This is a genomic window from Pseudoclavibacter sp. RFBI5 (assembly GCF_002931395.1).
In the GTDB taxonomy this organism is placed as follows: Bacteria; Actinomycetota; Actinomycetes; order Actinomycetales; family Microbacteriaceae; genus Pseudoclavibacter.
Genome location: NZ_PSYA01000010.1, coordinates 568,844 through 623,078 on the forward strand (window position 1 = coordinate 568,844; position 54,235 = coordinate 623,078).

A 54,235-nucleotide genomic window follows, 5' to 3' on the forward strand; every position below is an offset into this window, starting at 1 on the left:
CTCGGCGATCGCTGACGGTCTACTTCCGCTTCTTGCGCTGCTTCGCGATGAGTTCGTCGACCATCTGCTGGATGACGTCGGCAGCGCTCATGAGGTCGTCGTTGCTGTTGTCGAGCACGGCGACGTTGCTGCCCGTCTGATAAACCGCGCCGAGCGTGTGGCCCTTCTTCTCGAGCGATCGTTGGATGTGCTCGTCGAGCGTTCCCAAGGCGATAAGGCTCGTGATCAGGACATTCTCGGTCTGCCCGATGCGATGCGCTCGATCCTCGGCCTGGGCCAAAATCGCCGGAGTCCAGTCCTGTTCAGCCAGCACCATGTCCTGAGCCCGGGTCAGCGTGATGCCGGCGTTCGCGACCGGGATGGACGCGAGCAGGATCGCGGTCAATCCGGCTTGGAAGTCGGCGACGATCTGGTCCTTAACCTCGAACTTCGTGTCGGCGTCAATGACCGCGAACGGACGCCCGTCCTTGGCGAAGCTCTCGCGGAGCGAGGCGCCAACCTCGCGGTGCCAGAACCAGACGATGAGCGGACGCGTGTGGAGCCCGTCCTCGTCGGGAGCGGTGTCGTGCAGTCGCACGTACTCAGCGGCGGCGTCGATCTTGGTGAGGCCCGCGGCGACGCGGAGCTTGGAGACGAACCGGATGACGCCCTTCGAATACTCCGCGACCATCTCGTCCGTCGGAGCATCCCCCGTCTCGGACATGACCTTGTCGATCCACTCCTGGATCTTCTCGGCGATGTCTTTGTGCGCGCGCCGGTACTCGGTGAGCGGCACTTCCAGGGCGACGGCGTTGCGGAACTTGCCGGGCAGCTGCTTGAGGACGTCGGTCTTCATGCGCCTCACCCACACGTGCGCGCGCATTTGGTTGCCGAGGTCTTCGAGCGCGCCGCGGCGTGGGCGGAACCGGCCGAACGGGTCCTGCGTGCAGTAGCGCCTGAGGAACTCGTCCCGGCTGCCGAACAGCGGGCCGAGCATGCCGACCATCTCCAGGAGCGCAGCGATCTCCGACGGCGACGCGAACATGGGTGTGCCGGTCGCGGGGATGGTGCGCTTGGAGGACGACGCGAGCTTGAGAGCGGCGGTGCCGCGCTTGGAACCGAGGGTCTTGGCCCGGTGCGCTTCGTCGTAGACGAACAGGTCTGGCGCCCATGCCCGCAGCTGCTCGACGAGTTCCGGACGTGCCACGAGCGTGGAGTCGGGGACGACGACGATGCCCTTCTCGGGCAGCTCGAGCGGCTTGTCGCGCTTCATCTTCTTTGGGTTGACGACGAGCGTTGTGCCGCCGTCCATCGCCCCGTTCACGAGGATCCCGACCTTGTCGGCTTCGCCCTTCCACGCGCCGGTGACGACAGACGGGCAGGTGACGACCATGCGCTCAGCGCCGAGCACGGCGGCGACCGCGAGAGCCTGGCTCGTCTTCCCGAGTCCCATGTCATCCGCGAGGAGGCGGTGCCCGAGCGCGATGGAGAGCGTGCCGAGCGACTGGTACTCGAAGAGATCCATCCCAAACCAGTCGGGGATGAACGACAGCCACTCCCGCAGCGCCTCTGCGCCCCCGAGCGCGGCGAAGTCGGGCGCACTGCCGAGCGCCGCCGCGAACGCCTCGAATCCGGTTACCGGGAGCGGGGCGCGGGCGGCGAGTGACTTCTCGAGGGTGTCGGCGGGCCAGACGACGCCCGTCCGGAGCGTGCCGCGCACGGTCGCGTCCGGGTGCGGAAGCTCAAACCACTCCTCGTCCTTGTTCCAGACGGCGCCCCAGCCGACGAGGTCACCGGCGAGGTCCTTGCCGAGCAGGCGAGGCCGGATGTGCAGACCGAACCCGTCGGGCGCGTGCCGAGCCATCGGCGCGGTCAGGTCCTCGAGGGAGTAGCCGACCAGCGGCCCGTTCTGCGGGTAGTCGATCCACAGGCCGAGCTTCGCGAGCTCCTCGCTGGGATACTCGAAGCCGAGCCCCGTGATCGTCCACGACCGCGTCGACCGGTCGTAGGCCCGGCCCGGCAGGCCTTTCACCCAGCCCTGGAAGGTGCGGCTCCCATCAAGCGGCAGCGGCGCATCCAGGGGTACGCGGAGCCGGAGTTCGGGTTGGGTGATGGACCCGGTCAGCTCGACCGTCCCGACCCTCGTGGACATCGTCGTCATCGTCACTCCGGGACTCCAGCGTCGATGCTGAGCTCGAGTTCCGGCTGGACGATCGTCAGCGGGCCAGCTTCCGGCTCCGCGTCCTCAGGATCCGCTTCCGCATCCGGTTCGGTCTTGGGCTTCGCCTTCGCGGTCAGCGGGGTCTTGATGGGCTTGCCGACGCAGTCGCGGGTGAGGATGCATTTCGAGGGGGCTGCTTGGGCTTTCCCGTCCTGCGTGCGGCCGAGGAATGACACCTGGCCGCAGTCCGCGCACGCCGCGACGATCCGATGCGGATCCACGGAGATGAGCGAGACAACGTTCAGGTTCCGGTCCAGGCACGCCTGCTGATCGGGCGTGAGCCGCACCTTCGCGATCGCCTCAGCGTTGGCGACGAGGTGCCTCCAGGACCCGACCTTCGTGCCCTTGAGGATGAGGAACGCGATGTGCGTCGCCCGCACAACGTCGGGAAGGGCATCGTTGTCGCGGATCTCGATCGGCTTCGGGGGCTTCGCTGTTCTGGTCATGCCCTCCTATGCGGGGAGGGTCGCGCTGAGTATTCTCCTGGGAAGAGTCTCGGGTGGAGGTCGCCGCGAGGTGCTCGTCGGCGCCAAGCAGATAGAATGGGTAGACACAGTTGTTGTCCATGAGGACTGCGCCAGAAGTGACGGGAGGTTTCAGCTATGAGCGGCTACGACGCATTGAATGTCAGCAACAACATCCTGGAACGCTCGTTCCGTGAAAACACTCCAGTCAGCCCGATGAAGTTGCAGAAGATCCTCTACTTCGCCGCGGCCGAGTATGCGAAGGCGACCGGTCGTCCACTGCTAGACGGCAACTTCGAGGCTTGGCAGTACGGCCCAGTGCTGCGATCGGTCTACTCCGAGTTCAAGGGTTATGGCGCTAGGCCGATAACCTCCTACTCCACGGATGCACGCGGGGTTGCTTCGATTATCCGCGAAGACCAGGACCCGGCGCTGGCGACGGTCCTCGACAAAGTCTGGCGTGGAACCAAGGGACGCTCAGCCGTGGAACTTTCACGAGACACCCACGCGCCCGGGTCGGCCTGGTCCTCCGCATATCGCCGAGGTGGCAACAGCAGAATTGATTTCGACGACATGCGTTCGGACGAGTCCTATGTGCCCCTGCTCGGATTCAACGCGTAGTGCAGTCGAACATCGGTTCAGCGTCCAGTGACCCTGCGCAGGACGACCGCGATTCAGCCCATGTGGACCCTACGGCCGAGTATGTCCCCGTGTCCGTCCCAGATTCCGCGGAAATTGACATACCTGCGCCCTCCAACGCGGACACGAGCGCTCTCGAGGTGCATGCCTCTGACTCTCCGCCAGCGGGAACGACGAAGCCGAGGGAGCTGAGCCCAGACGAGAAGCACAAGCAGGAGTTAGAGAAAGACCGACAGCGCTTCGCGCAGAGCGTGACGAAATGGACCATCATCGGCGCAATTGCGACCGGCGTTGCCGCGACCGTCGTGCCCCTCTTCGCGAGCGGCGCTGACGTATCCGCCATGCAAGGCCTCTTTGATTTCCTGAAGCTGGTCGCCACCACTGCGCTTGGGTTCGTCCTCGGGAAGACTATTGGTGGCAACAAGAACGCCTAGGCCAGGAACATGCAGTGCCGCCAGGCTGTCCGTTCCCATCCCGCTTCGCGTCATGGCGTGAAGTTGATATCGGGCTCCTCAACGGAGGTGGCTTTCCCGCTGAGGGCCATCGCTCCACTGCTGAAGTCGACGGGGACGCAGATGGTCCAGTAGTTGTCACCGAAGCGGGTCGCGTCGTTGCTAGATCCCGGGGTCCAGTTGGCGGTGTAGTCGACGACAGTCTTGTAGCAGGCCTCGGTCATGAGGCCGGTTTCGTCTTCGGGTGGAGCGATCAGGGCGGGGTAGGTGACGTCGTGGACGGTGACAGTGGCTTTGTATCCGGAGTTGGAGATGCCGAGGTCGCTGCGCGCAAGGAGTGGGTCCACGGCGATCTGTTCGGCCGTGAAGTACGGCTCGAGGCGGGCTGCGCGTTCTTCGGTGGGTTCGGTGGAGTCGAACGTCACCCATGCGCGCAGTGCGGAGGTGAGCCACGCGTCGATGCTGGCCTGGTCGGTGCCGGAGAGGAGGTCGTTCTCGGCGGAGTGGTCGTGATCATGGCCGGGGTCGCCGCCAGCTTCCGGTTCCACGTGCTCGACGGGCTCCCGGTCCGGGTCCACCGGGGCGGCAGTGTCGGTAACGGTCGCGACCGGGCTCGGTTCGGCGGTGGGCGGGAGCTGGTTCGCGTTGATCGCCCACGCCGCGATGGCGGAGATGGCGACGATGAGAACGGCGGCGGCGCCGACGATGATGAGGCGGAGTCTGGTGGTGGTCATGATCGTGGTCCTATCCGCAGGTCTGTTTCGAGGAGATGCCGGAGATCGTGTACGCGCACAGGTCGAGGCCCATGCCTTTCAGCGTGGTCACGGGGTTCACCTTCTCTCCGGCTTGATCGTAGGTTTCGAGGTGCAGATGTCCGCCGAAGCTGGACCCGGTGTCGCCGACGGTCCCGAGCTGCTGGCCAGCTTTGACCTTGTCGCCCACCTTCAGCGGGGACGGGGCGACCATGTGCCAGTAGGACGTGGAGATGCCGTTGTCGTGCTGCACGGTGACGTAGTTGCCGGCGCCGGAACCGTACGCGGATTCGGTGACGGTGCCCGCAGCGATCGCGAAGATCGGGGCGGAGCCTTCGATGCCTTGGATGTCGACGCCGCGGTGGAACGACGACCCGATGCAGCATCGGGGGCCGAAGAAGTCGGTGATCTGGTGGTACGGGTCGTCCAGCGACAGCGGGTACGCGACGCCGCCGGAGACCGCGCCGACAGAGGTGCCAGACTCGGCGCACGCGACCCCGCCTTGGCTCTTGCCAGGGAGCGCGCCGTCGCCGCCAGCGCTGGGCGCCCCGGTGAGGTCACCCGGGAGCGGGATGGCCGGTGAGGTCTTCTCGTACGCGTCCCAGAGCTTCTCGGCGAGCGGCTGCGCCTGGTTGTACTTGTCGTAATACTGGAGCGCGTACACCTGCACTTCGTGCGCGGCTTTCGCGAGCTCCATTCCCTGCCAGCCGGGCACCGCGCGGAGCACGGACAGGAACTTGCCCGTCGCCCAGGCGGGGGTCAGGCGCTGCTCGCGAGTGCCCCAGGAGTCCTGCTGCTGGTACAGGCCGATGGACGTGGTGGGGCTGCCGTCGGGGTTGAGCACTCCCCCGGTCTCGTAGTCGCCGTAGCCGATGTTGACGAGCGTCGACTCCTGGTAGGCGGTCGCGATCGCGACGATCCCGGCCCACCGGGTGTCGGCGGTCGGGAACATCGTCTTGGTCGCCCCGATGATCGCGCGCACGTTCGACACCTGGTCGGAGGTGAGCCCGTTGACGTCGACCGTGCCGCCACCGTCGCCGGACGCGGGCGCGGTGATGGACCCGGCTCCAGCGTCGCCGCACGTGTTGCCGATGGCGAGCGCCCACTCGCGAGCGGTCGTGAACGCCGTCTTGGCGCTCGCCTCGTCGAGGTGCCCGGGCGGTCCGGCACTGGGGGCGGCGGGCGGAGCTGTCGGCGCGGGTGTCTCGGTGGCTTCCGCGGTCGGCGTTGCCTCGGGCGACGTGGAATTAGCGGTCGGAGTCACATCAGGCGTGGCCTCGGTCGTCGGGGTGCCCAAGGGGGCTGGGGTTTCTGGCGCGTCCGCGGTTCCGTCTGGGCCATAGAGCGCGAGGAGGGCCGCAACGAATCCCTTCTCTGCGGTCTCCTGGGCAGCCTTGTCCACGTCGGAGTCGCCGAGCTTGAGGCGTCCGGTCTCGCCGTCGCGGACGGAGCCGGCGATGAGCTCGCGGTCGTCGTCGGCGGGGATCTGCCGGATGAGCTCGGTGTCGAACGCGCGCGGGTCGAAGTCGACGTCGGGTTTCTCTCGCTCCATCCAGAGCGTCAGCTGCCACGGTGTCGCGGACCCTTCGGATGCGGCTCGGGCGTCGCGGATCTCGGACGCTTCGGCGCCGGCGGCGGCCGCGGTGTCCTGGGACTGGCTGGACAGGGCTGCGGCGAAGGCGTTCACGGTCGCAGAGACGAGGGCTCCGGCGAGGAGGGTGATCGCGAGGGACATGATCGCGAGCATCGCGAGGATGCGCAGCATCGTGCGCTGCCCGGCCTTGTTGTCGACGAGTCCGACAGCAGCGCCTCCCGCGGCGCCGATCGCCGCTCCGACCCAGCCGCCCTTCGTTGCGCCTTGCAGCGCCCCGGACGCCGCGCCCTTGGCGAGGTTCTTGGTGGCGGCTTTCGCGTCGTCGCGAGCACCAGCCAGGCCGCTCCGAGTGGACGCGTTCGACTGGGGCCTCGTCGCGGCTTGCTTGAGACGGTCCTTGCTCTTGCTGGCAGCGTCGGCGGCGAGTTTCTTCGCTCTCGTCGCGGTGGTCTTCTCGGCCCCGGCTTTCGCGGCCTGAGCACCTGCGGCCTTGCCCGCGGCGGCAGCACCGCCCGCGGCTTTCCCGGCGGCTCCCGCGGCTTTTCCGCCGACCGCTCCCGCGACGATGGACGCCGCTTCCTTGCCGAGGCCTTTCGCGGTTGCCTTCGCGCGGTCGCCGGCGGACGGCTTGTCGGGGCCGGTGGGCGGGGTGTCTGGTGTGCTCAAAATGGACCTCCGGCTCGTCCTATGCGCGCGCCAGCCCTCAGCGGCCGAACCATTGGCCGGCGAAGACCAGCGCCGGGTCGCTCATGTACTTGCGGCGGCGCATCTGGAGCCTCGCGGTCTGGAACCGAGACGGGACGCGTGCGGACTTCGACCGGTTTTGACTTCCTCCCGGCCCTCGCGGATCGGGATTCCCTTCAACGCTGATGCGCGGTCAAGGGGCGGCCCCACGGGGCCGCTGGTTTTCGGTTCATTGCGCGTGCCCGCCCGGCCTGAGCCTGCTTGGTCTTAGCTGCGCTCCCCGTTGACGAGGCCGTTGTCCAGGCCCCGGAGGCGACTGCCTCGCGTGCTGCGTCGAGAATGTTCCCGGCAGCGTTGGTGTCAGCGTGTGCCCGATGCCCGCAGGCTTTGCAGCGGAAGATCGCTTGGCTCTCGCGATTCTCCGCGGCAACGTGCCTGCAGGCGCGACAGCGCCGACTCGTGTTCCGTGGGTTGACAGCGACGACCGGGATCCCTGCCGCAGCACCCTTGTACTCGACGAACGATCGCAACCGTCCCAAGCCCGCGTTCAGCATCAGCCGGTTCAGTGATCGTTTGTTCTTCCCCTTCCGGGTCAAGTTCGATAGTCGTAGGTCTTCGAGCCCGATCAGGTCGTGCTCGTTGACGAGCGCGGTCGCGAGCTTGTGGGCCCAGTCGATCCGTACGTTTGCCGCGGCGGCCGCGGCCTTGGCTGCGGCCTCCCTGTGGGCGCGGTACCTGGCCGACGTGTGGAAGTCTCGCCCTTCGCGCCTAGCGACGACGCGGCTCTTCGCCATACGCTTCTGGTGACGCACAACATCAGCCGCGTGATTGGACAGGTCTGGGAGCGAGTGCATGCTCCCGGCGCTGGTCGCAACGGTGTTCGCGACTCCCACGTCAATCCCGACGCTGCGACCGGATCGTTGGTGGTCACGGGCGGCGACGGGGCTGGTGAATGCCACCTCGCGGCGGGTGAGGTTCACTGCGACGGACGTGTATTCCCGCACCTGTTGCGTATGGCGGACACGGATCTGCAGCGACCATCGTCGTGTTCCGTCAGGAGCTGCGGATGGGTTCTGTCCGCGAATGATGACGAGACCGGCGCGGCGCCCGGTCTGCTGGTACGTGGCGTTCCTACCGCCGTTGAACCAGCAGACGAATCTCGAGTCACCGTGCTTGCGTGACTGGAATCGCGGCATCCTCCCGGGTTTTCGCCCCTTCCCATGATTTGTGGCTCGCCTCTTCGCAGCCGCGAACCACTCCTGTTTCTCGATCCGCTCGGTCGACTGGAGTACGTACGCCGGCATTGCTGCCAGGTGTGGATAGCGTTCGCGGGCATCTTTGTCGCTAAGGTCGCTCACCCTCGAGCCGATCGGCACCAGCACGCGCCCCAAAGGATCGCAGCAGGCCTGGTCTCCGTGCCCGTAGACGTACTTGTGCCGTCTCGATCGGTGCTGATTAAACCGAGTCCGCCACCCGTCAGCCATCCATCCCGCCACCCGCCACGGATCAGCGGACCACCGATGCTCACCGTCTTCATTCAGGCCCAGGAACACTGAGCCAGTGACCTTGACTCCGAGAATGCGCACAATCTGACTCACGGTTAACCTATGCGTGGCATCGTTCTAAGCCGCAATGGCCTGGCGCTTATCGACCATGTCCTGCTGCGTTTGGTCTCTGCTGCCTGGCTGATGCGTTCCAATCCAAGACCGCAGGACAACCACAGTGCGCTTTCTCACACCACGAGAGGAGCGTTGACGGCGGCAGCCGTACTTCGCTGATTCCTGAGAGGCGTCAAGGTCGCAGCCCAACGCACGGGGTGGCCACGTTCATCGTCCGAACCATTGTCCGGCGGACACGAGCGCGTGGTCGTTCATGTACTTGCGGCGACGAAATCGGAGCCTCGCCGTTTGCAACCGTGATGGGATCTGCGCGGATTTGGATCTGTTGTGGATGCCGCACAGCGCGACGAAGTTCGCCGCGCTCGTGGCCCCGCCCTTGGAGTGTGGGAGCCAGTGGTCGCCGGCGTTCGCGGGCCGCGTGCACCGCACGAACGGCAACCACTCCCCCTCACACCGGCCACCGGCCCGGTCGAACCCGGCGCGGCGGTCGCGATTGCCGTAGAGGCGCTGCGGGTCTCGAGCTTTGCTTCCGCCGCCCTGGGGACCGGTGAGGACCTTGATGACGAGCACGACGAAGACGACGCCGCCGATGAGGAGCGCGGGCTGTTCGGCCGCGAGGACGGTGAGCTGGTCGACGATGGACTGCACTAGCTGCATGCGGCACCTCCGGTGGAGTAGGACACGGATACGGACCCGTCGGCGCTGCCGGTCGCGGAGAACGACTGCCCGGGCTGGCCGAACGCGGTCACGGATGCGGACCCGGCGCCGGTCGCGGACTGCCCCGCAGCGCTCAGCTCGACCGTTCCGCCGCCGGACGCGGTGAACGTGATCGAGAACGCGGCCGGGGCTTGGCAGGACACGGAGATCGACTGCGACGCTCGCCGCGCCGACGGCGCATCCGGGGCCGGGGCTTCGACGGGATCGTTCTGCGGCGCGTCCGGTGCGGGCACCTGGTTCGGCTGCTCAGCGACCGGCGCTGCGACGACGCCGCCACCGTCTGCGGTGGTGGCGCTGGCCTTGGTCAGCGCATGGACGCGGAAGGCTTGGTTATGGCCGGAGAGCGTCGAGTTCGCGGCGATCAGCTTCGCTTCGCTCGTGGTCGGGTCGTCGAGGAGCGCTTGGGCGTCGTTCCGGGCGGTCGTGAGTTCGTCGATCAGGGCTTGGTCCGCGGCGGGAGTCGGGTACTGGGCGAGGAGCTGATCGGCGAGGCGTACCTGTTCGGTGACCGCGTCTCGCGCGGCGGAGCTCGTCGGCGTCACTGGTGTCGTCGTCGTCACTGACGGGGTCGCTTCGGTGACGCGAATGGTGGATGCGGGCTCCACGGCAGAGGACGTGGACGTCGCGACCGCGACTGGCGCCGTCGGGGGTGGAGTGAGCACCTGTGGCACGACGAAAGCCCCGACCGTCACAGCCACGACCACAGCGAGCGTGCCGACGAGCGTGAGCATGCGGGTGCGGGGATGACGAAGGTGCCACGCCAGCTCACCGGCTCGAGTGCGTTCGAGTCGGATCGGGGGTTGCTGGCGTGGCACCGTCGGGGTCCCTTTCGAAGGGGGATGTGCTGAGGGCCACCGTGCGGGGGTGGGGGCGGTGGCCCTCAGCAGTCAGGGGTTAGAACATGCCTCCGTCCGTGGCGCCTGGGCCGAACGGGTTGGCGCCCGCTGCGGGCACGCCCGCGGGGACCGCCTGCTGCTGCGGTGCCTGCTGCTGGACCGGCTGGCCCTGCTGCGCGTACTGCTGGCTCTGGTCGTACTGCTGGGCCGGAGCCTGCTGCTGGACCGGCGGCTGCTGCATCTGCTGCGCGGGCGGTGCCTGGTACTGGCCAGGAGCCTGCTGCTGCGCCGGGGAGTATCCCTGCGCCTGTGCTGCCTGAGCCTGCTGCTGGACGTTGCCGCCCTGCTGGCCGTACTGGGCCTGCGCCTGCGCGTTCTGGTCGGGACGAGCCGACTTGCGGAACTCGGTCGTGCCGAAACGGACGGACGCGCCAAGGTGGTCGGCGGTCACCTCGTAGGAGGTGCGCTTGTTGCCTTCCTTGTCAACGAAGTCGTTCTGGCTGAGCTTGCCGACAAGGATGACTTCCTGGCCCTTGCTGAACGACTGTGCGGCGTGCTCGCCGAGCTCACGCCAGGCGGAGAACCGCATGAACGTCGTCGGGCCGTCCTTCCACTCGTTGGTCTGCTTGTCGAGCACGCGCTCGTTGACGGCGACGGTGCCGTTGGCAACCGCGATGCCGTTCTGCGTGTAGCGCAGCTCGGGGTCCGCGGTGAGGTTGCCGACGTACGTCTGGGGAAGGTTTGCCATGATGCTGTTCCTTTGGTTGATGCGGTGTGGTTCCGTGGCGGCGGAAGTGCTGCTGCGGACGGCGATGCCGGAGCTTGCCTGCTTCCCTATGCGGGGAGCGTGGTTCGGCGGGTGATGCTGCGGTGCCTGGTCTCCTATGCGGGGACCGTTTCTGGCGGGTGTTGCTCGTGCTTCGGTGCCTGCTCTCCCTATGCGGGCACTCGACTTCGGCGCAGCTGCGACTGGAACGCGCGGGCGAGGGTGCGCACGTCCAGGGCACTGATCCCGAACGGCCGCTCGCTGGGGTTCACTGTCGTGACACCGTTGACGGCAAGGGCGAGGGTGCGAGGCAGCCAGGTGTACAACTGCGGGCGGGTCTCTCCGGTCCGGACGATCAGGTCGAGGCCTGGGGCGGCCCTGGTGGTGAGCTCTTCCGCGATCCCGACGTCGATCGCGTCGAGACCGGGGAAGATGCCGTCACCGAGCGGATGCTCCCCCACGCTCTTCGGCGGGCGCACGGACTGGGAGAACGCCCACCGTTCCCGTCCGTGCGCATCGAGTCCGATCCCTGCCACCTCCCAGGGCGAGGTCGAGTCGGTGATCTGCACGTCGAGGATGAGGTGGTGGATGCGGTCGGGCATGGGGTGCGCTCCTGGGGGTGGAGGTGGAAGGGCGGTGTGCTCCCCCTATGCGCCCGCGTCCTCGTACCGGCCCTCGCGAGCTTTCGCGCGCGCCTTCTGCTCCCGCTGCCGGGCGGAGAGCTTGCCGGTGACGGCCTCGAGGATCTGCGCGCGGTGGAACTTGATCGCGCGCGTGGGCGATCGGTGCCCGCGGTGGCACTGGTGCAGGTCCGCGGTGTCCTCGTTCAAGAACCGGCGGCACTTCGGGCACTCGATCACGTCGAAGCGGCGGCGCTTGCCCTTGATGAGGGTCATGTACGCGTGCCCTGGCGTGCTGGAGGTGAGCATGTTCTTCGCGACTTCCGGCGGCACCTTGTACCCGTACTGCCGGCCGGACAGGTTGAACGTCATCTCCGCGGAGTACCGGTTGTAGCCGACGCCTTCGATGAATGTCGACGCGTACTTCGGCGGCTTCTGCGCGGAGCCTGCCGCGTACAGCCGCTCCCGGCGGCCTTCGAGGAGGTCGGTGGTCTGTGCGAGCGCGAGCGACGGGCGGCGGTCTTCGAGGATCGCCTGCACCGCCTCCGACACGTACTCGTTTCGCCCGTCCGGCATCCGCACGCCCGACACGCTCCACGTCCCGTTCGGGCCCGGGGTGATCCGGACGTGCCCCATGACGGTGCCGGCGGGCGTGTTCGCTTCCACGGGTACGTCGAACGTGCGCCCCTTGAGCTCCTTCGCGTACTTTCGGATGCTCGTCGCGCTCGGCATCCGCAGCTGGACCCCGGCGCCTTCGTACTTCATGCGGTGCGTGCGGCGGTTGCCGGAGAGCGCGCGGCCTTCGGTCATGCCGGGCGTGTAGTCGTCGGGCATGATGTCGTACCCGCCGCCCTTGGCCTGTTCAGCGTGCGCGAACGAGTGCGCCCACCATTCCGGGCGGTGCTTCGTCGTCTCCGGGTCGAACGGGTCCGGCGTCGCCTGCGCTTCCGCGTAACCTTCCTCGCGGAGGAGATCTGCGCGGCGCTGAATCGAGGCGCGGCTCTGCTCGCGCAGTTCCTCGCGTTCGTTCGCCTCGCGTTCCTCTCGACGCAGCCGCTCCTCGAGCGCCGACTCCTGCTCAGGTGTGAGCGCGTCAGGGGCGGCCATGAACGCGTCAGGGCTGGGCGTGGAGTGCTGCTGGTAGCCGAACTGGGAGGCGCCGGCGACGCCGTGGCCTCGGGCGGCTTCCCGTGCGAGGCGCTGCTGCTCGGAGAGCTTGTTCATACGGTGGCTCCTTCCAGGAGCGTCGGATCGGCGGGTTCGTCGGCACTGTGTGCGGCGGGTTCGGCCTCGGGGGCGTCGTCGGGGGTGGGCTCCTCGGGCGAGGCGACGACGTACGCGACGACATCCCCCGTCCGGTCGTCCCGGATCGGGAAGCCCTGCAGCTCGCTGACGCGAACCTCTCCGGCCGAGATCTGCGCGGCCAGGTCGAGGTCGATCGCAAAGCCGGCGTTGCGCAGCCGGAGCCGGACCATCGCGGAGCTGAGGTTCGCGTCAACGGCGACAGCCGGGACTGCAGCTCCCGTGCGGACGTCGACGAGCGGGACGGTCGCGTGCTCGGCGAGTTCCGACTCGCGTGCGGCGACTTCGAGCTGCGCTTGCTGGAGCTGCTGCAATCGCGCGGTCTCGGCCGCTTGGGCTGCTGCCGTGGCTTCTGCATCGGCGGCGGCCTCGGCGAGCACGTCCGGGTCCTCGGTGCTCGGGAACCGGATGCCCATGGACGGGGGGTCCGGGAGTCGGTACGTGCCGTCGTCGGCGACCTGGATCTCCTCGAGGTACGAGACGGTGAGCTCCCGCTGGATCGTCGTTGAGACTTCCCCGCTCTCGCGGTCTTCGATTTCCACCTCGCGAATGGATACCCGACCCCGGGCGAGCACGAGCGCTCCCGCGGGCGGCAGGCCTTGCGGGGACTCGAGGTGCTCGGCGAGCCGGTCGTTCCACATGACGCCGTTGATGCGTGCGGAGGAGCCTTCGAGGGTGAGCTGTGCGAGCTTCCCGCCGCGGTACGCGCGAGTCGACACCGATGCCAGGAGCGCGAGCGTGGAGATGCGGGTGCCGTTCACGTCCGGTAGCGCCTGCACCGGCAGCAGCGACGCTCGGAACTGCTCCGGGTTCATCGTGCCTTCCGGCACCCACGAGCGGACCTCGTTCTGGTGGAGCACGAGCGGGTGCGTGCCGAAGCTGATGCCGATGCGGGCGCGTTGACGGATCGCGCGCTCCAGCGTCGACCACTCCAGGGCGGGCACCGGTAACGCGGCGGTCGCGAGGCATCGGCTGACGACGTTGATGCCCAGCCGCGGCCCGTATTCGTCCATCGCGCCCGCTTCCACGAGCGCCTCCAGCATGCGCTTGCCGAGCGTCGCCCGGTTCGCGGTCGGGTCGATCGCCCGGTAGATCGATGGCAGGTCCGGGAAGGTACCGCCGTGCGCTTCGCGGGCGCGGATCAGACCCTCCGCGTCGGAGCCAGCGTCCTTGATCTCGCCGAGGCCTAGACGGACGGCAGGCCCCTCGGGCTTGGTGCTGAATCCCGACTGGTTCACGTGCGGCGGCAGCACCTCGATGCCCTCGGCAGCGATGCCCTCGATGATGCGCACGCGGCGTTCTGAACTGTCGACGGTCGCCAGCAGCGCGGCCCCGTAGGCAGCAGGCCAGTTGGCTTTCACGTAGGCGGTGTCGAACGTCGTGCGGGCGTAGGCATAGCTGTGGCTGGCGTTGAACGCGTAGCTGGCGTTGACCTTGATGGCCTCCCAGAGGCGACCGGCGGTGGCCGCGCTGAACGCCGGGGAGATGACCTCGCCCGTCTCGTCGCGGTACTCCCGCGTGGCCCGCTGGACCCAGCTGAGACCGATGGCGTCCATCTCGGACTTGATCTTCTTGCCGATCGCTTTGCGGAGCTTCGACCGTTCAGCGGCGTCGAAGCCCGCGACGACCTGCCCGAGCTGCATGATCGACTCCTGGAAGATAAGTAGCCCGTGAGTCTTGCCGAGCACCCCGTCGATCCAGCGTGCCTCCTCCGGGTCGTCGGTGAGGTAGCCGTAGTCGATCGCCTCGAGCCCGTGCTTTCGGGCGCCGTAGTGCTGGTGCATGCCGACGCCCATTGGGCCGGGGCGGTAGAGGGCGAGGATGGCGGAGAGGTCGTCCCAGTTCTCGGGCTTGATGTCTTCGGAGAGAGCGGTGATGCCGTCGGATTCGAGCTGGAAGACGCCGCTGGTCTTGCCCTCGCGCAGCAGCCGGTAGGTGGCGTCCACGCGCGGGTCGCCCTGCGTGTTCGGGTGCGGGATCTCGTCGTGAGCGAGTTCGATGCCCTCGAACTCGCGCAGGTACTCGAACGCTTTCGCGAGCCCGTCGAGGTTGGCGAGCCCGAGAATATCGATCTTGCACAGACCCAGCGCTTCGACGTCGCGGCCGTCCCAGGCGGTGTAGCGCAGCCCGTCTTCGTTGACGCGGACCGGGACGAGCTCGGCCACGGGCACGTCGGAGACGAGGAACCCGCAGGCGTGGACGCCGAGAGTGGACACGAGGTCCTCGAACGCTTCGGCGAGCTCCACCACGCGGGCGGCGTCTTCCCCGCCGACGGCGACCGCGGACCGGAACGACTCTGCGTCTGCTCTGGCGGGGTCGCGGAGCTTCGCGAATGTGAGCGGCTTGCCGCCGTCGATCGGGACTTCCTTCGCGAGGGTGTCGCCGACGCGGGTGAGTTCCAGCACGCGGGCGGCGTCCTTGATGGCCTTCTTGGTGCGGGCGAACCCGAACGTGCCGATGCGGGCGACGTACTCGTTGCCGTACTTCCTGCCGAGGTAGGCGAACACCTCGTCGCGGCGGGCCGCCTCGAAGTCGGAGTCGATGTCGGGCATGCCTTTGCGGCCAGGCTCGAGGAACCGCTCGAAGAGGAGGTTGTGCTCGAGCGGGTCGATGGTGACGATGCCGAGGCAGTACGAAATCATGCTGCCCGCGGCGCTGCCACGACCGGGGCCGGTGAGGATGCCTTGCGAGCGGGCCCACGCCATCATGTCGGCGACGATGAGGAAGTAGTCGGTCATGCCCATCTGGGCGACGACGTTGAACTCCTCCTGGAGCCGCGCGCTGACTTCCGCGGGCCGGTCGGGGCCGTAGATGCGCGTGGCACCCTCGTTGATGAGGCGCACGAAGTACGCGGTGGTGTCCGTTTCGCCGTCCGGGAGCGGGAACTTCGGGAGGCGGATCTTGGATTCGGGGAGCACGTCTTCCGAGGCGAGCGCTGCGATCTCGCCGGCGGTCGTGACGGCGTCCTGCCACCATTGCTCGGGGCGCTTGGCGCGCATCTCCTGCTCGGACGCGAGGTGGAACCCGGCGCCATGGAAGGCGTACTTGGGGTTCGCGAGGGTCGACTTCGACTGGTGCGCAAGCCACGCGGCGTGGGCGGTGTCCGCGTCCGGGCGGACGTAGTGGGCGTCGTTGGTCGCGACCATGCGCACGCCGTGCTCAGCGGCAAGCTCTGCCGCTTCCGGGAGGACGCGGGATTCGGCGTCGACGCCGTGCTCCATCACCTCGACGAACACACGCTCGGTGCCGGCGATCTCCACGAGCCGGCGGAGGGTGTCGGTCGCGCGTGCTCGGTCGCCGCGGCTGAGGGAGCCGAGGAACGCGCCGCCGAGGCAGCCGGTGAGGATGACGAGCCCCTCGTGATGCTCGGCGAGCAGCTCCAGGTCGATGCGTGGCTTGCCCTGGTGCTTGGACAGCTCGGCCGCGTTGGAGAGCGCGAGCAGGTTCGACCACCCGGTCTCGTTCGTCGCGATGAGCGTCAGGTGCTCGTGGAAGCGTTTCTTGAGCTTCCGCGGAGGCGCGAGGAAGGTCTCACGCAGGGAGGCGAGGGCGTCCAGTGCGTCGCTCAGGGTGACGGGGCCGTCCTCTGTGCCGTCCGGCAGCTCGGTGCCAGGCTCGGCGATGAGTGCTCGGAATGCTTCGCTGTTGTCTGTGAGGTGCGAGTAGTCGGAGAGGAGCTCGACCGTGACGTCCCCCTCGTCGGACCGGAGGAGGGCTTCGATGACGGAGACCCGTCCGAGCGCTCGAGCTCGCTCTTCCTCGCTGAGCTGGTCGAGGGCGAGCGCATCGCTCGGGCTGGCCTTGTCCCCCGCACCCGGTTTGCCGTCGCCTTCGTCGGCCGAGGAGTCGTCGGCGGGGATCTCGATGAAGTCGCGGTCGAAGCGGGACCCGACGGCCACGTACGTTTCCAAGCCGGCGAGGACCTTGATGCCGTGCTCGCGGCCCGCTTCGCTGAGCTTCCAGATGCCGGCGAGGGTGCCATGGTCGGTGATCGCGACGGTGTTCTGGCCGATGGAGGCGAGGTAGTCGAACATGTCGTTGCTCGCCATCCCGTCCAGGAGTGAATACTCCGTGTGGACGTGCAGATTCGCGAACGGGACAGGGGTGGCGGCGGTGCTGGTGTCGGTCATGGTCGTCCTATGCGGCCGGGTTGGCGTCGGCGCTGTCGGCGTCGAACTCGTGGTCGTTGTCATCGTCGTCGTCGTCGTCGTTGGCGAAGAACGCGTCGACGTCGAGGAGGGCGTCGAGGTTGACGGGGATGCCGTAACCGCGCACACTTCGGACCCCGGGGGCAGGGGCGCCGGAGCCTGCGGATCGCAGCGTGATCTGGACCGTCACGCCTTGCTTATTTCGCGGTGGAGCCGCCGGCGAGATGCCGCCCTGGTCCCAGACGTCGCGCCAGCCCACGGTTGCGCCCATGCCGGGCTGAATGAGGGTGGCGTTGTAACGCTTTGCTTCGTTGAACGCGGTGTCCCGGTCGAGGAGCACGGCGAGATGGGTGGCTTTGCCTCGGCGGATCTCGACGAGCTGGCCGATGCGGGTGCCACGTGGCACCCAGGCACCGTCCGCGCCGCGGCTCGCGTCGAAGACCCAGCCGAGCCGTTCGTTGAGTCGGTTGTTTTCGATGCTGTTGGTGGGAAATGGCGGCATGCCTGCCTGGTCGGGGTTGGTGAGATGGGCTCTGCCGGCCGCGAGGGTGTTCCCCAGCGCGCGCAGGAGGAGCTTGCCCGGTGATGAGTTGCGGCTGCTCTCCACGGCGTCCCCGAAGAGGCCGTAGATCTCTTTGGTGAGGGAGGTGGGGCTGGTGACGTTGAGCGCTTGCATGACGTCCTCGTCGGCGCCGAGGCCTGCCCAGTGCCCGAGGGTGTGCATTACGTCGAAGACCTGGGCGAACTCGGCCGCGTTGTCTCCCTGCCGGGTCGAGTCGGCGTGGGACATGCCGAGGCGGAGCATGTGCTCGGTCGCGGCCCTGCGCACGTTCTCGTAGATGTCGTCCGTGACATGCGAGACGATGTCGGTCCAGTCGAGCGGCGCGTAGTCGCCGTGCAGGTGCCAGAGGCGGATCATCGCCGCGGACATGCGGGCCTGGGTGAGGTCGCTGGTGAAGAACGTCTTGAGTGCGCGCACCGCGGCCGGGTCGTCGCCGAACACGCCTCGAGCGCCGACTTCCAGCTGGAGGGTGCGCTGGCGCACCGAGTCGGTCTGGAACTCGTTCTCGCTGGTGATGATGAACTGCGCACGCGGGTTGTTCGGCGCGCGCTGCTCGAGGTCAGCGCTGCCGCGTCCCTTGCCCTGTCCGTTGAAGACGCTGCGGATGAAGTCGGAGAGCTTCTGCTCCTGGGTGACCGCCGTGCGGGCGTCGACGGCGGCGGCGAGGTCGTCGGCGACCCAGATCGGGGTCCGCGAGACGTTGAGCTCGGTCGCCACGAACGTGTCGCCGGCACCTCCGGGCAGGGAGGCGACCCACGAGTTGCCCTTCTTCTGCCACGCACCCATGATCGCCAGCGCGAGGTAGCTCTTCCCGGACTTGGGAGGTCCGAACAGGGACAGGGTGACGCTGGGGCGGGTGGGCAGGGTAGGCCGGAACATAGTCGCCCACGCGACGGCGCCGAACTTGCGGTGCGCGAAGGCTCCGGAGGCGAACCAGTGCGCGTACATGCTGCGCAGGTCATCGCGGATCTGCCGCTTGTACTCCTCGACAGACAAATCCCGGTAGGTGTCGACGACGCCGAACCGTGGGGCGGCGGGGATGGATCTGCTGGAGACACCGGGGAGCGTGGACTGCTCGTCCGTGGCGTGGCGGGCGATGCGGATGTCGCCTGCGATAAAGACCGGGCTACCGCTTGCGGTGGGGACGTAGCCCATCGTCTCCCAGGCGCCTTCGCTGGCGATCTCCCCGCGGCGGTTGGACTTCACGGCTTTGAGCCACTTGTTGTCGAGGTCGGTGAAGACCGGGTGCCCGGTTACCGGATGCGGGAGGATCATCCGGTCGTCGAAGCGGGGCGACCACATGGCGGGGCTGGTGCCGAGCATCTCGCCGGGGCCGATGATCGTTTCCGTGAACGTCTCGCCGTTCTCCACCCAGCTCACCTCGATGCCCACTTCCACGCGGAGCGCGCCTCCGTCCACTTCCGCGTCGATCAGGCCGGTCTGTCGCTCGGTCAGGGTCGGCTGCCGGAGGGTGCGAACGTACTTCACGCGGCCGCCCATGTTGATGACCCGGTCCCAGTAGAGCTCCTGGGTGAGGGCGCTCTGCACGTACTCCTCGACGAAGGTGCCGTCTTCGGACACGCGATAGTCCCCCTTGCGGTATCCGGTGTCTTCTGCGGCGACGGGGGCATCCGGGAGAATCTCGCTAACGCAGGAGAGGGCGTCGCTCCAGCTGCCGACGCGGCTGAGGAAGTCGTCCATGCCGAGCCGCTCGTCTCCGACGTAGTTGACGGCTTCCATGCGGAGCATCGCTTCTGGCCCGTCGAGGTCGACGAGCTTGGGGATGCCGTGCTTGCGCTCGATGAAGTCGTAGAGCTTGCGCGCCTGGTTCCACACGTTGCGGTTGCGGCGCACGTCGCCGTCGAAGGCGATGAGGCCTGTGCGGTTGTGGAAGACGATCTCCACGAGCCCTTCGACGTTGTTCCAGTTGCCGACGCCGATGAGGCCGATGACGAGGACGCGCTTTGCGCTCGGCACTCGGTCCAGGAGTGCTCGCAGCGCCAGCCGGTCCGTGCGGCGGTCCCCGCTGGTCTGCGACAGCTCTGCGTCGGTGACACCAGCGCTGCGGAGGATCGCGGTGAGCGTGGAGTCGGCTTTCAGCGCGCCCTCGACGAACAGGATCGTTGGCGCGTCCATCAGCCAGCTCGGCGGCACCGACGGCGACATGTCGAACGTCGATCGTCCCTTCGCCTCCAGTAGGTACTTGCGGGCCTTCCCGTTCTCGACCAAGGGTTTCGAGGGCCGGTACTGGAACTGGAGCGGCATGACGTCGACGCCGGCGGCGTTCACGTCCTGCAGGTCGTACCAGGGGATGACAAGCGTGTCCTCGCCCGCAGCTCCGCGCTCGAGCATGTCGGTCTGCTGCTTCGGCGGGCGCCCACGTCCGCTCTTGCGCATCTTCCTGACGCGCTTGAGGTCGTCCTCGTCGACGACAGTGTCGTAGCCGCGGGCTGCCGCCACGAGCGGGGCGACGCCGGAGTCCGCAAGCTTGCGTGCACCGGACCCCCGCGCGATGGCGTGGAAGTGTTCAGCCAACCATGGAGTGAGAGGCTCGAGCTCGGACAGGTTGGCGATGGGCGAGGGGTTCGTCATGGAGAACCTATGCGGGCGATCGGTCCGGTCGGTCACCCGAGCCGGGGCTGTCCGCACCGTTGCAGGCGACACGCCGGGAGGGCGTGGCCCGGGCAAAGAGTGGAGAGCCAGCCTTCCCGACACGCCCGGCGTGACGTGCCCAACCGGAGCACGCGGCGTGTCGAATGCTGACAACTCCCTGTGAATCAGGCAAATCGGAGAGCAAGTATCACTTGCAACGCCTCCGAGAAGCAAGCAACGCGAAAGTGTACCCGATCTGGGCGTTTGCACCCGTTTCTTGCGAATCTCGCGATGTGCCGCTCGGCAAAGTACCTATATAGGAGAAGGGAAATAAAAATAAGGAATTAAAGGGGTATTTTCCCCTTTAATATATATATATATATATAATATATACTTTCTAAAAGTAAGTAAAGTAAGTAATAGGGGAGTTGCCCTACTGCCGACTGGGATCGGCGGCAAGCAACGGAACAAGCAACGGGCGAAAACAGCAAGCAATGCTCCAAAACGGCAAGTAACGGGGCACTCGGCAGGGTCCGAAACCGGTCGATCGAGACCGCCGAGCAGCCCAGCCGAGACCCTCGAATTTCCCGGCGATCCCCGGAACGGCGCGGATCCACGGAACCGATCGCCGACGGCCGACGGGAGTCGCCGGGTTGCGCCGTCGGCCTGGCCGGGGTAACTTTTCGGCAGCTGGGACCAGCCCACCGGTCTGTCGAGTCAGAGCCACGCCCCCAGCCCCGCACGCACCACCCACGCCCGCCGCGAGCCACCTCTCGCCGCGGGCGTTCGTCGTTTCCGGCCGGTCCCCGCATAGGGTGCGCATGACCGCCACTGCTCCTGCCCCTGTCTCTCACGCCCTCGGTGTCGTCGATGCCCCTCAGCTCGCCGACGCGCTCCGCAACCTCAACTTCGATGTCGTCGACGCTGTTGTGGAGACCCTTGAGCCGGAGCTCATGTCTGCCGCCACGTCTCGCGGCCCGTTCCGAGTCCTCGTCGCCGCCCCGCTGGGTGGCGTTTCGGCGGATCCCGCGGCGTTCCTTGCGCGCATCGTCGGCCAGGTCACCGTCGTCGTCCTGCATGCCACTGACGACGACCTGGCTTCGCACTCACTCCCGGGCGCGCATAACCTCGTCCGACCCGTCACCCTCAACCAGGTGCTGGGCATCCTCGGCTACCAGCAGCTCGGCGACGCCCGCGGGGACGCGCCCCTGGACGCATATGTTCCGCCGGCCCCGGAACCGGTCGCGCTGCCACTCCCGATGGCACTCCCCCAGCCGATGCCGCTGCCAGCCCCCGCGCCCGCAGCCGCCGCAGGATTCGCTCTTCCCGCGACCCCGGCGCCTGTCGCCGCACCTGCTTCCGAGTCCCCTGAGCCGCCGGTCTACGTTCCCCGTACATCACCGCAGGCCGCACCTGTCGCCGAACCGGCCCATGCTCCCGTACCTGCACCCATCGCTGAACCCGCTCGCGCACCTGCACCTGCACCTGCACCTGCACCTGCGCTCAAGCAGGGTGACGCCGGCGACGGCCTGTTCGCCTCCTGGGCTCCCGCCAGTTCTCGAGCCCCGCTGCACCCGGCGGGCGCAGAGGTCCCTCGGGAGACGCGGACGATCATCGTGTCGGCCGGCAAGGGCGGTGTGACGAAGACGACGCTGAGCTTGCTGCTCGCAGCCCTCGCATCCGAAGTGCTCGGCGCGGATGCGCGCGTGCTCTACATCGACGGGAACCGCGGCCAGGGCGACACCCAGGTCCTGCTGAAAGTGCCAGCCGGCACGATCCCGACGGTGCACGACATGGCACACACCCGTCCCGCCGATGTCGTTTCCACCCCGTCGCAGGTGAACGCCGCCCGAGGCGTGCTCGGCAAGAACCGCCCAATCGGGTTCCACTACGTGCCCGCTCCCCCACGCGGGTACGGCGGCGCGGACCGCACACCCGCCTCGTCATACCGGGCGCTGCTGGACTGGGCGCAGGGGCGCTTCGACGTGGTCGTCATCGACACGCAGATGCTCGAAGACTCACTCACGGACCTCGAACGCGACGTGTGGATCCCGGAGTACCAGCGCCGCGGCGCGTGGCTGGTCGCGCTCACCGACGAGTCCCGGATGGGGTTCAACGGGCTGCAGCGCATCCTCGACGCGTACACGCACGGCTCCGACTCCAGCCGGGCCGTGTTCGTGAACGCGCTCCTCGCGCCAGAGACCGAGTTCACCGACGAGATCGAGCACCAGTGGCGAGCCGCTCTCGCGGGACGCGCGGATCACTTCGGCGGCACCACCGCGGAAGACCCGAGCTTCGAGGGCCTCCTGAACGCGGGCGCGTTCGACCCGCACCACCCCGCCGTCTACGCCACCGTCGCCAACCTGCTGCACCTCGCCACAGGCCGCGACGAGTTCGAGCTCCCCGACGACACCGAGACCGACGACTCCTCCGGCGCACGCGGCGGGCTGTTCCGGAAGCTGTTCGGCAGGCGGTAACCACACCTGGAACCGTGCGCTCGCGCATAGGTTCCCCATGCACCCCGCCGCCGCCACCGACGCTGACCCTGACGCCACCCCGGACGCCCGCACCCCCGTCGCGCATCTGCTCGCGCGCATGCGGATCGGCGCGGACCTCGCCCGACTGGGCCCGTCGGCGGGCTCGAGTGTGGCGGTCGCCGTCCTCCCCAGCTTCGCGAGCATCAACGGCCGTCCGGCCTGGGTGACCTGGAGCGGACCCGGAGAGCTGCGGTCCGTGGCCCCGGGTGGCACGCGCCTGACCTGGTCCGTGCGCGGCTCGTCGAGCTCACCCGTGCTGAGCGGCACAGGCGAGCTCGACGAGCACGGCGTGTGGACGGGAGAGCTGCCTCCGGGAGCCGTCAACCCTCGGGCGTTCTCGCCGCACGCGCAAGCTCTGGCCTCGTTCGCGGCAGACGCGGCGATGGCGCAGTGGGAGCTCGTCCAGCGCCTGGCACCGAACCTCGCCTACCTTGCCCGCGCCTATACCGCCGCGCAGTTCGTCCTCCTCGACACGGACCCGCTCGTGCGCCACCTGCGGTTCGGCATTTCCTGGCGCTCCGCCCCATCTCCGCTCGGGCGAGCTCTCGCCGAACTCGTCGCCACCGATGACCTTGCCCGTTCGGACGTCGACGCCGGGGTTCTGACCCTCGTCGGCGACCTCGTCCGGCGCCGCATCGATGAGGCCGTCCACGACGTCGATCTGAGCTCGGTCCTCACCCGCGTCCGGGAGTCCCCGGCGCCGTCGCTGGCCGAGCTGATCCAGCTGTGGTCGATCGCGAACCCGACGCTGCAGGTGCACCCCGAAGCGTTCGTCGCAGCGATCGCGCGCGCCACTGCGCTCCCGCCATCCCTGGCCACCTCGCTTGCCGAAGACGCGGCCCGACACCCGCAGGCCGGGTGATCACGCGTGGATGCCCTGCTCCTGAACGAGCGCAAGGACGAGATCCGTCAGCTCCGCGCCGCCGAGCTCACCCGTCTCGCCGACCGCACCTCCACCCTCGACGACCTCCTCGAGCGCGCCAGCACGCCAGAAGGTGAGCCGCTGCGCCGGTTGCGGATCCTGCAGGTGCTCGTCACAGCTGGGGTCGCGAACGCGGTCGCTGTTCGCGCGATCCGGCTGGCCGTCGATGAGGTCGAAGAGAGCGTCGATCGGCCGACGACGCTGACGCTCGCGTGGCTGATGGATGCCCGCTCCGGCGCGCGGCGTCTGGACGCGCTCGGAGACGCACTCACGGACCGTGAAGTCGCTCCCGGTCGCGGATACCCGTTCGCGGCTCCCTCACGGGTGCGGCGATGACGGCGCGCACGAGAGGGGCCCGGTCCCGTCCGGAGTTCGATGAGCGCACCCTGTCTCGGCAGATCCTGCAGATCGCGCACGCCACCACACCCGACGAACGGCGACGCCTCGCGGCCGCGGTTGCCGATCACGCGGTGCGCTCCGGGATCCTCAAGTCGTGGACGGAGGTGTTCCTCGCGAAAGGCCAGGCGCTCGGGGCGAACGACGAGACGTCGGCGATCATGTCGAAGCTGGACGTGCAGCAGATCGTCGCCGAGTCCCTCCTGACCCGCCTCATCGCAGTCAGCCCGGCCGACTACGTGAAGGTGCAGAAGTGGTCCGGGTGGCTGTTCATGCGGGCCCGTGAGGCTGTTCGGGACAAGCGCGAATCGTCCGAATACACGTACGCGTCCGGCATGGTGACGCTGCTGCGGCGCCGCAAGATCATCCAGACAATCACCGGCCAGCTCACGCGCGACCTCGGCCGGGAACCGACCCCCGCGGAGGTGATCGCCGCGTCGAAGCGGCGCGGAAACGAAGCCTCACGACGACGAGCGGGCATCGAGCTCACCCTCGCCGACTTCGACGACGCCGCCGTCACCCCGATGGCGGTCACCGCGGACGGTGGCGACCCTTTCGCTGAGCTCCCGTCTGCTGGCGAGACGCCGGAGGATGCGGCGCAGGAGTCCGAGAGCGACGCCAACGCTCGGAAGCTCGCAGCCGAGCTGCTGGAGCGTGCACTGGCGCTGGCAGGAGCCGCTGGTGCGCCCGTGCCAGCGGAGCTGGACACTGTCGGCGCCGCCTGGCTCGACCTCGTTCTCGAGGGGGTGCAGCAGCCGCGAACGGCGGACCTTGCCGAACGCACGGGGCTCGAGCGCCGACTGGTGGACCCGGCCTTGAAGCGGTGGCGGACGCTGCTCGTGCAGGCGCGGGCGCAGCTGACGCTCCCCGCGGCGTCGTAAACCCCTCTGCCGCCGCCACTGAGTGTCTTCCAGGTGCCCTGGTCGTCGTGCGTTCTAGACTCGTGGCAACTCGACAACGACGTGGGAGGCAGTCATGAAACTCAGGACCAAGCTCGGCGCCGCACTCTTCGCGGCCGCACTGGTGACAGGCGTCGGCGCCACCTCCGCTCAGGCCGCCTATCAGACGGGGCACCTCGTTCAAGGGCCGACCATGGCGGCATGCCAGACAAGCCTCAACAACGCGGTCAACACCTACACCAACGCCGGGAAGACGGTCACCCACATCTCAAAGTGCGTGCGGAATAGCGCGAATAAGTACACGGGCGCGGTCTTCGTACGGACGTACTGATCTCAGCCCACATCACAGCCCCGGTGTAGGAATGTACATTCGCACATTCCTACACCGGGGCTGTTGCTGTCCTGCCGGGCGCGCCCTAGAAGATCCGATCCTCGAACGGGTCGGGCAGGAAGAACCTGCCGTGCCGGTCCTCGGCGATGTCCTTCTCGTCGGTGCTGCGGGGCGAGAGGAACGCATGGCCGTCCGTGACCCAGTAGATGGTGGTGCCGATGTCGCCTTCGGTGAGGAGTTGCTGCCCGGCTTTGTCCCAGTCGATGAGGTTGAACGGCCAGTCGGTCATGTCGAGCACGGGCCGGTAGGTGCCGGGGATGTGGTCGAGGTTGTGGTGGACCTTGAACGCGATCGCGCGGGCGACGCCGGCGAGGGTGTCGTGCTTGCCGAGGTAGCGCAACCACAGCCCGGCCAGCCATCCGCTGGAGGTGAGGTCCTTCGTCGCAGCCTCGAGCTCCGGGAGTGGTTCGTACTTAAGGAGGTCGTCGACGACCTGCTCGGTGATCGGGAGCGGCCCGTGCACCTGCTGCTGGTAGGCGAGGTGCTCCAGGAACGTGGACCCTGCCCCTGGGATGGGGATCCCTCCGAGATCAATGGTCGGCTCCGGCGGCAGGTGCGCGTCCTCGATGCCGTCCGGAGCGTAATCGGGCGTTGGCGAGTGGAACGATGCGTCGGTCATGGCTGGGCGGGGCTTTCGGTGTCGGCGACCGCGTTGGCGGCGGGCGGGTTGGCGGGTTCGAGATTCCCGTCCGGGGTCATGAACGAGTAGCGCTGTCGGCCGGGCTTGACCGAGTCTTCCACGACGGCGGGATCCTCGGCAGAGATGGCCTGGGCTGTCGGCTCAGGAGCGTCGGCCTCTGCTGGCGTCGCCTCGACGATCGCCGCCTCGGCCTCCGGTGCCTGCTCCTCCGTCTCCTCGTCGCGGTCGGATGGCGGAGTGAAGATGAGGCGGGTGATCTCTTCCGCGGAGAACAGCGCGGCGAGGGGTGCGCCGACGGCGATGAGCGCGCCGAACCACGCCTCGCGCTGGGTGAAGTCCCACTCCCAGTAGCTCGCGGCGTGGGCGAAGTTGATGGCGACGCTGACGGCGGTGAACCCGCACAGCACGAGCATGGTGCGCACGACGCTCTCTCGACGCCAGCGGAGAATCGCGAGCGACAGCGTGTACCCGAGGATCGCGCCGTCGATGAACACCGGGGCGAGCCACTGCACGGAGCTGGGGATGCCCGTCCAGATCGCCGCTTCCGCGATCGCGGCGTAGGAGAACACGTAGGAGGCGCCCATGATCATGATGATGAGCAGGATCGCGAACGCGCCCACCCCGTACCGGTCAGGGCTGATGCGCGCCGCCCGCGGGACCTTCGGGGTCGCGACCGGTGCCGCTATGGCGACGGGAGGCGTTTCGACCTCTGGGGTGGTCGCCTGCGGTGCAGGAGCTGCCTGCGGTTCGGGGGCGATGGTCTGCTGCTCGGACACGGCGATGGCCCTTTCCGGGGTCGGCTCGGCAATGCCTGGCGCGTATTGGGTGACGGCGTGGGGCGTGGCGATGGTGGTCATGAGGCGCTCCTCGTCGGGGCCTGCGCGCGCTGGCGAGCGGCGACTTCAGCGATCTTCGCAATGGTGGTGGGCAGTTCGTGCTGAACCCAGAGGGCGACCATCGCCCGCAGCTCCGCCTCCGGCACGGCGGCGGCCGCGTCACTCAGCGGCACGGCCGCAGCACTGACGGGCGCGTTCACGACCTGCGCGATGAGCTCCTGCAGCACGATCTGCGACGCCGATGCCTGGGGCGCCACGTGGTTCGGGACGACGGCGGCGGCTGGTGCGGGGACGAACGCGTCCGGGGTGAGGGTGATGACCTCGCGCGGCGCGGGTGGTGCCGCGATCGGCCTCGGGACCTCGACGACGGGGCCGCTCGAGCTTTCGATGCCGCCTTGCCAGTCTTTCGCCCAGGCGAGCTCGGTCGCATCGAGGTGGTCCTTGGCGCGGGTGACGGCGACGTACGCGAGGCGCGCCTCTTCCCGGCGGATGGGCTTCGGCTTGCCATCGTCGTCGTGGCCGGGCTCGTAGAAGTCGTTGTGGATGCGCACGCGCGACCATTCCAGGCCCTTCGCGACGTGCGCGGTGGACACCGTCACGTCAGCGTCGTCAGGGTTCGCCGTGCAGGACTCGATGGCCTTGATGACGGTGCGCGCGGTGTACTGGTCGACGATCTTCACCAGCGGCTCAAGCTCTCGCAGTTCGCCGGACTCGACGAGGTTCTGCACCTCGCTCCAGCTCGCGAAGCTCGACAGGTCCCGGTGGTTCGTTTTGCCGCGCTCCTGCAGCTGCTCGCACGCGGTGGCGAGCTCCAGCAGCGTCTTGGCCTGGTTCTGGCCGGCGACGTGCACCTTCTTGCCTCGCTCCTGTTGAGTCATGATCGCGCGCAGGCTCCCACCGTTGGATCGGGCGAGGATCCCGTCGGGAGTGCCGCTCATGCGCCCGATCTGGCCGGACTTGCCGGGCAGTCCCGTCAGTCGCAGGCTCGCGTCGAGCCCGTCGAGCCACCAGTTGGCCTCGGTGGCGATGGTCTCCCCGAACCGGAACGAGGTGGTCAGCTGGAGGATCTGCCCGCCGAACGCGTCCATGCTCATGGAGGCACCACGCCAGCCATAGATCGCTTGCTCCCTGTCTCCCACTGCCACAATTTGCGTGTTCTGCTGGGCTTTCAGCGCCTGGATAATCACGGGGTTCGAGTCCTGCGCCTCGTCGAGGAAGATCGTGTCGTACGGCAGCTGCGGGCTGCTCAGTGCCCACTGCTTGAGGTAGGTGTCGTGGGTGAAGGGGAGCTTGCCGTCGTTCCAGACGAGGTCCTCCCACGCGGCGATCGTGCACGTGTGCAGGTGAGCTTCGAGGAAGGCGCGGTCCTCTGCGACGATCAGGTCAGCCCACGCTGGCAGGGCTGGGGCAACCTCGATGATCTGCGTGACGCCGGAGTTCAGGAACTTGTTCAGCGTCTCGGTGACGAGCTTCGTCAACTGCTCACGCGAGAGGGTGCGGCTGGGCTTGTCGGCGCCGTCGACGAGGCGGACGGTCATGGCGTCGTCGGTGCCGTAGATCTTCGAGCGCTGCGCCCACGGCATCATGCGAGGTCCCGTGTTCATCCGCTCTTTGCGCGGCGCTCCGTGACTCGGGTAGGCGAGGGCGTGCATGGTCTTCGCGACGACGCGTGTGCCGGCGAACTTCTGGGCCGCGTCGGTGGCGATCGCACGGTTGTAGGCGAGGTAGAGGCTGCGGCGGTGCTGGGTCGCGTCAGCGATGAAGGTGAGCGTCGCCGTCTTGCCGGTGCCCGCTCCCGCCTCGATGGTGAGGTTCTGGCCGGTAGCGGCGGCGGCGATGATGGCGGCCTGCTCGGGGGTGGGTGTTCGCGCGGACATGCGGCTCCTGAGATTCGACGGGTTGGGTCGCTCTCCCTATGCGGGCATGCTCCTGCGGGTCCGGCGCTTGAGGCTGCGCCGCCCCGACTCGTCGAGCCCGCCCCACACGCCGTCGTTGTGCCGCTCGGCGAGGGCGAGTGCCAGGCACTGCTCCCGCACCGGACAAGGCCGGCACACGCGTTTCGCTTCGGCCCGCTGCGCCTTGCCTGCAGGGGTGGACGCAAGATCCTCGGGGAAGAACAGGTCCGGGTCTGCATCTCGGCAGGCGCGCAGATCACGCCAGTTCGACCCGTCCGCTCGGATGACTGGCGCGGACGGCGATGGCAACCGAGGCGGAGCGGCAGCAGGTGCCGGGGATGCGAGGGTCGGCATCAGGATCGCCGTCATGCGCCGGTGGCAGGTACGAGGCGCAGGTCGGGGCGTCCGTGCTCGGCGGGTGACTGCTTCGCGCGTTCCGCGTCGGCCTGGCGTCGGTGCTCTTCTTCGTGGAGCCGGGCCCTGACCACCTGCACGTGCTCGTCGAGGGAGATGAGCAGGTGCGCGAGTTCTGTCGCGTCGTCGAGCTCCAGGCGCACGGGTTCGGACCCGAACACGTCGATGACGACGGCCCCGCCGACGATCTTCGGGGTGCGGTCGATCTCGATGGTCACGGCCGCGCTCGAGCCGATGGCGGTCGTGCCGGCGAACTCACGGAGGCTGCGGTCGGTGATCGCGCTCATGCGGCTGCTCCTGGGGTGAGGTCCTCGGATGCTCGGGCCCACAGGACCAGTGTGGTGGCGACCATGAGGGCGTACCAGCTGAGGCTCGCTACGACGTCGCCGTGGACGAAGCCGGCACGGACGCCGAAGATCGCGGCACCGATCATGACCAGCGCGGCGAGTACAAATGTCGCTCGGTCCACGAGCCGGTCGAACGCTCGGCTGTTCGCGGCGGATGTCGTCAGGAGGCCCGTCAGTAGCGCGAAGGCGAGGATGGCGGTGAAGCCGACGTTGGCGCCGATCCATGCGTAGGCGAAGAGCGTCACCGTCTGGATGACGGCGGTTGCGAGGATCAGTGCTCGCACCGCTCCGGGAGCAATGCGGCGGAGGGCGTCCGGAGCGATCGGCGGGCGGAGAGCTGTGGGGAATCTCATGCCGACCCTATGCGCGGGATGCGCAGGTCCGCGCCCCGGTGACGGCACCGCCGGGAGCATCACCGGGGCGCGGACCTGCGACGAGCCAAGTGTTGGCGCGCCCCAGGACTGGCCCGTCCCGGCAGACGGTACACAGATCCGGCAAGGCTGTGGGGCAAATACGGCGAATCGCTGTCTTAGAGCGTCGGCGTCAGGTGCCGGGTCGAAGTCGGCACAGGCCGCAGCGCGGCCGCGGGCGTGAGCGGGGCATCTTTGGCGTCGGCGATTTCCGTCAGGAGCCTATCGAGCGCATCTCGGAGATCCGTGACGTTGGAGAGGTCGATGACGAGCACGGGCGCGTCGGCGACGCGGATTTCCGCGATGCCCTCCTCACCGAAATGCGCATCCGTGGGAGTCGCGTCGACGCGGGCGTGAATGGACGCGTCGTCGGCGAACACCTGGATCGTGTGGGAAGGGACGGAAAGTGCGCGGACGTTCGACATGGGGCGGTGTTCTGAGGTTCTCCCCCTCGCGCCGGCGGCGCAGGTGGGCTCAGCGCACCTATGCGGGCGGGGAGAACGTGCGCCAGTCGTTCCAGCCGGGGAGGTGCTCATCCAGCCAGGCGCGCCTGGTGTCGTCGAGCGTGCCGTGCTGCGCGAGGACTCGGTTGCGTTGCATCCATTCCGCGTGCTGGCGTTCAGCAGCGTCGTCGCTGCGTCGCCGCGGAAGGCGTTCGTTCTGGCGCGTGAACGCGAGGTACTCGTTCGCGGAGGCCGTCCATTGCTGCGCACGCGTCGAGCTCCGCCCCTCTCGGGCACTCTCGGCTCGCCCGAGGCGTGCGTGTTCGACGCCGGCTGGAGAGATGCGCGGCTTCAGCTCCCCCGAGCGAAGCCGCTCATGGACGTCGATCAACGCCTGCTCCCCCGCTTCTTGGAACCTCGCCCATGCCTCTGTGCCCTGGGCCGCTTTCGCGGCGGCGGAACGGCGACGTTGCAGCTCCAGGCTCGAGAGCGGTTGCTTGCGGGCGAGGCCGTGCTTGTCCCGATATTCGTCGCTGGTCATGCCGTGGGTGTGCTTGAGGTGGTTGGGGAGCCATGCCAGGCGCTCTCCGCATTCGTGGCAGAGGATCGTGTGCTCATCTCGGTCCACTGCCCCGTAGATGCCGAAGCCGGATGGGTCGATGCCCACTCTCGGTGTCATACGAACTCACCCTCGTCGTCGGTACTTGCCCGCGCGTGTGCGCCGTCACGGTTGCGGACAACGGTAGACGCATCGGACGCTCGCGCATAGCCCCCGAATGGTGAGTTCTGCCCGGCATCAGACGGAGACGGTGGCGCCGAAGCTGTGGGAACGGACGAGCTGCTCCGCTGCGGTGAACGCGGCTTCTGCGCTCTCGTACCAGCGCGCTGTCGGAGCGATCTCGAGGTTGATGAAGTTGTCGTCGACGAAGGCCCCGTCCTCGTCGTACGCGGTCGCGCCGAGACGCGCGTCGATCTCGTAGCGGCCGTCGCCGTTGTCGTACACATGGGCCGCGATGTCCTGCGAGAGCGCGCGAGTGCCCTCCAACGGCGCAAGCTCGCGCGACCTGGAGACGAATCCCAGCTCCCCTTCGGGACCTTCGGCGAGATGTCGGGTCGGTTCGGTGACTTCGGCGAGCACGAATAGCCCGGTGATGGCATCGATGTGGGTTTCGAGGACGTGCGGGCGGTACTTGGGCTCGGTGAGCGTGGCCGACATGGTGGACTCCGATCGTGACGTGAGGGGCGATGCCTGGCTATGCGGGCTTCGCTTCTGCACTGTGTGCGGTGCCTGCCCGCATAGATCGGTCATGAACTTCCCACTGCTGTGCTGGGCTGCCCTCGTGGCCGGCGCCATCCTCCTCGTGTCCTCTTCCATCGCGGGCGTCTTCAACGGCGCGAGTCTCATCGGCGTGTTGCTGGTCATCGGTCCCCTCCTGGTCCAGATTCCCTCCTCCGCCAACCAGGGCGGTGAGTGACGTGGAGCTTACGAACCACCACCGACGCGGAATGTCTGTTATCAGTGAATGGGGTTCCATCGTTGCCGAAACGCGACAAAACCTCGGATTTCATCTCGCGAGTGAGACAACCGCCGAGCCGTGCATGCGACATTCCGGTCACGACCGCCTCCGCCTCTACACGCGCGACGCGGTCCTGCAGCAGCTCCCCGACGAGGTTCCCGCCGGGTCTGTGCACACGCTCCGCGCGACGTTCACGAGGTCCCCAGTCACCCCGCCACTGTTCGGCGAACGAGGGCAGCTGCTCTGCGCGGGCCTCGACGTGCAGTTGCGCATCTTCGACCTCGACGGTGCGCCGGCTCGCGCGTCGTGGGAGGTGACCGAGCGCACGGTCCAGGGTCCGTCCGAGCATGAGACGGCAGCGATCGTCCTCGCCGGCGTCCTGGACGCCGCCCATGAGTTCCTGCGACGCAACCGCACGGCCCGCCTCGAGCTGCACCTGCCCGAGCGGCTCCTGCGTATCTTCGGACCAGGCGACCTCGGCCGCCTCTCGCTGCTCGTCGCCGAAGACCTTGACCAGGTCACCGCGAATCTGCGCGCCGCCGCGGTCGCCCGCTGGCTGGATGAGCTGAAGACGCTTGGCTTCGAGCGACGCGCGACCCTCTTCGCACAGGCGAAGACCAGCGCGGACCAGGTGCCCATCCCACACCGCTCGGAAGTCACGTACGCCACGGACGCGTCCGTGCATCCGTGGCCGAGCCGGTACGGGAAGGCGCGAGCCGCGTGGGTGCGAGAGGACGGACGGTTCTTCGTCTCGCCGGCGCAGGGCACGATCAACGTCCTCGCCGTCGAGCTCCGCGCGATCCTCGCAGCGCTCACGCACGCGGCCACCCACGAACGCATCCGCGTGCTCACCGACAACCTCAACGCCGTGGAGCTGCTCACCCCCGGCAAACGCCAGAACACGGCCGAGCACCCGAAGGTCGTCACCACGGCGCTGACCTCCATCCGGGAACGCCTCGACCAGTTCGAAGTGCGCCCGCTCATCGAGCACGTCCGAGGTCACTGCGGGCACCCGTTGAACGAAGCGGCCGACGGTCTCGCCCGCAACGCTCGCATGGCCGACAGCGCCGAGCTCCCCTTCGCGCTGGATCTCGTCTCCCGCGCCTGCACCGACTACGCGGACCTCCGCCGTGTCGCATCCCCGGATGCAGTCACCACGCCCGTTGTCGCGCGGGTGCCTCGTGCTCGGGTGCGGCAGCGCGTGGAGAAGGCGCTCGAGCTCCTCGAGAGCGCACGATAGCCGCACACGACAACGGCCCCCACGAACTTCGTGGGGGCCGTTGCTCTGCGCAGGCTCAGTCCGGCTGGACGATCACCAGGCGCCGACCGGCGAACACTGGTGCGAGCACGTACGACGGCGTCCCGTTCGGGTGCTCACCCACCGGCGAAGGCGCCCACACTCCGTACCGGACCTTCTCGTGGCGGCGCTCGTGGTCATCGATCGGGTAGAAGACGGTGCCCACCTCGAGTGTCTCGAGGAACGCGTTCAGCCGGTCGGCGACGGAGAACTCCACCGTCTGGCATCGCTTCGCCTCGGCGAGCTCGTTCCCGTTGATGGGCGCCTCCGCACCTGTTGCGAGGACGTCGCCGACGGTGGACAGGTACGGGTTGATGCCGGTGGTCTGCACATGCATGGGTCATGCTGCCTTTCGTTCTGCGGCGACGCGGATCGAGTCGCCGACGGTGAGGTGGTTGGAGTGGAGCCGCTCGAATCCATCGAGCCGGTCCCCGAACGTCAGGAATGCCTCGCCGCCGACGTGCGCGAACTCGGTCACGACTGCATCGCCGCCGACCATGGCGTCATCGCCGCCGACCGCGGACCCGGTGAGATGTCCGTGCCCGAACCCTTGGAAGCGGTCGAACACGGATGCGCCGTCGTCGAGGCGGAAGTGCTCGGACAGGCGGACGTGGTTGTGGGTCTTCGCGTCTCCCGCCACGATCACGTCCCCGGAGAGGTCTCCCCCGGCGAGCTCCGCCTGGTCGGCCGCTCTGGCGCGGTCGCGGAGGCGTGTGGCGCCGTGCAGGTGGGCACGGTCGAGGGCTCGGGAGTCGCCGTCCATGACGACGTTCCCGCGGACGGTGGCTGAGTGGCGTGCCTGGGCGCGGTGCCGGAGGACGGCGTTGCCGTGCACTTCGGCGTCATCGAACGCCCACGCGTCGTCCTGCAACCGCAGGGTCCCATCGGCCAAGTGCGTGCTCTCCACCCACCCACCGAGGTCACCTGTCGAGACGCCGGCTGCCGGGATGTCGCGGACGGCTCGGATGCGGCGCAGGCTCACCCGCCGCCCGTCGGGGTTCCGGGAGGCGATGCGCGACTCGTCGGTCAGCTCGAACGATGGATCGTCGACGGGGCTTGCTGGGCTGTACCCGTCGAGCGTTCCAGCGCTGGCGGGAACGTAACCCGGGTACCGGGTTTCGACCGTCGCCATCACGCGACAGCCTTGAACAGCGACTCGTAGAGCATCCGCGCAGCGGTCGAGCTCCCGATCGCCGCGAACCCGCGCAGCAGGTCAGCACGGCTGGCGATGGTCGCCGGCACCTGATCAGCGCTGACGGAAGGCCAGACGGACGGGGCGCGTAGGGATCGGCGTCCGTGGCGGTCGATGTCGGCACCAGAGACGGGGCCGGTGACGGAGGTGGGCAGAGTGGCGGTGCTTGCCATGACGGCTCCTCGGAAGAGGGGTGAACAGGGTCACCGCCCCTATGCGGGGAGCTGTCAGATCAAGGGCGCGTGAAGGCGGCCCTTCGATGTTCGTCTTGGAGGAGGCGCAGGAGGCTCGTCACCATGACGAGAGCTTGAAGTGCGTTGCGCTTGGTGTACTGGTTCGGGTGCGTTCCGTGGATCGTCGCGTGCCGGCTCAGCTCTCGGGGTGGATCTTCGGCTTCCCTTCCCTGCGTCGGGGAACCCAGGTACTTGCGAGCGTAGGCACGCGCGATCGGGGCGTGGACGGGGAAGGCCCGGTTGTCGACTTTGCCTTGGAGATGCTCCATCGGGCGCGCATGCTTGACGGCATTCGCGGTCGATTGCGGGGCATGGGAGGTGTAGTGCGTGTCGACAATGGCCATCGCCTGGGCCTGCGCGGGGCCGTGCAACCCGTGCTGATACGCCTCGAGAGCCTGACGTGCAAGCTCAACGGAATGCCCCAGGTGCGCGGCGGTGACGCTGTCCAAACCCTCTGCGCACCTGGAGAGGATCCCCTTGCGGCGAGACCAGAGGCGTTCGATACGGGCGGCCCGATTTGGTGCGTCCACCACTGCACCGACGGTCTCAGAGCTCAGGGCGAACGCCAACGGGATGCCATCGTCGAAGAGGACCTCGTAGAGGAGGGCGCGCGCTTCCGGGGTAGCTGCATACTCCTGGAGGTTCTGCGGCAGCGTGTCCGGTGCCAGATCGCGCTGGAGCTTCCGGGTTCTCTCGAGGTAGTCGAGGATTTGGCGAGCGTTCTCCCGGAAGCTGTCCGCCATGGAATCGCCGAACAAGGAAGTGAAATCCACGGCAGGGCCGAAGTGGAGGCGCGGTCGACTGTCTACCAAGTACGAATTGAAGAATGCGCGAGAGGCATCCTTCAGGGTGGGGATAGCGCTTGGCTCAACGTGCGCGACAGACTCATCAGGATATGCGCGTTCCGGTTTGGCGCTTCGGTCGATGCGGGAGCGACGAGGTGTGTTTGCAGACGGGCCGCGAGCCTGCCCGGCCCTGACCTCTGACCTCTGACCTCTGACCTTGAAACCCACCGCGAGCACGACGAGCGCACCGCGCGCCTCGCCGCCGAGCAGTCCGATTCCACGATCTGGACGGCCCCGTTTTGGCGGGGCACCGGAGAGCGCGCGGTGAAGACCGCCGCCCAGGTGTTCGTCGCGGCGACCACCGTGTCGACCGGCGCCGAGCTCATCCCCGCCGTCGGCGTTGAGGTCATCAACTGGATCAGCGTCGCATCCGTGACCGGCGTCGCAACGATCCTTTCCCTGGCAACTTCGATCGGCAACGCCAGCTTCACCGCCGGCCGCTGACTCGAAGCACCAACGACTACGCCCTTCCTCGGTCGACCTTCACGGGTCCCAGGGAGGGGCGATCTCGTGTGTCCTGGGTCAGGAGCCGTCGGGAGAGTTCTACGCTTCGTCGCTCTGCGGCCAGCGACTCTGCTTGCCCCAGAGCCACAGGTCTTGGGACTCAGTGGCTTCAGCCCAAGCCCGCATACGCGCACCCACGATCAGAACCACGGTGATGTACACCGCGATGAAGACAAAAGTCGCGAGGACGAGCGGCCCAGCCGCGTCCACCTGCGCTTGTACCGCGAAGAGCGCGACGACGTACAGAACGAGCGGGGGTAGCCAGAATGCTGCGAGGGCTACTGCAGAACGACGTGAGAGCGCCTTCCATGCCTCTAGGACACCTAGCTTCCGGAGCTTACCGATCACCCAGATGCAGGCTGTGATCGCCGCGAGCGGGATCAAGATGTAGACCTGCGTTTGGGGAACAGTGAAGTCCCACAGGACGACGGACAGGTATCCGAGGACGCCTGCGACGACGAGGAGCGCGAGAAACAGGAGGATATTGCTGGTCTTTGGCTGCATGAGTCTTCCGTCGTGGCCGGGAGTGACGACCGTAGCGCACACACCAGAACGCCCCTCTCGCTGAAGCGATCCCGGACACTCGGGACGACGCTTCGCGGGAGGGGGCGGTTTCGTGTGTTCATGTACCGTGAGCGCATGGAGAGCAGGCCTTGGTCACTCAGCAAACTGAACAAGCTAGGGGTAAGTCTTGCTACGGGAGTCCCCGCCCCCGAAGATGTCCCCGCGTACGCGGACGTCATGCGTTGGTACGACAGTCACACTTCGGCTGCGCGAAAGATCTTGAGCAGGCAGCCGTGGCGCTCTGCAATTGGCGAGCGTGAGTTCGGCTTGTCCTCGCGAACTAAGACTGTTGACACGCTCGTCGAGAAACTGCAACGCAACGACAAGATGATGCTGGCTCGAGTCGACGACATTTCGGGCGTGCGGCTCGAAATGGACATGACGATGCGCGAGCAGGACGCGGTGGCAGAGGCGATTGCGGACGAGTTCAATCGTGTCGCTGAGAAGCCTTGCAAGGTGAAGGATCTTAGGGCTCAAGATCACCAAGGGTACCGAGCCGTGCACGTCATCGCCTATGCCGGGGCACCGTTGGAGATACAAGTACGGACGACACTTCAGAGCGAGTGGGCGAACCTCTATGAAGAATTCGCTGACAAGTTTGGCCGCTCAGTTCGTTACACCGACGGGAAGCAGCACGAGGTAGTTGAAGCCGTCGCGCTACTTCTCAGGCAGATGTCTACCCGATTCGTCGCAACTCTCGAGACGACGGCCTTGCAACTGCTCGACCTCCAAGCTCCAACGGCGCAGGCGCGAGCGAACGTCGAACAAAACCGCAGTGCGATGAGCTCCCGGGAGAAACGCAGGTTCGATCGCGAGGTAGAGTCCTTGGAGGAGCGGCGGCGTGAGCTTAGGGACCAGCACGAGTCCGCGACACAACTTCTCAGGGGTAACATGAGCGCACTGCGCACTGGGATCCAGACTGGCGACTTCAGCGCGTTGACCGATTGGAAGGGGTAGCGATGGTTGGTTTCTTGATCGAGTACAACCGGCGTACCGGTGAGGGACACCTGGAGACGTTTCCGGGAGAAGACGGCCCCCGTGAGGCTTTTGAGCGGCGCCTAGTTCTGGAGGAACAGCGACGCGACACCGACGTGGAGATTGCCTCCCTGACTAGCGACTCCATCGAGACTCTGCGATCCACGCACTCTCGCTACTTCACTCGGGGACTCTTGGTCGGCTGATGAACGCTTGTACCGCCCTATCTCCTTCGGGAGGTGGGGCGGTTTCGTGCGTCTACGACTCGTTCGCTTGAGCTGCCTTGACGAGGCGGCTGACGTGCATGGGGGACAGTCCGACGTCTTCGGCGATGTGGGCGCGGGGCATGCCTGCGGCGTGGGCGGCGAGCACGGCGGCTTCGCGGTCGGCGTGCGCTTGTGCGAGGCGTTTGGCTGCCGTGGTCAGCTTGCGGCTGTGTTCGTCGTCTTCGGGTCGGCGTTTCATCGGCGGTTCCGTACTGCGGTCGCGAGGGCGATGACGGCGACGATGAGGGCGGCGATCCCGATGATGAGCGTGATGACTTCCATGGCTGCTCCTTGTAGCGTGGGAGGGGTGGCCCCCGGTGCTTGCTTCACCGGGGGCCTCTCTGGTCAGTCCTTGCGCCTGTTGCGCTTGGCTGTCTGCCAGAGGACGACGGCGGTTAGTAGGTTCACTGCCGCTGTCAGTAGGCCGATGATTCCCACCGGGCCTCCCTCCTGTCACCGTGTCTCGGTGACAAGATAAGTGTAACATCATGTTCCATAGAAGTGCAACACGATGTTTTACTATTCTGGAGGCTACGACCAGTCGTCACCACCCCTTCTTCCTGGTTGCCCGCTGCTCCATGTAGAGCAGCGCGACCGAGAGCTCGGAGCTGAGGCGGCTCGCGTCGAGCGCGTCGCCCTCGAGGGTGACCGTGCCGCGGATCTGCGAGTTGCCGTGCGAGATCGCCCACTCCTTCTCGGTCATCGTCCCGACTTCGAGCGCATGCCGCACCTCGGCACGCACGTCGCCCTCCGTCACCCACTTCAGCATCTGCAACCACGCGTCAAACACTGCAAGTGGCTCGAGGAGGATCGGCTCGTACGTGTCACCGTCGACCGTCACCGGCACTGGGACGAGCACGTCGTCAACCTCGCGCAGCGGGGGAACCTCACCCCAAAGGAGCCAGGATGTGCCGTCGACGGGTCTCGTCGCGACCGGCCGCCAGCAGATGATGTGCTTCGTTCGCCTCGAGTCCACACGCTGCACGACCGTCTCGCACTTCAGCGAGAGAGACTCGAGGGCGACTTCGGCGGTGACTCTGACTACTGGTTCGTTCATGCCGGGAATGCTGGCACAGGCCACGGACACTCACACTAGGGTCCAGCGCTCCGCTATCAGCCGCAGGACTCGCGCGTGTGCCACACGCTCTCCCCCGCGCGGCAGTCACGGCCTGCTGGAGCCGTTCGACACATCGTTCGATCGCGGCGGCGTCGGCAAGACACTGGACGCAGTGTCGGCGAAGTTGGGCACCGTCCGGCTCGGGGTCGCCGGGATCAAGAAGCCGCCCGGCTGGTCGTTGAAGCGGGACATGCCCTCAATCCGAGCGACCATCCAGTGGTGCGAGCTCGCGACCGTCCACGTGCGGTGACGAAGACTAGTCATACTCACACACGAACTCGTAGCTTTGGTCGGTGGCGGTGGCGGCTGGCTCCGGTGTGCACGTGGGCGTTTCAGGGGGCGGCTCCCTGGTCGGAGAAGCAAACCTGTGCGGTGCCGTTGCCGAGGCTGAAGTTCCGGCTCAGCTTCAGCGTGAGGGGCCCAAGTTCGACGGATGCGAGGTCGGCCGTGCTCGCGATGCCGAGTGCGTCCAAGGCACAGAGGGCGACTTCGTCCTCGATGAGCACGGCGGCCGCCCCGACACACAAGCCCTCGGTGCTCGCGAACCCGTCAACAGTCACCGGGAGGGTGATCGCCGTGGTCACGGATGTGAGGCCGGGCAGGTCGATCGTGTCGAGCTCCTCTCGAGCCCCGTGGTGGACGAATGCCGCCTGCCGACCGTCGACGCCGGTCGCGACGTAGGTGCGTTGGGCGGTGGTGTCCAGCGAGATGTTCGCGTTCGCGGCGTCACCGATGACGGTCGTCTCGAGGGTGAGCTGGTTCATCGGACCGTCGGCGAGTTCGATGTGCGGCATGTCGAAGTGCAGTTCCGTGTCCTGCGTCATCGGCGTGGTCGTCTGCTCGACGTCGGAGAGAGGCGGCGCCGGGTTGGTGCAGCCGGTGAGCAGGATCGCGAGGCCAGCGGTCGCGGTGATGGCGGCGAGGATGCGGTTCATGGCCCAGCTATGCGGGCGCACGCCAAAGCCCGGCCCTCTCAGCAGAGGGCCGGGCTCGGATTGTCTGTGCCGGGTTCAGTCGCGGCAGGTGGACAGCGGAATACCGCCCATGACGTAGCGCTTGGCGCCTTCCGCGATGATGAAGCGGCGGCGCCCGTAGAAGCGCAGTTGCTCGGTCGACTTTTCGGAGAGTTCCACGTCGGCGTAGTTGCCGCGGATGCTCCTCACGGTGCCGGTCAGGCCGTTGAGGTACTTCGGCTGAAGGCCCTGCAGCGTCACTTCTTGGTCGACGGCGACGGCGGATGCGCGGCGAGTGTCGAGCACCTTCTGACGGGCCTTGATGGTCGCGATGATCGCGTCGAGGTCGGCCTCGTCGGCGTGGTCGGAGATGAACGAGATGGCGTCGGTGCGGGTCGGGGCGAGAGTGGCAGTGCTCATGAGCTGGGTTCCTTCGGTGCGAGGTGGTTGCTGTCACCTGGGCTATGCGGGCACCGATTTCGGCGGCGCCGGGTCGGCGCTCTGGGTCCCTCGCCAGTAGCTGGGGTTGGTTCGTCGTTGGAACCAGTCGTACCAATCGAGGAGCCCGTCGGCGCGCCAGCGTTGGACGCCACCGCCGTCGGGTTTGCGACTGGTGAGGATGCCGGCGTCGACGAGGCGTTCGAGGTGCCGGTAGGTGCCGGAGCCGGTGCTTGTCTCGAAGAGGTCTTTGGCGCTGCGGCCGTCAAGGACGGGGCGGGTGAGGAGCGCGTCGAGGAGGGTGTGGACGCCGGAGTGGGCGCGGGTGCCGACGTGCTCGCCCCAGCTGGCGCGGAGGCTCGTGAACGCGTGGATGACCTCTTCGGCGCCAGATCGCTTCTGCGGTCGCTTCGGCGTGCACGGTGACGATCGGGTCGATGTCGCCTACCCGGTAGGCGGTGAGGGCGTCGATGTACGCCTGTTGGCGGGCGCGGAGTCCGACGCCGACGGGGACGATGACGTGCTGCGTTTGACCTGTGCTGCGGAGGATGGTGTGCGTGAGGGCGCGTCCGGTGCGACCGTTGCCGTCGGTGAAGGGGTGGATCGTCTCGAACTGGGCGTGGGCGACGGCGGCTTTCGCGAGGGCGTCGTGGGTGCGGATGCTGGCGGTGTACGCGGCGAGGTCGTCCATGAGCGCGGGCGCTGACGTCCATGCTGGCGGCACGAATGCCGCGGTGCTCGGTCCGCCCCCGCCTGCGCCGATCCAGACCAGCTGCTGTCGAAGCTCGCCCGGCATGTGAACAGCGTCGGTGGGGTCCATGAGCGCGCGGTGCACCTCGAGCGCGTGAATGGTCGAGTCGTTCCCCCGCGTCTGCTCGGCGACCTGAGTCGCGTCGAGGTTCCGGGCGATTTCTAGCGCGGCAGGGTCGGCGGACCTCCCGATCAGCGCTTCGCCGAGGTGGACGGCCGGAGTCTGCAGCCCCTCCATCTGGGAGGACGCGACCGCTTCGAACACGCGCAGGACGTGGCCGGCGAACGGGTGCTCACGCATGCGCTCGTCGAAGCGGTGCATCGCGGCGGTCGCTTCGGCCACGACCTCGCGCGTCTCCGGCGTGAGCTCGAACGATCGGCCGGCAATGAACGGGACGACCGCCTGCCCGTACGTGGCGGGTGTGCGACCCGGCCGGGGCTCCTCGTCGACGGTGGCCGTGGTGACACTCGGCCACGAGTTCGGGGGATTTCCGGCCAGAAGTCGCACTGCCGCTCGGGAACGCACCACTTCGGGGAGGAAGTGGGACGTTCCCGGCGAAGAATTATGAGTTGCAGTCACGACGACGCCCACTGAGACGTCGCCTGCGCGCTCGAGAGCAACGGCTTGGCGGGGGCGAGCGTGGCGGTCATGGTTCAGCTATGCGGGCACGCGTCAAGCGCCAGGTCGTGGGGCTCGCGCCTGCACGTGCACGCGCAGCTGCTCGTCCCAGCGGGCACGGCATTCATCGCACGACTGGTCACGCCATTCGGCGTACGCGATCACTTCGTCGGCGGTGACCGGCATTCCGTGGTCACCGAACTCGATCACCGACTTCGGACGAGGCACGCGCCACAACACGAGAGCGGTGAGGGCGATCAGCGCCAGCACGACCCCCTCCTGCACCTGAAAGACCACGCGCAGTACCCCTGCCACCAGGGACGCGGCGAGTCCAGCCGCAATGAGCAGCAGCAGAGACGCGGGAGCCCCGCGTTCCGCGACGCCCCGGGCGCGGACAACGAAGATCGCGACCGTCAGCAGGATCCCGAACGTCAGCGTCCCACACGACAGCGGCTCCCACCCGTCCTCGAGGATCGTTGTGATGGCCCGGAACGTCGCCGTCAGCGCGGCAACCTCCAGAGCGACTTCAGCGAAGTCGTGCACGGAGTGCCGTCGCGTGCGAGGAAGGATGAGGCGCAGGTTCATTGCAGGCTCCGGATTCGGGAGTGTGGCTGGTCGCCGCTCCTATGCGGGAACGCTCGGCCCGGCCTCGCTACCATCCAGCCATGGCAGACACGAAGCAGACGAAATCAGTCGGTGAGCACTGGGTTGCGAGCGAGCTTGCGCGCCGGGGATGGGCGCCGGCGTTCACCCGAGACGGGCTCGCACGAACGGACATCCTCGCGGTTCACGACTCCGAGGAGCGCCCGATGATCGAAGTGCAGGTCAAAGCCACGGTGAGTACCCCTGTCCGCGCGTCCTGGCCCCTCGGCGAGAAGGCGCAGCTCCCGCCGGCCAGCGAGCGAGAGTGGTTCGTCCTCTGCGTCATCAATCCGGACGTGACGGTGCCCGTTCGTGGCTTTGTGTTGCCGCGCGCCCACGTCGCAGCCGCGGCCTGGATCGCGCACATGTCCTGGCTCACGGACCCGGATGCGCCCGCAGGGAAGCGCAACGCCCCGGTTGAGCGTTCTCGGGTCTCGGCAACCACGTTTCAGGCCTACGAGGGGCGCTGGGATCTACTGGAGGAGACCGCTTACGAGGCGCCCGTGCTGCTGCCCACGAACTATAGAGATCTAGCGATCGAGCCTCGCGTTGGGTTACCTCCGAACCACCCATGGAAACGCGGCCTGCCGATCTGGTGACTAGCAAACAGCGCTGAGCCGCAGAGGGGAATTAGAGGGCTTCGCCGCCATTTACCCGGGGCGTTGGCGGGGCCCCAAACAGGCAAGTACCCTCCGAGTCTTAGGACAAGAAATCAGCCCAGAACCGTGATTCTGTCCGATACCTGGTGCTCACGAATGGGTGCCCCGACGAACGCGGAGAGATTCAACTTGATACGCATGATCACTAGCGTCACCGAGATCGATATCTTTACCGCCGCGGACCTCCTGATCGCCGGGGTCGGGCTCATGGTGGCCCTAGCTGCCATCGTGCTGACTGTCGTGGAATTTCGGAACGCGCGACAGGAAGCTGCGCGGCACTCTGACCGTGCGATCCGGGCCGACTACCACGCGCTCCTTGAGCTCTACGGTCAGATGACGAGCAAGGACGCACTAGTCGCCCGGCAGACCCATGCATCTGGGTCGCCGTCAAAAACCCCCATGGAGTTTCAGTACTTGCGTGCGTTGCTGTACACGGTGAAGGCCAAGCACAACGCCTTCCTTCGGGCGCTGCGTGCGGATCTGGCCGTAGTGGAACCTCAGGCTCAGTCGAAGGATGCCGAGCGGTTTGAAGCAAGCACCACAAGCGATCTGGACTGGCCACTCCTGGTGAGCAAAATCACCGAGGAAATCGAAGCGATTCGACGGCTACCCGGGCTGGAAGACGATGCAATATCCGCCCTTGACTCCATCAGCCGGTCCAGCGATCACTCGAAGTACCAGTGGCGGGACGAGCAAGCTCTGCTGGGCAAACACGGCGCAATCCAGAGAGTCGCACAGCACCTCGCTGCGGACAACCCCTCGATGGGGAGGAAGGAACTCGCGGAACTCCTCCGCACGACTTTTCGGGTTCCGCTCCCTCTCGAGCGCTGGAAGGACGCGAATATGTTCCTACGGGTAGATTCCGACGACGACGCGATCCGAGTCGTGAAGTCTCCTATTTGCAGCTTCGCTCTGGCGGGTGAACCCGGGCACTGGGTGGTTCGGCATACGCTCGGCTACTCCACGCCGCAAGGCAGCAACTACGCCGACGCCATTCAACTCCCTGCCATCGCCGCGTTGATGACGCAATACCCTCATCTGAAGCGTGTGCGCTAACTGACTTTCTGGGTTGAGAACAGCCTGCGCACGCACAACATCAAAGACGCGCGATATGCGGGTGGCGCGGTGGCTGTGCGTTTACGCACGACACCCCCGCGCGGTGGCGGGGGTGTCTGCAGGGCGGGGACAGTTGATGTGCTGTCTCGATCCGCACGGTAGCAACGATCGCGGCGCCTGTGCGACGAAAACGGCTAGCGCGTGCTTAGGGTGCGCCCGGATGCACAAAACCTCCGCGACCGTGCGGGGTCTCGCGGAGGTTTCGGCAAGGCGAGTAGCCGGGGCTGCCTGCAGGTTTGAGGATACGTGGTGGGTTAGCGGCGCGCTCGTGATGCCGCGCCGCGCAGCTCCCGATCGATGAGGACTGTGCCTTCCTCGCGGGTGTCGCCACGGATGCTGCTCATGCGACTGGCGAGCTTGTCGACGGCGGTATTCAACGGGTGCCGGTTGTCGCGAGCGTGCGCCTTCACCTTCCGCCAGAACACGGCGGCGGTTCGGGCCTGGAGGATGTCGATGATCTCGAAGATGAGGTCCACGTTCTTCTTCGTCGACCACACCGCCTCGCCCTGGCGTCGCCAGTTGGGTCCCCACTCGGTCACGCACTTCTTCGCGTACTGCGAGTCGAACTCGATCGTGAGTGCGGTGTCGGGGAACGCGAGCAGCACCTCCTTGATAGCGGTCAGCTCGGCGATGTTGTTCGTCGTCTTCCGGAACGAGCCGGCGCCGTAGCGGGCGGGCTCTCCCGGCGCTGGCTCTTCGGCGACCCATGCCCAGCCGCCGGGGCCGGGGTTCGGGTTGCATCCGCCGTCGGTGGCGACGGTGAGCACGGGCGGGATCCCGGTGGTCGTCGTGGTCATGCGGTGGGGTCCTGTTCAGTCGGAGTGGAGTTCGGGCGTGCGACGGCCTGCAGCCAGCGCTCGAACTTGGTATGTCGGCGACGATGATGCCGGTGTCCTGGTCGATGTAGAGGCGACGGTGCGTGTAGTTGTCGCGGTCCTCGTCGGCTTCGGGTTCGTAGCCGTAGATGAACGCCTCGATCTCCTCGTACGTTCGAGACTCGTCACCTGCCATCGTGCGCACGCGCTGGCCTCCTGCTCCTCGAAGGCGGCTTCGGCGCCGAGCCCGCTGTAGCCGGCCACGTCGACCCAGGAGTCTCGATGTGTGAGCGATTGGCCGAGACAGACGAGCTTGAGCACCATCATGGCCTGCGCGACCTGTGCTGCGCTCACCGGAACGCCGAGAATGATCTCCCAGTGGCGGCCGATGTCGGTGAACGAGTCGGTCGCGCTGCCATAGGTAGCCTGGCGAGGGCCCGCGATGGTGTCGAGCGCCTCGGTGAGGATGCCCGCGCTCACGGGCGGAGCCGCGTCGAACGGGTTCGGTTCGGTCGTGCCTGGGTGCGCTCGGTCGCGTCTGCAACGGGCCTGAACCAGGCGGCTTCCAGCGCGAGGTCCTGCCGGCGAGCTCGCACGTTCGCGTCGTACCTGTCCCATCGGACGGTGAGCGATCCGTCGCTGTCTTCCCCAACGACGCAGCCGGTGCTGTGGTCCTGGTCGAGGTAGCCGCCGAGTTTGAGAGTCGATTCTCCGATGAACACGACACATCACCGGATACTCCGTCGAGATGTCGATTGGGCGGCCAAAACCCTTGTCGGGGAGAAGTTGTCGACCTACATGATTGATACCGCGGACTCGAACCCACCGCAGGTGCCCGCATCGCGTCGTATCGACACGGGTCCCTTCGGCGGGCTGTGCGTTACTTGATGACGAAATCCTTGCAGCCAAGGCCGGTCATGTTGCTCGGGGATTCGATTGCCACAGCACACATCGTGTGCTTGCCAGGGCTGAATGCTGCTTCGCTCCAGAAGGCATGGTTTCCCTTGACTCCGCTGAGGTACGAGGACGGGTCTCGTGCAGGCGTGACGTGGTGCCATTTGCCGTCGACGATGATCGCTACCGGAAGGTTGAGGCGGTGGTCTCCGGGCGCGTAGGTCCAGCCATAGAACTGCTTCAGTCGACTGTTGTTGCCGTTCGCGATGGCGACATCGCCGACCGGGGCCGCTGACGCTTCAATGTGGACGGTTTTGCACGGCGGGTAGTGGTGCTGCCCGGCGCCGAAGCCGACGGCGACGGTGCAGATCTTGTGCGCTCCTGGAGCGAGCGAGAGGGTCATCGAGTAGCCGTGGCGCCCTGGCACGCCGTAGGCGTAGAGGTTCCGGGACGGCAGATCAGCGAAGGTCGCATTCCATGCCCCGTCGACTGTGATCCCGACGTTGATGGACTGGTAGAGGTCGGAGTGGTCGAATGCGTGACCGGAAACGGTAACCCGAGGCCCGTTCACGGCGACGTTGAACGTGGACGTGGCGTCGAAGCGCTTGATGGCCGCGCTGTACGTGTTTCCGTCCCGGACAAACGAGGCGAGATATTTGGCGGCAACTGCGTATCCGGTCGAGTTCATGTGTGTGAGGTCACCGACGGACATCCAGAGTGCGCGCGGATTGACGCCTCGAGCGATCGAGTTCCGGTCCTCCAGCGTCGGCACGAGGCCAGCGTCTTGCAGGGCGCCGTTCGCGAGGTAGTCCGCGAGTGGGATCGTGCGCTGGCCGTAGGTGCTCAGGATCCAGGCGTTGATGTTTTTGCGGTTCGCAGCGTTGGGGTGCTCGTCGCCGCCGTACGCCGGCGGTACCTGTACGACGTAGTACGGCGCTGATGACGTTGATTTGTGCAGATTCACGAGGCGTGTGGTGTCAGCTTTGACCTGAGCTGGATCGCCGAGGTTGTTCGAGCCAACCCAGAAGATTGAGGTCACCCCGGGGCGAGGCTTGTCGAGTGAGTGGATGGGTGTCCACGTGCTCACGTTCGTCTTGGTTCCTGGCGAGTCCCTGGTGAACACCCAGGTCTTACTTGGGTCTCCCACCTCCGGCTGGTGGACGAGCTTTCCGGAGATGCCAGCAATCTGGGCATCCATGAAGACTCGGCCGAGTCCGGTCTCGCTTGTCGGCATACCTTGAGGAAGGCCGAGCTGCACTGAGCCGGATGCCGGGATGGTGACGTTCTTCCCAAGGTAGAGCTGGTAGACGCCGGCAGTTACCGCGATCGCGGTGGAGTTCATGCCACCGTCGGAATTGTTGACAACGCTCCAGCCGCTCAGTGCCCCTGGCAGGGCGCCGTTGCAGATGTAGTTCAGTGAAGAGGAGCCGTAGCACTGCACAGCTTTGGAGCTGGCGGCTGCCCTGTGCACTTCGGAGGTCAAGGTCGACTCTTCATCCGGACTGATTTCGTCGGCGCTCGACTCTTCGGTGGGCGTCGATTCCGGTGTTGACCCAGAAGTGGGTTCCGGCGTCTTCGCCGAAGCTGTAGGCCTTGGGCTCGACGCCAGGTCGCTGAGTGCTGGTGTGGTCGCGCTCGGAGCGGGGTCGGTAGTCACGTTGGCGAGCGCGAGCGCCGTAGCGCAGATGTCGGACGAGGCGGCGGTCGATGTGGGCGCCGGTGTCTCGGAGGGGGTGAGTGTCGAAGGCGGGATCGCCGTGGCGGTCGCTGTCGGCGAGGGAGTTGGAGTCTCGCAGGCTTCGCCGGCGGCAGTTTGTTTAGAAGTTGGGGTGAGGGTCGCGGCCACGGCGGGGGTCATCGTCGTGCCGATCAGGGCAGTGCTCAGCACCAGGGCGTGGAGCAGGCGGCTTGCTGCGGATCGCATCGGGGGTTCCGTTCGTTTCGTCTGGGTGGCGGCACTGGGACTGTGTGCGGCTCAGTCGTCTCGGCTATGCGGGGGCGTTCACCTGCGCTCACCGAGGCGGGACAACGAACGCCAGGAGCCTGACTGCGGGAGCATAGCCACGGGGGTGGGCAGCAGTCAGCCGATGGCGCTCTCGGGCGCGAATACGACGGAAAACGCCCATTGGGACGGCCAGTGGCCCGCACCTCGTGAGAGGTGCGGGCCACTGCTGACTCACCTGCTGGGGCTAGTTCTGAGCCTCAGCGTTCGTCACCGCGCTCTCGCGACGGCGGCGGTTGCGGAGGGCGAGGAAGAACCCGCCACCAAGGAGGGCGAGGACTCCAGCACCGACGGCGGCAACGATCCCTGCCTGCTGAGCACCGGTGGTGGCGAGCGAGGAACCGTCGGAGGCGGGCGCCGGCGGGACCGGTGCCGGCTGCGTCGGAACTTCGTCGTTGTCGTTGTCGGTGACAGGACCGCGCGGGGTGTCGCCAGTGACCTTGCCGACGTTCACGAACGTGCCGGCATCAACATCTGCCTGCGTGATCGTGTACGGCTTGGACTGAGTCGACGCGGATGCGCCAACCTCGAGCGCTCCGACGTTGCCACCGTCCACGAGCTCCACGCCAGCAGCGGCGAGCTTCTCGTCCGTGACGATGGCTTCCGTGATGGTCACGTTGCCGGTGTTCTTCACGTCGAAGTCGAAGACGACCGTGTCACCAGAGTCGGTGACACCGTTCTTGTTGGCGTCGACGACAGCCTCAGGCTTGTGCGACTTCTCGATGGAGATGCCGGGCGTGCCGTCGGTGGGAACCTCGTCATCGTCGTCATCCTTCACGGGACCCTTCGGAGTGTCGCCGGTGACGAGTGCGACGTTGGTGAAGCCACCGTTGTCGACGTCCGCCTGCGTGATCGTGTAGGGCGCGGACTTGATCGTCGTGGACTGGCCCACAGCGATCGTGCCGAGCTTGCCGTCACCTTCGAGCTTGACTCCCGCGTCGGCGAGCATCTTGTCGGTGATGACCGCGTTCTCGATCGTCAGGTGACCCGTGTTGGACGCCTTGAGGTCGAACACGACGGTGTCACCAGCGTCAACGAGGCTGTTGCCGTTGACGTCGGTGATGTCCTCGCCGTCATGCGACTTCTCGAGCTTGATTCCCGGGGTGCCGTCCGTGGGAACCTTGTCGTCGTCCTCGTCCGTGACCGGACCCTTGGGGCTGTCGGCCTTGACGGTGGCGACGTTGTGGAAGAAGCCAGCGTCGACGTCAGCCTGCGTGAGCGTGTACGGCTCCGACTTCACCGTCCCGGACGCGCCGACGGCCAGCGACCCGAGCTTGCCGCCGTTGACGAGACCAACACCTGCAGCGGAGAGCTCCTCGTCGGTGACGATCGCGTTCTGGAGTGGGATGTTGCCAGTGTTCTGCGCGACGAACGTGAAGACGACCTGGTCGCCCGCGTTCGTGAAGCCATCGCCGTTGACATCGGTGATGTCGGCCTCCGTGTGCGTCTTTGTCAGCGAGATCGAAGGGTCGCACGCGGTCAGCGCATCGCTGCGAAGCTGGTTTGCGAGGTTCGAGATCGAGATCGCCTTGTCGACGGTCCAACCGGGCTGGAGCACCTGCATGGCGGAGTTCACCTGCTCCGGCGACGACGGGTAGATCGGGTCGTCGAGGCCGTGCATTTCCGGCTGGTTCGTGCGGATGAAGATCGGGGCCAGCTTGATGCCTGCGGCGTTGATTTCGGCGACCACCTCGGCCGCGGCGTTGGCGGCATCCGGCGAGTACCACTCACCTGATGGGAGCGATGGCGAGAGGCTTCCGTCTGGGAGCCGGTACGAGTTCGGGACACCGTCGGTGATGAAGACGATCGTGTCCGCGCCCTGAGCCTGTGCGTTCGCAAGACCTTCGCGAAGGCCGTCCGCCCAGTTGGTGGATGCCGATCCCTCACGGAATGCGGGGGTGCCACCGCGAGTGTCATCGAAGTCGTAAGCGGCGACAGTCGCGCGCAGCGCCGCGTTTCCACTGGCCGTCGAGATGTCCTGGTCAAGGACTCGTGGGGCTGTCAGCAGGGGTGCGCTTCCGCCGAATGAGCTGATGCCAGCCGTGGCAGGGATCTCGAGCCCCTCGAACCCAGCGAACATGGAACCGAGCTGGTTCTTCGTGTCAGCGAGATTCTGCGGTGAGAAGGACGACGTCACGTCCTGAACTGCCACGAAGTTGATGGAGCACGTATCGCCAGGTGCGGCTACGGCCGCAGGCGCGGTAATCGCGGCGCCGACCAGCGGTGCAGCGATGGCAAGGGCCGTGACTGCGGCACCAACCCGGCGCTTGCGCTTCCCGGGCCCGGTCCGGGCGGTGGGGGTGGACGTGGTGGTCATGAGGTCCTTTCGGGACGGAACGATGGATGTGGCGGCACGCGTGAGCGAGTACCGGGTCGACGCGAGTTCCCGGTCTGGGCCGGTTGCCCTCCCCCTATGCGCGAACTCGGCCTGAGCCGGGCGCGGAGCTTCGGGAGCTGCGTCGTGTCTTCTCTGCGCGAACCCGGGATTGGACCGTGGCGTCGCGGCGTGGAAGCCGTGCACGTGCCCCTATGCGCGAACTCGGCCAGAACCGGGAACTCGCCCTTGGGGCTGCGTGCACATGCCCTATGCGCGAACTCGCCTGGAACCGACGAAGCGCCCGCCAGAGCCGCTGCGTGGGGGATCCAGGCGGGCACTGCGTGGTCGGCGTCAGTAGAGCCTTCGGTACTCGACCGGCACCTCGTGCGCCCAGCTGCGAGCAGCCGCGATACCGGCTTCCATGCCACGGTTGATGCCGAGGTCCGTGTAGACGACGAGCTTGGACGCGACCCCGATCCACGCGTGACCGGCGGCGATGCCCAGCGCTCGCTCGGCGGGGTCGGCGTCGTCGAGGATGCCCGGTTGCGTGTACAGCAGGTGCGAGGCAATGGGGGCTTCGCCCCGGGCGAGGCTGTCGGCGACGCACGCGCGGGCGTAGGCGAGGTTGGCTTCGACGTCGCCCGCGTACGGGGACTCGAGCACGACGAGGGTTGGGCGGGGCTGGCGCACAGCCGGTGCTGGTGGCTTCCCACCGATCAGCGCCGCCAGCATCGCCTCCCGGGCCGGGTCGAGGATCGGGCGGGGCGGCTTGGGGTGGCGGAGGGTGACGGGCTCCGGATGCGGGGCGGGCTCGAGGGTCCACTGCGTCGGTTCGGCGAAAGGTGACTCGCGGTCAGCGTCTGTCGCGCCGCCGAAGCGGATCCTGTGCACGCCGTCGCTGTAGAAGGCGGACTCGGATGTCGTGCCTGGCTGTTGCTGCTCGGTCATCGGTCGTCCGTTCGTCGCGCTCGGGAAGAGTGGGGCCGGGCGGCTGCAGTCATTCCGCCGCCCGGTAAAGAGCGCTGGCGGTTCTGGCGCCGGTCATCTCTGCCGGCTCGCCGCCATCCATCCCAGACCGTGTACTTGGATTTCCGCGGCCCAGGCGAGGTTGACGCTCGGCACCTCTATGCGGGCACCGTCAGCGAAGCCGCAGGTACTGACCTTCGAGCGCTGATGCTGCGAGGGCTTCCGCGTCGTGCGAGCCGTACGCGATGAGGGCAGATGGAGCCCCGGAATTGTGGGCCGCGCGCGTCCCGTCCGGATGCAGGAAGTGCAGGCGTCCGCGCAGGAACAGTACCGCGGACGCTTCCGGCCAGACATGCTCGAACCACATGGACGTCTCCGTGCGAGCGAAGACCAGGGCCGTGCCGGTGCCGTGCTCGGCGAGCTTCGCCAGCCACGCCGCCGTCTCACGCCCATACGGCGGGTTCAGGAACACACGTCCCGTCCAGTCGCGAGCGAGCCCGTCGATGCCAGCCTCCGGTGTCCACGTCTCCGCGGCAAGCTCGTGTCCTGGAGCGCCGCACGGGGCGAGCTCGAACCGACCGAGCGCGCTGACGATCGGCGTCGGCGTCAGCCATCGGTCGGTGCCCGGGACAGGAGATTGGTGGCTGCCGATGCCGGAGCGCGCGGGTGCCGGAGTCTCTGTGAGGGTGGCGGCGGTCATGGCGTAGGTCCGGGCGTCGTCGCCCCGGCTGGTGGCGCGGTCTCGAGGTAGGCGATCGCTGCATCGAATGCGCACTCGAGTGTCCGTCGCACCTCAGGCGTGGCGGGTTCCGGCCCGGTGGCGTAGACGGCGTCCGAGTAGGCGCCGTTCTTGAGTGCCCAGTTGACATAGACGTGCCCCAGGCAGAACCGGCGCTCGTGGCACCCTTCCTTGACCTGGATGCCGAGGATGCGCATCTTTCGCCCATCCGGAGTCTCGGCCTCGACTTCTTCGAGCAGATCGAAACGAGAGCCGTGGACATTGGGCTTGCGCTTGAACTCGCGGTAGAGCTTGCGGATCTCGACAGGTATGAGCTGTGCAGTTTGGGCTTCGGGAGTTGTGGTGGTCGTGTGGGTCATGATGTCTCCTGCGGTTCGGGCGTTGTCGCCTCTTCGGTGGTCGGCGGCGCCGGAGTGGCGCCGTCCGCTGGAGCCGGCGCGTTCCCGGACGGTGTTGGCCCGCTCGACGCCGGGGTGGTTGGCGCCGGATCGACGGGTGTTGGGTTCTCGGGTTCAGGCTGCTGTGGGCTCGGCCCCGCATCCGGGACAGACGGAACCGGGAGTGTTGGCGTCTCGATGACGGGCACGGCCGGTGGCACGTAGCTGTCGGACTGCTCCGGCGTCCACCCCTCCCCCTCGTCGGTGCTGTTGCCGGTCGGCGGGTTCCAGACGGGCGCTCCCCCGAACACGTCCACGGCCTTGCCGTCGGCGTACTTCTGGAGGAACTTCTGCGGGTCGACGTGGACGCCGTCGACGATGATCTCGAGATGCAGGTGCGCGCCGGTGGAGGCTCCCGTGTTGCCAAGAAGGCCCACGAGCTGGCCGGGCTTCACCTGGTCGCCGATGTTCACGGCTGGGGAGCCTGCGACCATGTGCCCGTAGACGGAGCGGACCTGCTTCCCGTCGATGCGGTGCTCGACGACCACGTGCGCGCCGAGCCCACCCAAGTCCGTGCGGACGACGTCGACGACAGTGCCCGCGGCGATGCTGCCGAGACGCGTGCCTTCGGGACCGGCCAGGTCGAGGCCGCGGTGGTTGGAGGAGCAGCCGGAGCATGGGGAGACGCGTGGGCCGAACCCGTCGGTGACGGTGACCTTCGACATGTCCGCCGGCCATTGCACGCCCGCGGCCGCCGCGGCAGCTGCCGCTCCAATGAGCGGCACCTCGCGGCTGGACGCGGCAGCAGGCAGGTCACCGGAGACGGTGTACGTCTCTCCCCCGCGACCGTCGGAGACCTCCGCGGAGCTCGACACGACCGGCACGCTCGACTGGCCATCGTCTCCCGCGGCCGCGCGGACCCCGGCGGCCCCGAATGTAGCACCGAGCACCAGCGCGATGGAACCGGCGGCGACCGTGACAGACGCGATCTTCTGCCGGCGGGCTCGGCGCTCGTTCGCGCGGCGTCCGGCTCGGCTGGACGGCATCGGGGCGGTGGTGGATGTGAGGGGTGTCACGGCGCGGAATCTCCAGTCAGGTGTGGACATACTCGGACGAACACCGCCCGACCGGGACCTCGCAGGGAAGATCCGGTCGGGCGGGCGTTTTCGTTCGTCCCTGGTCCCCTATGCGCAGGATTCGCGGAACTGACGGAGGACGCGGTCGGCAGCAGAGAGCGCTGAGACCTGGAGGCCCGTCTACTCGTCGTGGAGCCACGCGCTCGGGTCGATCGCTCGTGCAACGTCCTCACGGGTGAGGGTGCTTTGGTCCGGGGCGTTCGGCGCCAGATTCCAGTACGTGCTCACCAGGCGTCAAGCGGCCTGACGAACTTCGTCCATGCCTGCCGGTGTGTCGTCGAAGCTCGGCCCGTGAGACATCGCGAACAGTTCGACCGCGAGACCTTCGATGTCGGCTTCGCGAGGCGCGGGCTCGTCGGGGAACGCGGACAGCACCGCGCACACGGCAATGTGAGGCAAACGCGGGTTGCGGACGCCGAAGTAGGCCAGGAGGCTCTTTTTGACGGCGAGCTCAACCTCGGCCAAGTTCGGTCGCTTCGCCCGCGTCTCCGCGTCGTGCGCTGAAAGCCAGCGATCGAAGTCGCCCTCGTTCAGCGCTGCCCAGACCTCGCCGGCGGCATGGCGGACCTCGCCCGTGGTCGGGATCGTCCAGTCGCGGCCGGCGCCCTGCACATCCGCGGCCGCGGTGGGCGTTGGAGTGCCGGGCCCTTGGGTCGTCATCGGCCGGCGGCTACCAGTCGGCGGCTGGGTGTCTCTGGGCAGCTATGGGGGCGTTGCAGCAGCTGTCGCGCTTCACTCCGCTCAGCAGACGCGCGTGGCCAGGCTGGCGAGGAGCTTGTCGGCGTCGTCAGCGCAGTTTGCTCGACGCAGTCGGGGCAGCTCTCGAGAACGACAAGGCTGACATCGTGAGCACGCAGGCGCCAGCACGGTGCAGGGCTGCGGCTGCGCTTGGCGATCGAGAGCTCCCGCGGTGACCTGCTGCCGGGCACCGGGCGGAAGTTGGCGTTGGCGCCATGGCCTTGGAGAACAAAGCCCGAGCATCTCACGGGTCGGCGAGCTCGATCTCGGTGTCTGCTACCGCCAGACCCGCGCCTGGACCAGCCCCTGCGTTGCTTCCTTCGGTGCGAGAAGGAGGTCAGGCCCGGGACACCGCCTCGTGCTCGTGCACGGCCGCTGCGAGGTCATCCCGCAACTGTCGCCGGTAGTGGTGGTCGGGCGCAGGGTTCTCGACTTCCCGGACATACGCGCGCGCTGCGGCAATGACAGCCTCAGCGCTCGACTGAAC

General features: G+C 67.3%; 57 protein-coding genes (1 of these 57 only partly in view). 15 read left to right on the plus strand and 42 right to left on the minus strand.

Features of this window, described 5'->3' with window-relative positions:
- Nucleotides 1-15: the 3' portion of a hypothetical protein gene (locus tag C5E06_RS19235; RefSeq protein ID WP_181062926.1), read on the plus strand. It extends 126 nt beyond the left edge of the window; only the last 15 of its 141 coding nucleotides appear in the window; its start codon lies beyond the left edge, outside the window; its stop codon occupies nucleotides 13-15.
- 4 nt (nucleotides 16-19) lie between these two features.
- Here the strand turns inward: C5E06_RS19235 and C5E06_RS09580 are convergent, their stop codons facing one another.
- Nucleotides 20-2,140, minus strand: coding sequence for a DEAD/DEAH box helicase (locus tag C5E06_RS09580; RefSeq protein ID WP_104306708.1), 2,121 nt, complete (start codon nucleotides 2,138-2,140; stop codon nucleotides 20-22).
- Nucleotides 2,141-2,142: 2 nt separating this feature from the next.
- Nucleotides 2,143-2,646 (minus strand): hypothetical protein, encoded by a 504-nt coding sequence (locus C5E06_RS09585; protein ID WP_104306709.1) that lies wholly within the window; start codon nucleotides 2,644-2,646, stop codon nucleotides 2,143-2,145.
- Nucleotides 2,647-2,802: 156 nt separating this feature from the next.
- On the opposite strand from C5E06_RS09585, the gene C5E06_RS09590 reads away from it, so the two are divergent.
- Together C5E06_RS09590 and C5E06_RS09595 are read left to right on the plus strand one after the other, a co-directional pair.
- Nucleotides 2,803-3,285, plus strand: a complete 483-nt coding sequence (locus tag C5E06_RS09590) for a Panacea domain-containing protein (RefSeq protein WP_104306710.1) — start codon at nucleotides 2,803-2,805, stop codon at nucleotides 3,283-3,285.
- 89 nt (nucleotides 3,286-3,374) lie between these two features.
- Complete coding sequence (locus C5E06_RS09595; RefSeq protein ID WP_146081346.1) at nucleotides 3,375-3,737, plus strand: hypothetical protein; 363 nt, start codon at nucleotides 3,375-3,377, stop codon at nucleotides 3,735-3,737.
- A 50-nt stretch (nucleotides 3,738-3,787) separates the two neighbouring features.
- Here the strand turns inward: C5E06_RS09595 and C5E06_RS09600 are convergent, their stop codons facing one another.
- The 10 genes from C5E06_RS09600 to C5E06_RS09645 all read right to left on the minus strand — a co-directional run bounded on the left by C5E06_RS09600 (nucleotide 3,788) and on the right by C5E06_RS09645 (nucleotide 19,947).
- Nucleotides 3,788-4,489: a hypothetical protein gene (locus C5E06_RS09600; RefSeq protein WP_104306712.1), complete on the minus strand. Its 702-nt coding sequence runs from the start codon at nucleotides 4,487-4,489 to the stop codon at nucleotides 3,788-3,790.
- 10 nt (nucleotides 4,490-4,499) lie between these two features.
- The gene (locus C5E06_RS09605) at nucleotides 4,500-6,767 is read right to left on the minus strand and encodes a M23 family metallopeptidase (protein WP_104306713.1); all 2,268 of its coding nucleotides are present in this window, start codon (nucleotides 6,765-6,767) and stop codon (nucleotides 4,500-4,502) included.
- Between the two features lie 194 nt (nucleotides 6,768-6,961).
- Complete coding sequence (locus C5E06_RS19785; RefSeq protein ID WP_374953238.1) at nucleotides 6,962-8,269, minus strand: RNA-guided endonuclease InsQ/TnpB family protein; 1,308 nt, start codon at nucleotides 8,267-8,269, stop codon at nucleotides 6,962-6,964.
- Between the two features lie 342 nt (nucleotides 8,270-8,611).
- Nucleotides 8,612-9,061, minus strand: coding sequence for an HNH endonuclease (locus C5E06_RS09615; protein WP_146081347.1), 450 nt, complete (start codon nucleotides 9,059-9,061; stop codon nucleotides 8,612-8,614).
- Nucleotides 9,052-9,852 (minus strand): hypothetical protein, encoded by an 801-nt coding sequence (locus tag C5E06_RS09620; RefSeq protein WP_104306716.1) that lies wholly within the window; start codon nucleotides 9,850-9,852, stop codon nucleotides 9,052-9,054. Before C5E06_RS09620 ends, C5E06_RS09615 begins: the two co-directional genes overlap by 10 nt.
- Nucleotides 9,853-10,015: 163 nt before the next feature.
- Nucleotides 10,016-10,705 (minus strand): single-stranded DNA-binding protein, encoded by a 690-nt coding sequence (gene ssb / locus C5E06_RS09625; RefSeq protein ID WP_104306717.1) that lies wholly within the window; start codon nucleotides 10,703-10,705, stop codon nucleotides 10,016-10,018.
- A gap of 188 nt (nucleotides 10,706-10,893) precedes the next feature.
- Nucleotides 10,894-11,325 (minus strand): hypothetical protein, encoded by a 432-nt coding sequence (locus tag C5E06_RS09630; protein WP_104306718.1) that lies wholly within the window; start codon nucleotides 11,323-11,325, stop codon nucleotides 10,894-10,896.
- A gap of 45 nt (nucleotides 11,326-11,370) precedes the next feature.
- Nucleotides 11,371-12,567, minus strand: a complete 1,197-nt coding sequence (locus C5E06_RS09635; RefSeq protein ID WP_104306719.1) for a hypothetical protein — start codon at nucleotides 12,565-12,567, stop codon at nucleotides 11,371-11,373.
- Nucleotides 12,564-16,775, minus strand: a complete 4,212-nt coding sequence (gene dnaE, locus C5E06_RS09640; RefSeq protein WP_181062927.1) for a DNA polymerase III subunit alpha — start codon at nucleotides 16,773-16,775, stop codon at nucleotides 12,564-12,566. Before dnaE ends, C5E06_RS09635 begins: the two co-directional genes overlap by 4 nt.
- A gap of 7 nt (nucleotides 16,776-16,782) precedes the next feature.
- On the minus strand, nucleotides 16,783-19,947 hold the full coding sequence (locus C5E06_RS09645) for a hypothetical protein (RefSeq protein ID WP_104306721.1): 3,165 nt from the start codon (nucleotides 19,945-19,947) through the stop codon (nucleotides 16,783-16,785).
- 821 nt (nucleotides 19,948-20,768) lie between these two features.
- Here C5E06_RS09645 and C5E06_RS09650 point away from each other — a divergent pair.
- The 5 genes from C5E06_RS09650 (at nucleotide 20,769) to C5E06_RS09670 (ending at nucleotide 25,032) form a co-directional block, all read left to right on the plus strand.
- Entirely contained in the window at nucleotides 20,769-22,424 is a 1,656-nt protein-coding gene (locus C5E06_RS09650; RefSeq protein ID WP_104306722.1) for a hypothetical protein, read from the plus strand.
- Between the two features lie 37 nt (nucleotides 22,425-22,461).
- Nucleotides 22,462-23,346: a hypothetical protein gene (locus tag C5E06_RS09655; protein ID WP_104306723.1), complete on the plus strand. Its 885-nt coding sequence runs from the start codon at nucleotides 22,462-22,464 to the stop codon at nucleotides 23,344-23,346.
- A 6-nt stretch (nucleotides 23,347-23,352) separates the two neighbouring features.
- Entirely contained in the window at nucleotides 23,353-23,742 is a 390-nt protein-coding gene (locus C5E06_RS09660) for a hypothetical protein (RefSeq protein WP_104306724.1), read from the plus strand.
- Nucleotides 23,739-24,683, plus strand: coding sequence for a hypothetical protein (locus tag C5E06_RS09665; protein WP_104306725.1), 945 nt, complete (start codon nucleotides 23,739-23,741; stop codon nucleotides 24,681-24,683). The genes C5E06_RS09660 and C5E06_RS09665 overlap by 4 nt, the downstream gene beginning before the upstream one ends.
- Before the next feature lie 94 nt (nucleotides 24,684-24,777).
- A complete protein-coding gene (locus tag C5E06_RS09670; protein WP_104306726.1) occupies nucleotides 24,778-25,032 on the plus strand; it encodes a hypothetical protein in 255 nt (84 codons plus the stop codon).
- Nucleotides 25,033-25,117: 85 nt separating this feature from the next.
- Here the strand turns inward: C5E06_RS09670 and C5E06_RS09675 are convergent, their stop codons facing one another.
- From C5E06_RS09675 to C5E06_RS09715, 9 genes are all read right to left on the minus strand, one after another.
- A complete protein-coding gene (locus tag C5E06_RS09675; protein ID WP_104306727.1) occupies nucleotides 25,118-25,711 on the minus strand; it encodes a hypothetical protein in 594 nt (197 codons plus the stop codon).
- Entirely contained in the window at nucleotides 25,708-26,589 is an 882-nt protein-coding gene (locus tag C5E06_RS09680; protein ID WP_104306728.1) for a DUF2637 domain-containing protein, read from the minus strand. The genes C5E06_RS09675 and C5E06_RS09680 overlap by 4 nt, the downstream gene beginning before the upstream one ends.
- Nucleotides 26,586-28,445 carry a UvrD-helicase domain-containing protein gene (locus C5E06_RS09685; protein ID WP_104306729.1) on the minus strand — a complete coding sequence of 620 codons (1,860 nt, stop codon included), beginning with the start codon at nucleotides 28,443-28,445 and terminating at the stop codon, nucleotides 26,586-26,588. The genes C5E06_RS09680 and C5E06_RS09685 overlap by 4 nt, the downstream gene beginning before the upstream one ends.
- 36 nt (nucleotides 28,446-28,481) lie before the next feature.
- On the minus strand, nucleotides 28,482-28,832 hold the full coding sequence (locus C5E06_RS09690) for a WhiB family transcriptional regulator (protein ID WP_374953230.1): 351 nt from the start codon (nucleotides 28,830-28,832) through the stop codon (nucleotides 28,482-28,484).
- On the minus strand, nucleotides 28,829-29,164 hold the full coding sequence (locus C5E06_RS09695) for a hypothetical protein (protein ID WP_104306730.1): 336 nt from the start codon (nucleotides 29,162-29,164) through the stop codon (nucleotides 28,829-28,831). The genes C5E06_RS09690 and C5E06_RS09695 overlap by 4 nt, the downstream gene beginning before the upstream one ends.
- Nucleotides 29,161-29,577 carry a hypothetical protein gene (locus tag C5E06_RS09700; protein ID WP_146081348.1) on the minus strand — a complete coding sequence of 139 codons (417 nt, stop codon included), beginning with the start codon at nucleotides 29,575-29,577 and terminating at the stop codon, nucleotides 29,161-29,163. The genes C5E06_RS09695 and C5E06_RS09700 overlap by 4 nt, the downstream gene beginning before the upstream one ends.
- Nucleotides 29,578-29,753: 176 nt before the next feature.
- Nucleotides 29,754-30,059, minus strand: a complete 306-nt coding sequence (locus tag C5E06_RS09705) for a hypothetical protein (RefSeq protein ID WP_104306732.1) — start codon at nucleotides 30,057-30,059, stop codon at nucleotides 29,754-29,756.
- Nucleotides 30,060-30,117: 58 nt separating this feature from the next.
- Nucleotides 30,118-30,756, minus strand: a complete 639-nt coding sequence (locus tag C5E06_RS09710) for a MucR family transcriptional regulator (protein WP_104306733.1) — start codon at nucleotides 30,754-30,756, stop codon at nucleotides 30,118-30,120.
- A gap of 117 nt (nucleotides 30,757-30,873) precedes the next feature.
- The gene (locus tag C5E06_RS09715) at nucleotides 30,874-31,293 is read right to left on the minus strand and encodes a hypothetical protein (RefSeq protein ID WP_104306734.1); all 420 of its coding nucleotides are present in this window, start codon (nucleotides 31,291-31,293) and stop codon (nucleotides 30,874-30,876) included.
- Between the two features lie 91 nt (nucleotides 31,294-31,384).
- Between C5E06_RS09715 and C5E06_RS19240 the strand changes: the two genes are divergently transcribed.
- Both C5E06_RS19240 and C5E06_RS09720 read left to right on the plus strand, forming a co-directional pair.
- Nucleotides 31,385-31,552 carry a hypothetical protein gene (locus C5E06_RS19240; RefSeq protein ID WP_181062928.1) on the plus strand — a complete coding sequence of 56 codons (168 nt, stop codon included), beginning with the start codon at nucleotides 31,385-31,387 and terminating at the stop codon, nucleotides 31,550-31,552.
- A 124-nt stretch (nucleotides 31,553-31,676) separates the two neighbouring features.
- Entirely contained in the window at nucleotides 31,677-32,834 is a 1,158-nt protein-coding gene (locus C5E06_RS09720) for an RNase H family protein (RefSeq protein ID WP_181062929.1), read from the plus strand.
- Between the two features lie 55 nt (nucleotides 32,835-32,889).
- On the opposite strand, the gene C5E06_RS09725 is transcribed toward C5E06_RS09720, so the two are convergent.
- The 4 genes from C5E06_RS09725 to C5E06_RS09740 are packed head-to-tail and all read right to left on the minus strand — an operon-like array spanning nucleotide 32,890 to nucleotide 35,089.
- Nucleotides 32,890-33,228, minus strand: coding sequence for a hypothetical protein (locus C5E06_RS09725; RefSeq protein WP_104306736.1), 339 nt, complete (start codon nucleotides 33,226-33,228; stop codon nucleotides 32,890-32,892).
- Between the two features lie 3 nt (nucleotides 33,229-33,231).
- Nucleotides 33,232-34,023: a hypothetical protein gene (locus C5E06_RS09730; RefSeq protein WP_104306737.1), complete on the minus strand. Its 792-nt coding sequence runs from the start codon at nucleotides 34,021-34,023 to the stop codon at nucleotides 33,232-33,234.
- Entirely contained in the window at nucleotides 34,023-34,256 is a 234-nt protein-coding gene (locus C5E06_RS09735) for a hypothetical protein (protein WP_104306738.1), read from the minus strand. The genes C5E06_RS09730 and C5E06_RS09735 overlap by 1 nt, the downstream gene beginning before the upstream one ends.
- Before the next feature lie 59 nt (nucleotides 34,257-34,315).
- Nucleotides 34,316-35,089 (minus strand): hypothetical protein, encoded by a 774-nt coding sequence (locus C5E06_RS09740; protein ID WP_146081349.1) that lies wholly within the window; start codon nucleotides 35,087-35,089, stop codon nucleotides 34,316-34,318.
- Between the two features lie 294 nt (nucleotides 35,090-35,383).
- On the opposite strand from C5E06_RS09740, the gene C5E06_RS19245 reads away from it, so the two are divergent.
- The gene (locus tag C5E06_RS19245; protein ID WP_258067632.1) at nucleotides 35,384-35,605 is read left to right on the plus strand and encodes a holin; all 222 of its coding nucleotides are present in this window, start codon (nucleotides 35,384-35,386) and stop codon (nucleotides 35,603-35,605) included.
- Nucleotides 35,606-35,704: 99 nt separating this feature from the next.
- Here the strand turns inward: C5E06_RS19245 and C5E06_RS09750 are convergent, their stop codons facing one another.
- Nucleotides 35,705-36,169 carry a hypothetical protein gene (locus C5E06_RS09750; protein WP_104306741.1) on the minus strand — a complete coding sequence of 155 codons (465 nt, stop codon included), beginning with the start codon at nucleotides 36,167-36,169 and terminating at the stop codon, nucleotides 35,705-35,707.
- 135 nt (nucleotides 36,170-36,304) lie between these two features.
- Here C5E06_RS09750 and C5E06_RS09755 point away from each other — a divergent pair, with 135 nt between their 5' ends.
- Nucleotides 36,305-37,186 (plus strand): RelA/SpoT domain-containing protein, encoded by an 882-nt coding sequence (locus C5E06_RS09755; RefSeq protein WP_181062931.1) that lies wholly within the window; start codon nucleotides 36,305-36,307, stop codon nucleotides 37,184-37,186.
- Nucleotides 37,187-37,462: 276 nt separating this feature from the next.
- Here the strand turns inward: C5E06_RS09755 and C5E06_RS09765 are convergent, their stop codons facing one another.
- The 3 genes from C5E06_RS09765 to C5E06_RS19250 all read right to left on the minus strand — a co-directional run bounded on the left by C5E06_RS09765 (nucleotide 37,463) and on the right by C5E06_RS19250 (nucleotide 38,527).
- Entirely contained in the window at nucleotides 37,463-37,669 is a 207-nt protein-coding gene (locus C5E06_RS09765) for a helix-turn-helix domain-containing protein (RefSeq protein ID WP_104306744.1), read from the minus strand.
- On the minus strand, nucleotides 37,666-37,800 hold the full coding sequence (locus C5E06_RS19615) for a hypothetical protein (protein WP_258067574.1): 135 nt from the start codon (nucleotides 37,798-37,800) through the stop codon (nucleotides 37,666-37,668). Before C5E06_RS19615 ends, C5E06_RS09765 begins: the two co-directional genes overlap by 4 nt.
- A 214-nt stretch (nucleotides 37,801-38,014) precedes the next feature.
- Nucleotides 38,015-38,527: a hypothetical protein gene (locus C5E06_RS19250; protein WP_104306745.1), complete on the minus strand. Its 513-nt coding sequence runs from the start codon at nucleotides 38,525-38,527 to the stop codon at nucleotides 38,015-38,017.
- A 7-nt stretch (nucleotides 38,528-38,534) separates the two neighbouring features.
- On the opposite strand from C5E06_RS19250, the gene C5E06_RS19790 reads away from it, so the two are divergent.
- The gene (locus C5E06_RS19790) at nucleotides 38,535-38,837 is read left to right on the plus strand and encodes a DUF4113 domain-containing protein (protein ID WP_374953239.1); all 303 of its coding nucleotides are present in this window, start codon (nucleotides 38,535-38,537) and stop codon (nucleotides 38,835-38,837) included.
- An 82-nt stretch (nucleotides 38,838-38,919) separates the two neighbouring features.
- Here C5E06_RS19790 and C5E06_RS09780 read toward each other — a convergent pair whose 3' ends face one another.
- The 4 genes from C5E06_RS09780 to C5E06_RS09795 all read right to left on the minus strand — a co-directional run bounded on the left by C5E06_RS09780 (nucleotide 38,920) and on the right by C5E06_RS09795 (nucleotide 41,932).
- Nucleotides 38,920-39,522: a hypothetical protein gene (locus tag C5E06_RS09780; protein WP_104306747.1), complete on the minus strand. Its 603-nt coding sequence runs from the start codon at nucleotides 39,520-39,522 to the stop codon at nucleotides 38,920-38,922.
- Between the two features lie 75 nt (nucleotides 39,523-39,597).
- A complete protein-coding gene (locus C5E06_RS09785; RefSeq protein WP_104306748.1) occupies nucleotides 39,598-39,960 on the minus strand; it encodes a hypothetical protein in 363 nt (120 codons plus the stop codon).
- A gap of 283 nt (nucleotides 39,961-40,243) precedes the next feature.
- Nucleotides 40,244-41,236, minus strand: a complete 993-nt coding sequence (locus tag C5E06_RS09790) for a Fic family protein (RefSeq protein ID WP_104306749.1) — start codon at nucleotides 41,234-41,236, stop codon at nucleotides 40,244-40,246.
- 165 nt (nucleotides 41,237-41,401) lie between these two features.
- Nucleotides 41,402-41,932, minus strand: a complete 531-nt coding sequence (locus C5E06_RS09795; protein ID WP_104306750.1) for a hypothetical protein — start codon at nucleotides 41,930-41,932, stop codon at nucleotides 41,402-41,404.
- Nucleotides 41,933-42,012: 80 nt separating this feature from the next.
- Between C5E06_RS09795 and C5E06_RS09800 the strand changes: the two genes are divergently transcribed.
- Complete coding sequence (locus C5E06_RS09800; RefSeq protein ID WP_104306751.1) at nucleotides 42,013-42,588, plus strand: hypothetical protein; 576 nt, start codon at nucleotides 42,013-42,015, stop codon at nucleotides 42,586-42,588.
- A gap of 198 nt (nucleotides 42,589-42,786) precedes the next feature.
- Nucleotides 42,787-43,704 carry a hypothetical protein gene (locus C5E06_RS09805; RefSeq protein ID WP_104306752.1) on the plus strand — a complete coding sequence of 306 codons (918 nt, stop codon included), beginning with the start codon at nucleotides 42,787-42,789 and terminating at the stop codon, nucleotides 43,702-43,704.
- A 314-nt stretch (nucleotides 43,705-44,018) separates the two neighbouring features.
- On the opposite strand, the gene C5E06_RS09810 is transcribed toward C5E06_RS09805, so the two are convergent.
- From C5E06_RS09810 to C5E06_RS09855, 9 genes are all read right to left on the minus strand, one after another.
- The gene (locus C5E06_RS09810; protein ID WP_104306753.1) at nucleotides 44,019-44,561 is read right to left on the minus strand and encodes a ribonuclease HI; all 543 of its coding nucleotides are present in this window, start codon (nucleotides 44,559-44,561) and stop codon (nucleotides 44,019-44,021) included.
- Nucleotides 44,562-44,576: 15 nt separating this feature from the next.
- Entirely contained in the window at nucleotides 44,577-45,059 is a 483-nt protein-coding gene (locus C5E06_RS09815) for a DUF6378 domain-containing protein (protein WP_104306754.1), read from the minus strand.
- A gap of 400 nt (nucleotides 45,060-45,459) precedes the next feature.
- Entirely contained in the window at nucleotides 45,460-47,397 is a 1,938-nt protein-coding gene (locus C5E06_RS09825; protein WP_146081353.1) for a hypothetical protein, read from the minus strand.
- Nucleotides 47,398-47,662: 265 nt separating this feature from the next.
- On the minus strand, nucleotides 47,663-49,792 hold the full coding sequence (locus C5E06_RS09830) for an LPXTG cell wall anchor domain-containing protein (protein WP_104306757.1): 2,130 nt from the start codon (nucleotides 49,790-49,792) through the stop codon (nucleotides 47,663-47,665).
- Between the two features lie 351 nt (nucleotides 49,793-50,143).
- On the minus strand, nucleotides 50,144-50,740 hold the full coding sequence (locus C5E06_RS19490) for a hypothetical protein (protein WP_219820197.1): 597 nt from the start codon (nucleotides 50,738-50,740) through the stop codon (nucleotides 50,144-50,146).
- Between the two features lie 190 nt (nucleotides 50,741-50,930).
- Nucleotides 50,931-51,458, minus strand: a complete 528-nt coding sequence (locus C5E06_RS09840) for a DNA N-6-adenine-methyltransferase (protein ID WP_104306758.1) — start codon at nucleotides 51,456-51,458, stop codon at nucleotides 50,931-50,933.
- Entirely contained in the window at nucleotides 51,455-51,856 is a 402-nt protein-coding gene (locus tag C5E06_RS09845) for a hypothetical protein (protein WP_104306759.1), read from the minus strand. The genes C5E06_RS09840 and C5E06_RS09845 overlap by 4 nt, the downstream gene beginning before the upstream one ends.
- A complete protein-coding gene (locus C5E06_RS09850; RefSeq protein WP_181062933.1) occupies nucleotides 51,853-52,950 on the minus strand; it encodes a M23 family metallopeptidase in 1,098 nt (365 codons plus the stop codon). Before C5E06_RS09850 ends, C5E06_RS09845 begins: the two co-directional genes overlap by 4 nt.
- A 294-nt stretch (nucleotides 52,951-53,244) precedes the next feature.
- Nucleotides 53,245-53,622, minus strand: coding sequence for a hypothetical protein (locus C5E06_RS09855; protein ID WP_104306761.1), 378 nt, complete (start codon nucleotides 53,620-53,622; stop codon nucleotides 53,245-53,247).
- Between the last annotated feature and the right edge of the window lie 613 nt (nucleotides 53,623-54,235).

What these genes read in the sequence shown, in the direction of transcription:
- C5E06_RS09580 (WP_104306708.1), bottom strand. Translation starts at nt 2,140, where the DNA reads ATGACGACGATGTCCACGAGGGTCGGGACGGTCGAGCTGACCGGGTCC.
- C5E06_RS09585 (WP_104306709.1), bottom strand. Translation starts at nt 2,646, where the DNA reads ATGACCAGAACAGCGAAGCCCCCGAAGCCGATCGAGATCCGCGACAAC.
- C5E06_RS09590 (WP_104306710.1), top strand. Translation starts at nt 2,803, where the DNA reads ATGAGCGGCTACGACGCATTGAATGTCAGCAACAACATCCTGGAACGC.
- C5E06_RS09600 (WP_104306712.1), bottom strand. Translation starts at nt 4,489, where the DNA reads ATGACCACCACCAGACTCCGCCTCATCATCGTCGGCGCCGCCGCCGTT.
- C5E06_RS19785 (WP_374953238.1), bottom strand. Translation starts at nt 8,269, where the DNA reads ATGGCTGACGGGTGGCGGACTCGGTTTAATCAGCACCGATCGAGACGG.
- C5E06_RS09615 (WP_146081347.1), bottom strand. Translation starts at nt 9,061, where the DNA reads ATGCAGCTAGTGCAGTCCATCGTCGACCAGCTCACCGTCCTCGCGGCC.
- C5E06_RS09620 (WP_104306716.1), bottom strand. Translation starts at nt 9,852, where the DNA reads ATGCTCACGCTCGTCGGCACGCTCGCTGTGGTCGTGGCTGTGACGGTC.
- ssb (WP_104306717.1), bottom strand. Translation starts at nt 10,705, where the DNA reads ATGGCAAACCTTCCCCAGACGTACGTCGGCAACCTCACCGCGGACCCC.
- C5E06_RS09630 (WP_104306718.1), bottom strand. Translation starts at nt 11,325, where the DNA reads ATGCCCGACCGCATCCACCACCTCATCCTCGACGTGCAGATCACCGAC.
- C5E06_RS09635 (WP_104306719.1), bottom strand. Translation starts at nt 12,567, where the DNA reads ATGAACAAGCTCTCCGAGCAGCAGCGCCTCGCACGGGAAGCCGCCCGA.
- dnaE (WP_181062927.1), bottom strand. Translation starts at nt 16,775, where the DNA reads ATGACCGACACCAGCACCGCCGCCACCCCTGTCCCGTTCGCGAATCTG.
- C5E06_RS09645 (WP_104306721.1), bottom strand. Translation starts at nt 19,947, where the DNA reads ATGACGAACCCCTCGCCCATCGCCAACCTGTCCGAGCTCGAGCCTCTC.
- C5E06_RS09650 (WP_104306722.1), top strand. Translation starts at nt 20,769, where the DNA reads ATGACCGCCACTGCTCCTGCCCCTGTCTCTCACGCCCTCGGTGTCGTC.
- C5E06_RS09655 (WP_104306723.1), top strand. Translation starts at nt 22,462, where the DNA reads ATGCACCCCGCCGCCGCCACCGACGCTGACCCTGACGCCACCCCGGAC.
- C5E06_RS09665 (WP_104306725.1), top strand. Translation starts at nt 23,739, where the DNA reads ATGACGGCGCGCACGAGAGGGGCCCGGTCCCGTCCGGAGTTCGATGAG.
- C5E06_RS09670 (WP_104306726.1), top strand. Translation starts at nt 24,778, where the DNA reads ATGAAACTCAGGACCAAGCTCGGCGCCGCACTCTTCGCGGCCGCACTG.
- C5E06_RS09675 (WP_104306727.1), bottom strand. Translation starts at nt 25,711, where the DNA reads ATGACCGACGCATCGTTCCACTCGCCAACGCCCGATTACGCTCCGGAC.
- C5E06_RS09680 (WP_104306728.1), bottom strand. Translation starts at nt 26,589, where the DNA reads ATGACCACCATCGCCACGCCCCACGCCGTCACCCAATACGCGCCAGGC.
- C5E06_RS09685 (WP_104306729.1), bottom strand. Translation starts at nt 28,445, where the DNA reads ATGTCCGCGCGAACACCCACCCCCGAGCAGGCCGCCATCATCGCCGCC.
- C5E06_RS09690 (WP_374953230.1), bottom strand. Translation starts at nt 28,832, where the DNA reads ATGACGGCGATCCTGATGCCGACCCTCGCATCCCCGGCACCTGCTGCC.
- C5E06_RS09695 (WP_104306730.1), bottom strand. Translation starts at nt 29,164, where the DNA reads ATGAGCGCGATCACCGACCGCAGCCTCCGTGAGTTCGCCGGCACGACC.
- C5E06_RS09700 (WP_146081348.1), bottom strand. Translation starts at nt 29,577, where the DNA reads ATGAGATTCCCCACAGCTCTCCGCCCGCCGATCGCTCCGGACGCCCTC.
- C5E06_RS09705 (WP_104306732.1), bottom strand. Translation starts at nt 30,059, where the DNA reads ATGTCGAACGTCCGCGCACTTTCCGTCCCTTCCCACACGATCCAGGTG.
- C5E06_RS09710 (WP_104306733.1), bottom strand. Translation starts at nt 30,756, where the DNA reads ATGACACCGAGAGTGGGCATCGACCCATCCGGCTTCGGCATCTACGGG.
- C5E06_RS09715 (WP_104306734.1), bottom strand. Translation starts at nt 31,293, where the DNA reads ATGTCGGCCACGCTCACCGAGCCCAAGTACCGCCCGCACGTCCTCGAA.
- C5E06_RS19240 (WP_181062928.1), top strand. Translation starts at nt 31,385, where the DNA reads ATGAACTTCCCACTGCTGTGCTGGGCTGCCCTCGTGGCCGGCGCCATC.
- C5E06_RS09720 (WP_181062929.1), top strand. Translation starts at nt 31,677, where the DNA reads ATGCGACATTCCGGTCACGACCGCCTCCGCCTCTACACGCGCGACGCG.
- C5E06_RS09725 (WP_104306736.1), bottom strand. Translation starts at nt 33,228, where the DNA reads ATGCATGTGCAGACCACCGGCATCAACCCGTACCTGTCCACCGTCGGC.
- C5E06_RS09730 (WP_104306737.1), bottom strand. Translation starts at nt 34,023, where the DNA reads ATGGCGACGGTCGAAACCCGGTACCCGGGTTACGTTCCCGCCAGCGCT.
- C5E06_RS09735 (WP_104306738.1), bottom strand. Translation starts at nt 34,256, where the DNA reads ATGGCAAGCACCGCCACTCTGCCCACCTCCGTCACCGGCCCCGTCTCT.
- C5E06_RS09750 (WP_104306741.1), bottom strand. Translation starts at nt 36,169, where the DNA reads ATGCAGCCAAAGACCAGCAATATCCTCCTGTTTCTCGCGCTCCTCGTC.
- C5E06_RS09755 (WP_181062931.1), top strand. Translation starts at nt 36,305, where the DNA reads ATGGAGAGCAGGCCTTGGTCACTCAGCAAACTGAACAAGCTAGGGGTA.
- C5E06_RS09765 (WP_104306744.1), bottom strand. Translation starts at nt 37,669, where the DNA reads ATGAAACGCCGACCCGAAGACGACGAACACAGCCGCAAGCTGACCACG.
- C5E06_RS19250 (WP_104306745.1), bottom strand. Translation starts at nt 38,527, where the DNA reads ATGAACGAACCAGTAGTCAGAGTCACCGCCGAAGTCGCCCTCGAGTCT.
- C5E06_RS19790 (WP_374953239.1), top strand. Translation starts at nt 38,535, where the DNA reads ATGCTGGCACAGGCCACGGACACTCACACTAGGGTCCAGCGCTCCGCT.
- C5E06_RS09780 (WP_104306747.1), bottom strand. Translation starts at nt 39,522, where the DNA reads ATGAACCGCATCCTCGCCGCCATCACCGCGACCGCTGGCCTCGCGATC.
- C5E06_RS09785 (WP_104306748.1), bottom strand. Translation starts at nt 39,960, where the DNA reads ATGAGCACTGCCACTCTCGCCCCGACCCGCACCGACGCCATCTCGTTC.
- C5E06_RS09795 (WP_104306750.1), bottom strand. Translation starts at nt 41,932, where the DNA reads ATGAACCTGCGCCTCATCCTTCCTCGCACGCGACGGCACTCCGTGCAC.
- C5E06_RS09800 (WP_104306751.1), top strand. Translation starts at nt 42,013, where the DNA reads ATGGCAGACACGAAGCAGACGAAATCAGTCGGTGAGCACTGGGTTGCG.
- C5E06_RS09805 (WP_104306752.1), top strand. Translation starts at nt 42,787, where the DNA reads ATGATCACTAGCGTCACCGAGATCGATATCTTTACCGCCGCGGACCTC.
- C5E06_RS09810 (WP_104306753.1), bottom strand. Translation starts at nt 44,561, where the DNA reads ATGACCACGACGACCACCGGGATCCCGCCCGTGCTCACCGTCGCCACC.
- C5E06_RS09825 (WP_146081353.1), bottom strand. Translation starts at nt 47,397, where the DNA reads ATGCGATCCGCAGCAAGCCGCCTGCTCCACGCCCTGGTGCTGAGCACT.
- C5E06_RS09830 (WP_104306757.1), bottom strand. Translation starts at nt 49,792, where the DNA reads ATGACCACCACGTCCACCCCCACCGCCCGGACCGGGCCCGGGAAGCGC.
- C5E06_RS19490 (WP_219820197.1), bottom strand. Translation starts at nt 50,740, where the DNA reads ATGACCGAGCAGCAACAGCCAGGCACGACATCCGAGTCCGCCTTCTAC.
- C5E06_RS09840 (WP_104306758.1), bottom strand. Translation starts at nt 51,458, where the DNA reads ATGACCGCCGCCACCCTCACAGAGACTCCGGCACCCGCGCGCTCCGGC.
- C5E06_RS09845 (WP_104306759.1), bottom strand. Translation starts at nt 51,856, where the DNA reads ATGACCCACACGACCACCACAACTCCCGAAGCCCAAACTGCACAGCTC.